Origin of the sequence: Paraglaciecola arctica BSs20135, from assembly GCF_000314995.1 — a bacterium.
Lineage (GTDB): Bacteria > Pseudomonadota > Gammaproteobacteria > Enterobacterales > Alteromonadaceae > Paraglaciecola > Paraglaciecola arctica.
Genome location: NZ_BAEO01000072.1, coordinates 1 through 57,671 on the forward strand (window position 1 = coordinate 1; position 57,671 = coordinate 57,671).

44 protein-coding genes (1 of these 44 running past the window's edge) are annotated in these 57,671 nt (G+C 40.8%); 9 read left to right on the forward strand and 35 right to left on the reverse strand.

Features of this window, described 5'->3' with window-relative positions:
- Positions 1-396: 396 nt before the first annotated feature.
- The 3 genes from feoB to norR all read right to left on the reverse strand — a co-directional run bounded on the left by feoB (position 397) and on the right by norR (position 4,384).
- Positions 397-2,211: a ferrous iron transporter B gene (feoB, locus tag GARC_RS25410; protein ID WP_007625941.1), complete on the reverse strand. Its 1,815-nt coding sequence runs from the start codon at positions 2,209-2,211 to the stop codon at positions 397-399.
- A gap of 107 nt (positions 2,212-2,318) precedes the next feature.
- Positions 2,319-2,549: a FeoA family protein gene (locus tag GARC_RS25415; protein ID WP_007625942.1), complete on the reverse strand. Its 231-nt coding sequence runs from the start codon at positions 2,547-2,549 to the stop codon at positions 2,319-2,321.
- Positions 2,550-2,842: 293 nt separating this feature from the next.
- On the reverse strand, positions 2,843-4,384 hold the full coding sequence (gene norR / locus GARC_RS25420) for a nitric oxide reductase transcriptional regulator NorR (protein WP_007625943.1): 1,542 nt from the start codon (positions 4,382-4,384) through the stop codon (positions 2,843-2,845).
- Positions 4,385-4,545: 161 nt separating this feature from the next.
- On the opposite strand from norR, the gene hmpA reads away from it, so the two are divergent.
- Positions 4,546-5,727 (forward strand): NO-inducible flavohemoprotein, encoded by a 1,182-nt coding sequence (hmpA, locus tag GARC_RS25425; RefSeq protein WP_007625944.1) that lies wholly within the window; start codon positions 4,546-4,548, stop codon positions 5,725-5,727.
- A gap of 67 nt (positions 5,728-5,794) precedes the next feature.
- On the opposite strand, the gene GARC_RS25430 is transcribed toward hmpA, so the two are convergent.
- From GARC_RS25430 to GARC_RS25440, 3 genes are all read right to left on the reverse strand, one after another.
- Complete coding sequence (locus tag GARC_RS25430) at positions 5,795-7,138, reverse strand: class II 3-deoxy-7-phosphoheptulonate synthase (protein WP_007625945.1); 1,344 nt, start codon at positions 7,136-7,138, stop codon at positions 5,795-5,797.
- A gap of 132 nt (positions 7,139-7,270) precedes the next feature.
- A complete protein-coding gene (locus GARC_RS25435; RefSeq protein WP_007625946.1) occupies positions 7,271-7,753 on the reverse strand; it encodes a low molecular weight protein-tyrosine-phosphatase in 483 nt (160 codons plus the stop codon).
- A gap of 143 nt (positions 7,754-7,896) precedes the next feature.
- Entirely contained in the window at positions 7,897-9,588 is a 1,692-nt protein-coding gene (locus GARC_RS25440) for a M28 family peptidase (protein ID WP_007625947.1), read from the reverse strand.
- A gap of 169 nt (positions 9,589-9,757) precedes the next feature.
- Between GARC_RS25440 and pepE the strand changes: the two genes are divergently transcribed.
- Positions 9,758-10,462, forward strand: coding sequence for a dipeptidase PepE (gene pepE / locus GARC_RS25445; RefSeq protein ID WP_039990544.1), 705 nt, complete (start codon positions 9,758-9,760; stop codon positions 10,460-10,462).
- 20 nt (positions 10,463-10,482) lie between these two features.
- On the opposite strand, the gene GARC_RS25450 is transcribed toward pepE, so the two are convergent.
- The 20 genes from GARC_RS25450 to GARC_RS25545 form a co-directional block, all read right to left on the reverse strand.
- Positions 10,483-11,037 (reverse strand): BMC domain-containing protein, encoded by a 555-nt coding sequence (locus GARC_RS25450; RefSeq protein ID WP_007625949.1) that lies wholly within the window; start codon positions 11,035-11,037, stop codon positions 10,483-10,485.
- Positions 11,027-12,373 carry a 4Fe-4S dicluster domain-containing protein gene (locus GARC_RS25455; RefSeq protein WP_007625950.1) on the reverse strand — a complete coding sequence of 449 codons (1,347 nt, stop codon included), beginning with the start codon at positions 12,371-12,373 and terminating at the stop codon, positions 11,027-11,029. The genes GARC_RS25450 and GARC_RS25455 overlap by 11 nt, the downstream gene beginning before the upstream one ends.
- Positions 12,373-12,687 carry a BMC domain-containing protein gene (locus GARC_RS25460; protein WP_007625951.1) on the reverse strand — a complete coding sequence of 105 codons (315 nt, stop codon included), beginning with the start codon at positions 12,685-12,687 and terminating at the stop codon, positions 12,373-12,375. Before GARC_RS25460 ends, GARC_RS25455 begins: the two co-directional genes overlap by 1 nt.
- Before the next feature lie 9 nt (positions 12,688-12,696).
- Positions 12,697-13,353, reverse strand: a complete 657-nt coding sequence (gene eutL / locus GARC_RS25465; RefSeq protein ID WP_007625952.1) for an ethanolamine utilization microcompartment protein EutL — start codon at positions 13,351-13,353, stop codon at positions 12,697-12,699.
- A gap of 34 nt (positions 13,354-13,387) precedes the next feature.
- Positions 13,388-14,302, reverse strand: coding sequence for an ethanolamine ammonia-lyase subunit EutC (gene eutC / locus GARC_RS25470; RefSeq protein ID WP_007625953.1), 915 nt, complete (start codon positions 14,300-14,302; stop codon positions 13,388-13,390).
- 11 nt (positions 14,303-14,313) lie between these two features.
- Complete coding sequence (locus GARC_RS25475; RefSeq protein ID WP_007625954.1) at positions 14,314-15,678, reverse strand: ethanolamine ammonia-lyase subunit EutB; 1,365 nt, start codon at positions 15,676-15,678, stop codon at positions 14,314-14,316.
- A gap of 9 nt (positions 15,679-15,687) precedes the next feature.
- Entirely contained in the window at positions 15,688-17,103 is a 1,416-nt protein-coding gene (locus tag GARC_RS25480) for an ethanolamine ammonia-lyase reactivating factor EutA (protein WP_264370931.1), read from the reverse strand.
- A 4-nt stretch (positions 17,104-17,107) separates the two neighbouring features.
- Positions 17,108-18,412 (reverse strand): ethanolamine utilization protein EutH, encoded by a 1,305-nt coding sequence (gene eutH / locus GARC_RS25485; protein ID WP_007625957.1) that lies wholly within the window; start codon positions 18,410-18,412, stop codon positions 17,108-17,110.
- A 24-nt stretch (positions 18,413-18,436) separates the two neighbouring features.
- Positions 18,437-19,672 (reverse strand): iron-containing alcohol dehydrogenase, encoded by a 1,236-nt coding sequence (locus GARC_RS25490; RefSeq protein WP_226989341.1) that lies wholly within the window; start codon positions 19,670-19,672, stop codon positions 18,437-18,439.
- 1 nt (position 19,673) lies between these two features.
- Complete coding sequence (gene eutJ, locus GARC_RS25495) at positions 19,674-20,519, reverse strand: ethanolamine utilization protein EutJ (protein ID WP_007625959.1); 846 nt, start codon at positions 20,517-20,519, stop codon at positions 19,674-19,676.
- 10 nt (positions 20,520-20,529) lie between these two features.
- Positions 20,530-21,936: an aldehyde dehydrogenase family protein gene (locus tag GARC_RS25500; RefSeq protein WP_007625960.1), complete on the reverse strand. Its 1,407-nt coding sequence runs from the start codon at positions 21,934-21,936 to the stop codon at positions 20,530-20,532.
- An 18-nt stretch (positions 21,937-21,954) separates the two neighbouring features.
- Positions 21,955-22,257: a EutN/CcmL family microcompartment protein gene (locus GARC_RS25505; protein WP_039990545.1), complete on the reverse strand. Its 303-nt coding sequence runs from the start codon at positions 22,255-22,257 to the stop codon at positions 21,955-21,957.
- An 18-nt stretch (positions 22,258-22,275) separates the two neighbouring features.
- Complete coding sequence (gene eutM / locus GARC_RS25510; RefSeq protein ID WP_153811029.1) at positions 22,276-22,626, reverse strand: ethanolamine utilization microcompartment protein EutM; 351 nt, start codon at positions 22,624-22,626, stop codon at positions 22,276-22,278.
- 63 nt (positions 22,627-22,689) lie between these two features.
- Positions 22,690-22,992 (reverse strand): ethanolamine utilization microcompartment protein EutM, encoded by a 303-nt coding sequence (gene eutM, locus GARC_RS25515; RefSeq protein ID WP_407636173.1) that lies wholly within the window; start codon positions 22,990-22,992, stop codon positions 22,690-22,692.
- 40 nt (positions 22,993-23,032) lie between these two features.
- Positions 23,033-24,010 (reverse strand): phosphate acetyltransferase, encoded by a 978-nt coding sequence (gene pta, locus GARC_RS25520; RefSeq protein ID WP_007625966.1) that lies wholly within the window; start codon positions 24,008-24,010, stop codon positions 23,033-23,035.
- On the reverse strand, positions 24,007-24,831 hold the full coding sequence (gene eutT / locus GARC_RS25525; protein WP_007625967.1) for an ethanolamine utilization cob(I)yrinic acid a,c-diamide adenosyltransferase EutT: 825 nt from the start codon (positions 24,829-24,831) through the stop codon (positions 24,007-24,009). Before eutT ends, pta begins: the two co-directional genes overlap by 4 nt.
- 2 nt (positions 24,832-24,833) lie before the next feature.
- Positions 24,834-25,583: an ethanolamine utilization acetate kinase EutQ gene (eutQ, locus tag GARC_RS25530; protein WP_007625969.1), complete on the reverse strand. Its 750-nt coding sequence runs from the start codon at positions 25,581-25,583 to the stop codon at positions 24,834-24,836.
- Positions 25,584-25,625: 42 nt separating this feature from the next.
- Positions 25,626-26,159: a EutP/PduV family microcompartment system protein gene (locus tag GARC_RS25535; RefSeq protein WP_007625971.1), complete on the reverse strand. Its 534-nt coding sequence runs from the start codon at positions 26,157-26,159 to the stop codon at positions 25,626-25,628.
- On the reverse strand, positions 26,138-26,500 hold the full coding sequence (gene eutS, locus GARC_RS25540; RefSeq protein ID WP_007625972.1) for an ethanolamine utilization microcompartment protein EutS: 363 nt from the start codon (positions 26,498-26,500) through the stop codon (positions 26,138-26,140). Before eutS ends, GARC_RS25535 begins: the two co-directional genes overlap by 22 nt.
- Positions 26,501-26,618: 118 nt before the next feature.
- A complete protein-coding gene (locus tag GARC_RS25545; protein ID WP_007625975.1) occupies positions 26,619-27,371 on the reverse strand; it encodes a TorF family putative porin in 753 nt (250 codons plus the stop codon).
- A gap of 483 nt (positions 27,372-27,854) precedes the next feature.
- On the opposite strand from GARC_RS25545, the gene GARC_RS25550 reads away from it, so the two are divergent.
- Both GARC_RS25550 and GARC_RS26870 read left to right on the forward strand, forming a co-directional pair.
- Positions 27,855-29,048, forward strand: coding sequence for an acetate/propionate family kinase (locus GARC_RS25550; RefSeq protein ID WP_007625977.1), 1,194 nt, complete (start codon positions 27,855-27,857; stop codon positions 29,046-29,048).
- 25 nt (positions 29,049-29,073) lie between these two features.
- Complete coding sequence (locus tag GARC_RS26870) at positions 29,074-29,211, forward strand: hypothetical protein (RefSeq protein ID WP_153811030.1); 138 nt, start codon at positions 29,074-29,076, stop codon at positions 29,209-29,211.
- Between the two features lie 367 nt (positions 29,212-29,578).
- Here GARC_RS26870 and GARC_RS25560 read toward each other — a convergent pair whose 3' ends face one another.
- On the reverse strand, positions 29,579-30,895 hold the full coding sequence (locus GARC_RS25560; RefSeq protein WP_007625981.1) for a metal-dependent hydrolase family protein: 1,317 nt from the start codon (positions 30,893-30,895) through the stop codon (positions 29,579-29,581).
- A gap of 397 nt (positions 30,896-31,292) precedes the next feature.
- Between GARC_RS25560 and GARC_RS25565 the strand changes: the two genes are divergently transcribed.
- Both GARC_RS25565 and GARC_RS25570 read left to right on the forward strand, forming a co-directional pair.
- On the forward strand, positions 31,293-32,267 hold the full coding sequence (locus GARC_RS25565; RefSeq protein ID WP_007625986.1) for a GGDEF domain-containing protein: 975 nt from the start codon (positions 31,293-31,295) through the stop codon (positions 32,265-32,267).
- A 296-nt stretch (positions 32,268-32,563) separates the two neighbouring features.
- Complete coding sequence (locus tag GARC_RS25570; protein WP_007625988.1) at positions 32,564-33,466, forward strand: chemotaxis protein; 903 nt, start codon at positions 32,564-32,566, stop codon at positions 33,464-33,466.
- Between the two features lie 31 nt (positions 33,467-33,497).
- Here GARC_RS25570 and GARC_RS25575 read toward each other — a convergent pair whose 3' ends face one another.
- Positions 33,498-36,626 carry a glycoside hydrolase family 2 TIM barrel-domain containing protein gene (locus GARC_RS25575; RefSeq protein WP_161603946.1) on the reverse strand — a complete coding sequence of 1,043 codons (3,129 nt, stop codon included), beginning with the start codon at positions 36,624-36,626 and terminating at the stop codon, positions 33,498-33,500.
- A gap of 11 nt (positions 36,627-36,637) precedes the next feature.
- Positions 36,638-38,845, reverse strand: a complete 2,208-nt coding sequence (locus GARC_RS25580; protein WP_039990553.1) for an alpha-N-acetylglucosaminidase — start codon at positions 38,843-38,845, stop codon at positions 36,638-36,640.
- A gap of 159 nt (positions 38,846-39,004) precedes the next feature.
- Between GARC_RS25580 and GARC_RS25585 the strand changes: the two genes are divergently transcribed.
- On the forward strand, positions 39,005-39,289 hold the full coding sequence (locus GARC_RS25585; RefSeq protein ID WP_007625991.1) for a hypothetical protein: 285 nt from the start codon (positions 39,005-39,007) through the stop codon (positions 39,287-39,289).
- Between the two features lie 140 nt (positions 39,290-39,429).
- Positions 39,430-41,124: a right-handed parallel beta-helix repeat-containing protein gene (locus GARC_RS25590; RefSeq protein ID WP_007625993.1), complete on the forward strand. Its 1,695-nt coding sequence runs from the start codon at positions 39,430-39,432 to the stop codon at positions 41,122-41,124.
- A 69-nt stretch (positions 41,125-41,193) separates the two neighbouring features.
- On the opposite strand, the gene GARC_RS25595 is transcribed toward GARC_RS25590, so the two are convergent.
- The 6 genes from GARC_RS25595 to ygjK all read right to left on the reverse strand — a co-directional run bounded on the left by GARC_RS25595 (position 41,194) and on the right by ygjK (position 56,282).
- On the reverse strand, positions 41,194-43,740 hold the full coding sequence (locus GARC_RS25595) for a glycoside hydrolase family 3 protein (RefSeq protein WP_052151583.1): 2,547 nt from the start codon (positions 43,738-43,740) through the stop codon (positions 41,194-41,196).
- 50 nt (positions 43,741-43,790) lie between these two features.
- Entirely contained in the window at positions 43,791-45,815 is a 2,025-nt protein-coding gene (locus GARC_RS25600) for a glycosyl hydrolase family 95 catalytic domain-containing protein (protein WP_007625995.1), read from the reverse strand.
- 90 nt (positions 45,816-45,905) lie between these two features.
- Positions 45,906-48,614 carry a TonB-dependent receptor gene (locus tag GARC_RS25605; protein ID WP_007625996.1) on the reverse strand — a complete coding sequence of 903 codons (2,709 nt, stop codon included), beginning with the start codon at positions 48,612-48,614 and terminating at the stop codon, positions 45,906-45,908.
- Between the two features lie 178 nt (positions 48,615-48,792).
- On the reverse strand, positions 48,793-50,796 hold the full coding sequence (locus GARC_RS25610) for a tryptophan 7-halogenase (RefSeq protein ID WP_007625997.1): 2,004 nt from the start codon (positions 50,794-50,796) through the stop codon (positions 48,793-48,795).
- A gap of 123 nt (positions 50,797-50,919) precedes the next feature.
- Complete coding sequence (locus GARC_RS25615; protein WP_007625998.1) at positions 50,920-53,700, reverse strand: alpha-galactosidase; 2,781 nt, start codon at positions 53,698-53,700, stop codon at positions 50,920-50,922.
- A 68-nt stretch (positions 53,701-53,768) separates the two neighbouring features.
- Positions 53,769-56,282, reverse strand: a complete 2,514-nt coding sequence (gene ygjK, locus GARC_RS25620; RefSeq protein WP_007625999.1) for an alpha-glucosidase — start codon at positions 56,280-56,282, stop codon at positions 53,769-53,771.
- A 322-nt stretch (positions 56,283-56,604) separates the two neighbouring features.
- Between ygjK and GARC_RS25625 the strand changes: the two genes are divergently transcribed.
- Positions 56,605-57,671: the 5' portion of a saccharopine dehydrogenase gene (locus tag GARC_RS25625; protein WP_007626000.1), read on the forward strand. The gene runs 1 nt beyond the window's last position; 1,067 of the gene's 1,068 nt are visible here — the first part of the coding sequence; its start codon is at positions 56,605-56,607; its stop codon straddles the right edge of the window (only 2 of its three bases are visible, at positions 57,670-57,671).

The window sequence follows — 57,671 nt, forward strand, 5'->3', positions numbered from 1 at the left end:
CACAGAGCGCTTCGCTGCACAGAGAAAAGCTACTAGATTGTTAAGATAAAATTGAGTATGTCGATGAGTCGAATATTGCATCATTCATTTAATTGGTCTTAACTTCCCTTATTTCTTTTCCTCTGAGCACTCTGTGCCCTCCGTGGTTCAATATCTTTTGCTTTTAAAGCTAACTTCACCACAAAGAACGCAGAGCGCTTCGCTGCACAGAGAAAAGCGTTTTGATTGTTAAGATAAAATTGAGTATGTCGATGAGTCGAATATTGAATCATTCGGTTGATTGGTTTAACTTTCTTTCTTTTCCTCTGTGCTCTCTGTGTCCTCCGTGGTTCAATATCTTTTGCTTTTAAAAGCTAATTCACCACAGAGGTTAAGATGAGTTGGTATAGGGTAAGGTTAGATTAAACTAGCGGCAATCCATGCGAGGAAATATGCCAGTAAACCGTAACCAACAAATAACCCCCAGGCTATTTTAGCACTCCCTGTTTCACCTTTAATAGTGGCGACAGTAGCAACACATTGTAGTGCCACCACATAAAATAACATCAGACCAATCCCTGCCCCTAAGGCAAGTCCGTCCTGCTGAATATTGGCAGCCAGTCCTGCTATATTTTCATCTGCACCTTCAATACCAAATAAGGTACCCAGCGCCCCAACAAACACTTCTCGGGCTAGAAATGAGACTAATATTGCTACACCATAACGCCAATCTAATCCTAGAGGTTCAAATATAGGCTCAATCCACTGCCCTATCGAAGCCAAATAAGATGACTGTAGATTACCATTTTCTGGAAAGTAGCCTAAAACCCAAATCACTACCGACACCATAAAAATAACTGGCGCAGCACGGCGGATAAACTGTTTGGCACTGGTTAAAACTCTATGGATAAGAGGTTTCCAGTGAGGCAATCGATAAGTAGGTAACTCTAATATAAATGGCATTTCTGCTTTGTCTTTATCTATGTCAGTCATCTTAGTCAGTAAGGTACTGACTAATAATGCGGTAGCGATACCTATAAAATACAAAATGAAGAAGGTAATACCCTGCAGGTTTATCAGCCCGCCTAAATACTGAGTGTCAGGTATCAGTACAGCAATTAACAAAGCATAAACCGGTAAACGAGCGGAACATGACATCAACGGGATAGTCATCATAGTAATAAGGCGTTTACGAGGCGACTCTATAGTACGCGCAGCCATGATCGCGGGAATGGCGCAGGCATGTCCTGACAAATAGGGGATAAAACTTCTACCGGATAAACCAAAATAACTTAACGGTTTATGACAAATTAATGCGGCTCTGGCCAAATAACCACTATCTTCAAGCAAACCAATGATCAAAGTCAGCACCATGATTTGTGGAACAAAGACCAAAAACGAACCAACGCCTCCAAACATAGCATCACTAACAAAGTCATTTACCACACCAGCCGGAAGCACCTGACTGCTAAGCATAGCCAACTCAGTCATGGCGGTTTCAACCGCGTCCATTAAGGGACTTGCCCAAGTAAAAATACTTTGAAATAACAAAAACATGATAGTTAAAAATATCAAACCGCCAAACACGCTGTTTAACAAGAAGTTATCTATTGAGTTTTGCTGCTTCAACACTACATCAGCCTTGATGCCATAACGAGCCGACAATTCTCGGCTTATTTCTAACACTGTAGTCTGGGTATCGTTAGTTTTATTAGGTATAAAATCCTGCGGATGTTTAGCCGCATCAATTAAGCCCAATTTAAATTCATGTAAACCAATTAATGTTTTAGCTGATAGAGCATAAACCGCACAACCTAGATCTTTAGCTAACTTATCGGTATCAATGTGATGGCTGAAACGTTGCACTTCATCAATCATATTCAGCGCAAAGATCACCCCTTTGTTATGTTTAAAGGCCAAATCTCTGACTTGAAGGCCAAACACCAAGCTGCGTTCTAAACGAGTAGCATCTAAATTACACACAATTAGCGACGTATCATCACTGTGCATCGCCTCATGCAACTTCTCGATGGCAAGCTCTTCATCTTTTGACAAACTTTTTAAGGAATAGGTACCTGGGTAGTCAATCAACTTATATTCGTCAAACTTGCCACTTTTTAATTCGACAGTAACGCCTGGAAAGTTTGCTACTTTTTGGCGCATCCCCGTGAGCTGGTTAAAAAGCAGACTTTTACCGGAATTGGGTTTACCAACCAAGATGATATTTTTCATTGGACTCTTTTCAGAAATAAGAATAGTTGGACGTTGATTCTCTATGGAAGCAACAAATAGCAAAATTTAACATTTGCTAAAAAGCGGCTGAACTACGAACATTAGATTTAAGGCACACTAATATTGATACGACTAGCAATACTTTGTTCTAAAGAATAGACACAATCACCAACCTGTAATACTAGGGGACCTTTCATAGGACTACGGCGTAAACATTGAATGTACTGACCAGCGGCAAAACCCATTTCATTTAGACGTTCAAATATTGCAGGCACAAGACTAGGATCGAGACTGTCGATTAATGCAGATTGTTTATTTCTAATTTCCCAAAGGGTCATACAAGTATCAAACCAAAACATTGTAAATACAAACGATTATCATTTATACCATTTTAAATGGTCTCTATGCAACCAAATATATTGAATGCTGCAACTTTATAGTCGTTTTATCCAAGACGCAAATGCTCGCCCATTAAAAATATCATTTCTAATATTTGCTCATCATTAATTCGCTAAATACAGTTTGCGCATTCAGTCACATACTGCCTGGAGATTACAGGTTATTTTTCTACAGATAGCGGCATTTCAAGATCAGAAAGAATTAAAATCAATTGAACTGTAAATTTCAAGATTCAGCTTATATTTAAGCGTTTCATTGTACGTATCAAGTTACTTCTATCTAACTTAAGTTCTCTAGCTGTAGCCGCAATATTACCTTGCTTATTTTCTAGCGCCTGTTTTATCAATACGAATTGGAATTTGTCCACTGCTTCTCGAAACCCAGTTTCTTGGGTAATTTGTGTTATTGAGTGTTCAGTTTCAAAATTGTCTATTATTGCCACTTCGTTGACTAAGGCTAAGTCTAAATGCTCAGTATTAATACTAATAATTCGTTTGGCTCGTCCTTGCTGTTTTATTGCTTTAAGTGCCGCTCGGCTTAGTAAATGTTCTAGTTCACGTACATTACCAGGCCAATCATAAAGTCCTAGTTGAGCAGTCGCAGAACCACTCAAGCGCAGTTTCATTACCCCAAGTTGATGCTGACATTTTTCTAAAAAATGTCCGGCTAATAAAATGTAATCTTTACCCCGTTCTCGTAGCGGAGGAACAGGCAAAGGATAAACACTCAATCGATGGTATAAATCAGCTCTAAATCGACCTTCTTTTACTTCTTCTTGCAGTTGCCTATTGGTTGCAGCAATCACCCTAACATCCACTGAAATGATTTGATCACTGCCAACACGTTGTATTTCACCGCTTTGTAATGCCCGTAATAACTTGGCTTGAACAGGCAAAGACAACTCCCCTACTTCATCGAGAAATAATGTGCCCTTATCCGCCAATTCAAAACGCCCAGTACGATCGCTAGTAGCACCAGTAAACGCTCCTTTAACATGACCAAACAATTCACTTTCAATTATATTCTCAGGCAACGCTGCACAATTAATTTGTACTATGGGCTGTTTAGCTCGACTTGATTTCTGATGAATGCTTTTAGCTACTAACTCTTTACCTACCCCTGTGTCTCCAGTTATGAGAACAGATAAATCACTAGGTGCAACAGTATTAATTTCATTAAACATAATTTTAATCGCTGCACTTTGACCAATGATTTGAGTCAATGTGTCGTTCGACATCAAATGTTGGGCGACCCGGTAGTTATGTTCAGCTCTTGTTTCTAACGCTTCAATATGGTCGCTGGTTTTAATCACAGCGGCCACAGCAGCAAAATAGGCGCGTGTTTCCATAGGGTTTAACGCATCAAAACTACCAGCGAACATCGAGTCTAATGTTAATACCCCCCAAGGTTTATCATCAATATAAATCACACTGCCCATACAATCGTGAACATGCAAATGTCCACTGTCGTTATCGACTAAACCATCATAGGGATCAGGTAAATCAGAGTCTGAATCAAATCGAACCAGTCCAGATGTTTGTAAAATACGTCCAAAGCGAGGGTGATGTTCAACATTAAAGTGCCTTGCCATAGCCTCATTTTTCAATCCTAATACGGCTACAGGAAACAAAATATTTTCCTGTAGCTTGAGCAATACAATTGCATCACAAGGAATGGCACGTTGAATTGCCGCCACCAAACGTTGATAACGTTGCTGAGCTGAAAGTTCTCGATTGAGATCTTCGATAATGTCGATAAAGGGAGATATATCCATACAGGTTAAAATAACCTATAACGGGTCATAATGACATCTTTTTAATGTAGTCATTATGACCCACATAAACATTAAAACTAATTTAATCAGTAACTTAAATTTTGGCATGGTTCATGTACTACATCTAGAAAATGATATTATTAACCTAATAAGGATTTACCATGTTAGACAGCGCCACCATTGAAATAATTAAAGCTACAGTACCGGCTCTAAAAATACATGCTGAAGAAATTACCAAACAATTTTATCCTCTGCTATTTTCTCTTCATCCAGAAGTCATACCTTATTTCAATCAAACCAATCAAGGTAAAGGCACACAACCCAAAGCATTAGCAAATGCTGTGATTGCCTATGGTGCAAATATCGATAAGTTAGGTAATTTGAGTGACGCCGTCAGTAAGATTGTGCAAAAACATTGCTCATTAGGTATCTTACCTGCTCAGTATGATGCCGTTGGATCTTGCTTATTAAAGGCAATTGCGACTGTTTTAAAAGATGCAGCTAGCGATGAAGTTCTTAATGCTTGGGGCAAAGCTTATGGCCAATTAGCTGAGATATTAATTAACGCTGAAGAGCAAGTCTACTCTCAAAATGAACAACAGATTGGTGGCTGGCGTGGCGAGCGGACTTTCAAGCTAGTAAAAAGGTACGACGAAAGCACTGTCATCACGTCATTCTATTTTCAGCCAACTGATGGCGGCTTTGTACCTAATTTTGAGGCCGGACAATATATTACACTCATAGTTTTAATTAATGGAGAATTCGTACGTCGTAACTACAGTTTGTCTGATGCGCCCGGAACCGGTTATCTGCGCATCAGTGTTAAACGTGAGGCTCAAGGAGTGATATCGAACCACTTACATGATGAACTCAAAATTGGTGATTGTGTTAACTTGTTGCCTCCTTGCGGTCATTTTGTACTGCGTGAAAATACTAAACCGTTAATTTTGCTAACGGGTGGCGTTGGCATTACCCCGGCCATTAGCATGCTGAATTCGTCACTTTCATCTACACGGGAAATCAAATTTATTCATGCAGCAATAAATAGTGAGGCACATGCATTTAAACAGCATGTGGATCAGTTGGCGGCTAAAAATGCCAATGTTTCACAATTTTATGTATACAGTGAACCTGAAGAACACTGCCAGCCACATGCAACAGGTTTTATCACTCAGGAACTCGTTGCAAAACTTTTACCAGACAATAATAGCGATGTGGAATTTTATTTTCTCGGACCTAAACCCTTTATGGTAGCCGCCTTTAAAATAGCCAAAGATCTTGGTGTACCCAGCACTCAAGTGCACTATGAGTTTTTTGGTCCATCAGAAGACTTAGTTGCATAGATAAAACTATTGTATTTAAACAACAAAAAAGGAGCATTAAATGCTCCTTTTTTGTATGGCTTAAATGCTAGCCATTTTTAAGGTGGTCAGCTACCAAAAATGCCATTTCTAAGACTTGATCAGCGTTTAATCTAGGGTCACATTGGGTATGATAAGCTTGGGCCAAATCATCATCACTTATTTGATAAGCTCCACCGGTACACTCTGTCACATGTTGACCGGTCATCTCTAAGTGAATACCACCAGCATGAGTACCCTCGGCTTTGTGTGCAGCAAAAAACTGTTGAATTTCACGTAAAATAGCGTCGAAATTACGAGTTTTATAACCGCTTGAAGCTTTGAAGGTATTGCCGTGCATAGGATCAGAGCTCCATACAACTTTACGGCCTTCTTGTTTAACGCGACGTAAAAGCTTAGGTAAGTTTTGCTCTAGATTGTCTGCCCCCATGCGGGTGATCAAAGTAAGTCGACCTGCTTCATTATTTGGATTAAGAGCATCAATCAGTTGAATTAATTCATCTTCTTGCATGCTCGGCCCTACTTTCACACCAATAGGGTTGTGAATGCCGCGGAAAAATTCCAAATGTGCATGATCAAGTTGACGGGTACGCTCACCTATCCACAACATATGTGCTGAACAGTTGTACCAATTGCCAGTTAAGGTATCGACACGGGTCAAAGCTTGCTCGTAGTTTAGTAACAAAGCTTCATGAGAGGTATACAAGCTAGTTTCATGTAAAGTAGGAGTATTGGTGGAATTAATCCCCATCACTTTCATAAACTCTAATGATTCTTGAATACGCGAAGCAAGGTCATGATAACGATCTTTTAAAGGGTTATTTTCAACAAACGCCATATTCCAGCGATTTACTTCATGTAAATCAGCTAAACCGCCTTGCGCAAAAGCACGTAGTAAATTAAGGGTCGAAGCGCCTCTATGGTAAGCTTCAATCATCCTCTGAGGATCAGGCTTACGTGATGCTTCTGTAAATTCAAAGCTGTTAATAATATCGCCACGGTAGCTAGGTAGTGAAACACCATCTATGGTTTCAAAATCCCCAGAACGAGGTTTAGCATACTGCCCTGCCATACGCGCAACTTTAGTCACAGGACAACGACCTGCGTAAGTCAGCACTATGGCCATTTGCAAAATAACTTTGAAAGTATCGCGGATTTTTGGCGCGTTAAACTCATCAAAAGACTCAGCGCAATCGCCGCCCTGCAACAAAAAGCCATTACCTTCTGCTACATCACCTAATTGTTTATATAGAGCACGGGTTTCAGCAGCAAAAACCAAAGGAGGGTATCCGCCAAGGGTATCTTCTACTTGTTTAAGGTGTTGTTTATCTTCATAGGTAGGTTGTTGCAAAATGGGCTTTGAACGCCAACTTTCTGGTTGCCAATGACTCACGATTTTTCCTTGTAAAATAGGGATTAGGTAGACGATTAAAAAATAAACCGACAAACTGGGTCGAGAATTTAGAGGGAATGACCGATAATTTCAATCACAAATGTATTTATTCTTGAATTATATATAGATAACTTATGTTCTAGTGGATTTAAGATGATCAATTAGTCCATCAGCGCCAAGTTCAATTAAATCTAAAACATATTCAAATCCACGTTTCCCGCCGTAATATGGGTCGGGTACTTCTTGCTCTTCAGATTGACTAAAACTCAAAAATAACGACACTTTGTGCTTATATTTCTCGGGACAAGCTTGTAACAAATTGGCAAGGTTTTCGTTATCCATACCCAAAATATAATCAAATATTTCAAAATCTTGCTCTACAACTTTTCGGCATTTTAAGCCTTTAAAACTATAGCCTCTAGCTTCACCAATATCTTGTGAACGTTTGTCAGGTGCAGCTCCTTTGTGATAACCAGCCGTTCCTGCAGAATCAATTTCGATATTTAAGCCATTATCCGCTGCTTTTTTCTTAAACACTGCTTCAGCACTGGGCGAACGACAAATATTGCCCAAACAAACTAACAACACTGAGACCTTTTCTTTATTTCCAGACACTTAAATAAATCCTTAGTTGTTTTAAACCTAAAACATTAACAGCAATGACATCACTAGCCGATTTGGGGCAAACCAAAACAGAATATAAATTTAAACGCCCTCACTCATGAGGGCCCTTAATAGCCTTAAGACAAATAGATTAATTAAGATTTGTCCATTAATGCATTGATCGCTTTGGCCTTGTTGGCATCTTTTTCACGCTGAACCCGTGATTTTTCAATATTCAGTTGCATTTTTTGCTTCTGAAGATCAGATATGTCTCGAGGTATAGGTTTACGCGGCATACGTTCATCAGCCATTGAAGCTTTATATAAAAAGCCAGCTAATATCACAGATGCTTGTTTCAAATCAGCTTCACTTACATGATCAATTGAATCAATATGAGTATGATGTAAACGAGAGCCATAATCTAATTCATCTTGAATAAATTGAAAGCCAGGTAAACCCACATCATCAAAAGATTCGTGATCTGTGCCACCAGTACTCGCATTAGTAATAGTACCAGCGCTTAGATCCGAAAATGGGCCAAACCACTTGCTGAAAATGGGTTTGGCTGCAACATTTCCTTCCGTATAAATGCCTCTAAAACGTCCGCTGCCGTTATCCATATTAAAATAAACCGAAAATTTGTCGTATGCGGGTTTAGTTTCTATCGGCCAACCTTGACTCTTCCACAAATAATTAGGCAGGGCCTTTTCATCTTTATTAGTCGGCGAAGGACGTGTCGCAAAATGTTCATCAACATAAGTAGATGAACCAAAAAGTCCCTGTTCTTCCCCAGACCAAAGTGCAATTCTAATGCTTCGTTTGGGTTCAAAATCTAAGGTAGCTAAAATACGTACAGCTTCCATTGCGACTGCAACACCAGCACCGTTATCCACTGCACCATCACTGGCATGCCACGAATCTAAATGACCACCCACCATCACAATTTCTGGATCACTTTCACTACCAGGAATTTCAGCAATGGTATTGTATGCATTGCGATCTTCATCATGAAAACGTGCATCAATATCTAAAGTAACTTTAGGTGTTTTACCAGAATCAATGATGCGCGAGAGCGAATTGTAGTGTTCTGCTTCGATCACTAAAGCAGGTACTGGAAAGGTATTACCAACACGATGGTCACGACCAAAAATATTGATTAAACCACCTTGGCGCCAACTCCGATATAACACGCCAACAACTTTTTCTTTCGCTAAAAATTCGTTTAACTCTTTACCAAAATAGAATCGTTGTAAAGCGCTATCACGGCGTTCGGCGTTAACCCAAGGGGAGTGACTTGGACCTTTATTAACATCGAACTCTTTAAGTTTAGTGAGTTCAGTTGCGTCGTACCGATTAAAAACTGAGTTTTCAGGGGCTTCAATATTTTTACCATCACCCATCATGATAATTTTACCCTGTAACTTACCTTTATATTGAGCTAAGTCTGCAACAGATGAGGCTTCAAAAATCACCACGTCGCCAGATATTTCACCTTTGGTTCCTGGTGTCCAAGCAACAGGAATACCATGCAAAGTTACTTCTCTTGGGCTGATTAAATTGATTGATGCAGAGTCATGGGACCAACCACGACCAAACTCAAATGGGTCAAGATAAGCATTCTTTAAACCCCAACTTTTAAGTTTATTTAATGTCCATTCATTGGCTTTTTTCATTTGTGGGGAGCCAGACAAACGTGGCCCAATACCGTCAGTTAATTGCTCTAAAGTGTGCATCACTTCAGAATTATAAAACCCTTCAGCTCTTATTTTATTTTCCATATCTAAATCACTATCCGCCCATGCAACGCTGCTAGATAAGCAAAGTATCGTTAAACCAATTTTTTTCATTTTTCGTCCCAAATATAGTTATTATTGTTATTCCAAGTGCAATAGTAACTAATCTTAATGAGGGATCGACAATTTAGATTGTAACTATATATTTGTCTAAGTTTTCCCTAGGCAAAGTATTCTATCTGTCTATAATTGCTCGTCTAATGGTAAAAGGATTAATTTAAAAATGAACATACCAAGACATGTCTTAATGTTGAGCAGTTCTAAGATGGGCAGCGAAGATTATCTGCAACATGCTCTACCCATGATTAATCAACATTTACCTAATATAACAGAGCTGCTGTTTATTCCGTTTGCTGGCGTTTCTGTGAGTTGGGATGATTACACACAAAAAGTGCAAAACGCCCTACCCGACTATCAAGTAAAAAGCATTCATCAATTCCCCGATGCTCATCAAGCATTAGAAAACGCCCAAGCCATTTTAGTTGGCGGTGGTAACACTTTTAACTTACTTAACGAACTTTACCAACAAGACTTGCTCGATACATTTAAAAGGCAAGTCAACCAAGGCACACCTTATGTTGGTTGGAGCGCTGGCTCCAATATATGTGGCAATAGCATCCGTACCACTAACGACATGCCTATAGTGCAACCACCCAGTTTTGAGGCGCTCAATTTCGTGCCATTTCAACTTAACCCTCACTACACTGACTACCAACCACCTGGTCACAATGGTGAAACTCGCGCGCAACGCATTCAAGAATTTTGTATTTTAAACCCTAAGATGCCTGTTATTGGTATTCGTGAAGGCGGTGCTTTGTTGTTGCAAGGAGATTCGCTGATTTTGAAGGGGGAATTGGATGGGGTGGTGTTTGAAGGTGGTTCACAGCGCGTGATCCAGCCAAATCAGGATTTGAGAGAGTATTTGTAGAAGTCTCATGGTGTGTTTCGCTATACCTTGTCGCGCAGTATTTCTTGGCGGGGTTGCGGAATAATCACCTTTTCAACCAATACTCCTTTATCTTTGATATATGCAGCACCTGCTTCAATTGCCGCAGTAACCGACGCAACATCACCGGTCAAAGTTAGGTAACCCTTGCCACCAATGGCCATGGCTAAATGGACATCAATTAACTCAACATTGGCGGCTTTTACCGCTGCATCTGCGGCTTCAATAATAGAGGCTACAGAAAATGTTTCTATGATCCCCAGAGCATCCGTCTGTTCAATAACTCTAGTGCCGCTAATAGCAGAGAAAACTGAAGAATGCACGTTGGGAATTATTAATTCATCGACTATGGTTTCATTGCCGAGATCTAATCCCGCGGACATCGACGCTTCTACAGCAGCCACATCTCCTGCCACCATCACCATGAATTTGCCAGGGCAAATAGTACGGTTAAATAGGATGTCAACATTGGCTGCCTTAAGCATTGCATCCCCGACTGCGTATCCTTTGGCGATAGAATTCATCTCAATCATGCCAATAGCACTTTTATTGTCCATTGTTGTTTTCCTTTAATAAAATATCTATGTGTTCACCAACAAAAGTCACCCTACCAGTAATACTGGCGTGAACAGGAACCCCCATGGCATCTATTGGTGGTATTGCAATCACGTCGCCTGCGGTAACTTCATCACCTTCTTTTACAATCGGCTCAGCCCTCGCTCCCATATGGGTTTGCAATGAAATTGCCACTCGTGAAGGCGATTGATACTCGTCTAACCATAAAGCTTGTCTTTTGTCATATTTCGCCAGACCAAGACGCCGAATTAAGCGCGATGTTGGTACACCCCGGTATTCACGCATGTTATGAACTGGACGGGTTTGAGCTTGTAACTGTTGTGTGGTCTGCCATAAGCTTTTTTCTTTTAAATCACGTTTAGTGGCAACACAAACGTCACGAGGATTGAGTTGTTCGGGACAAGCCCACAAGGTACAAATATTACATTCACTGCACGCTTGAGCATGCAGTGATAGGGTTTCGCTCGTTACTCCTGTGGTTAGCAATGAACGCATCACCAAATGAGGCTGAATTGGGTAACCCAATAGATACCGCGGACACATTTCTGTGCACAGCGTACATTGATCGCAAGCCGCTTTACCTATCCGTTTAGAGGTACTTTCCGATTCTGATTTTTTGGTGACAACATGGGCATCATGGGGTAATACCAGTAACCCGCTGGTCGTTGCCGATATTGAGGTAGAAAAATCATCCTCAATGGTCCCCATCATGACTCCACCCTCGACTATGACCGGTGTTTCACAACTAATATCGCCGGCTAATTTCAGCACATCAGCATACGACATGCCAATAGGTAACCACGCGGTAAATGGTCGCTGCACTTCGCCGTGCACTGTGAGCATGGTGTGGGTCATGGGCTTATCTTGTGCAGCCTGATAGATGTTGAAAATCGTCTCCACATTATGCACCAACACGCCCACATCCTTGGGTAATCCTCCAGCCGGAATACGTTGTCCAGTCACTTCATAAACCAACTCATATTCATCACCGGCGGGATAAACGTTGGGCATTATCTTCAATTCAATATTGTCCGGCAGTAGGGGCTGCACATGGGCGATAGATGTCTGATGTTTTTGTTTGAAAGCAAGTACACCTCTACTAGCACCGACCTGCTGCATCAGTAGTTGCATGCCTTGCAGCATTTGTTCAGTAAAGTGCTGCATAACCATCTGATCTTTATTCAGCAGTGGCTCACATTCAGCGCCGTTAGCGATCAAAATATCTGCCTTACTAGCAATCTTCACATAACAGGGGAAACCGGCACCGCCAGCGCCTACAACACCTGCTTGTCGCACTTTGTCTACTAAAGAGCTCATTAAATTAATCCGCTGATGCTTTTATTAAAGGATGATGTATAACCAGTTTGCGCAAGCCACTCATCAAGATCCTCACTAGGTCTGGCGATAATATGTTCGCAATATAAAATGCCTACCCTCTTGGCCGCTGCAGCACCTGCTGCCACTGCTACCTGACAATCTCCTAACTCACCAATACACAGTATCAAGGTTAAACCTGCACCAGGCTGACTGCGTTGTAGCAACTTTACATATGCCGATTTAAGCATGGCATCAGCCGCTTCTATTGACGCGATAAGTCCTTTGGTTTCAATAATACCTAACGAAGCCTCCACCTGCGCCGCTCAAATATCGATTGGCATGTTGGCGACGTCTAGTACCGCTTGCTGAAAGGCATCACATGCTGCACCACAAGCAGCTTGCGAACCGGTAAGGTAACCACCACCATAGTTGGTTTCAGACGGTGGAGCAAAAAATGCGGCCACTTCTACATCCGCTGCTTTTAGCGCTGCATCCATAGCAAACATAGCTTCCAGCGGCGGCGCTATCAGATAAGCGAGTGCCTGACCACGGGGGATCCCTCCTTCTTTAGAAAGATAACTGCCAGTAGCGGATACAAGATGTGCAAAAAATGCCAGATTTCCTTCTTCATTGGCTGTTTTAAAGCAAGCTTCATGCTCGATAACCTCACGAGCTCGTTGCAAACCGGCACGCACATCGGCTGGCCCGGGGCCAGCCAAAATACCAATAACTTCACCAGATAATGGGCCAGACGAATGGGCTGCCCCCGCATAAAACGAACGCCCATAAACCACATCTACATTCGCCGCCTTTGTCGCCTCATCGAGAGCAACATAGGTCACGTCATCACAATCAGCGGTGAGTATGCCAATGCAGCGCTGCGAATCTTTTAATTTAAATTGTTTTACCATCGACTCGCTAACCGAGGCTATGACTCGGGTAGCAAGCACTGATGCTCTAATATCGTCTAATACACTCATGTTGTTAAACCTCTCTGTATTGCCGTTTTACTAATTAACGTTTCAGCTTGAGTCCACTCGCTTTTTGTTCGAGCATTTTTTTGGTCAGATCAACAATAACAGCAGCTGCCTCTATTGGTGGTGTGCCGCCGTTATGGATATTGGAGATCACCATCCGATCTGACTCCACTGTGTCTTTGGTTGGCTTGTACACACAATAACAACTAAGGCTTTCAGACTGACCTAGACCCGGGCGTTCGCCGATCAACAGTAAATTCGCTTCTGCCTGCAGCAGTTCACCTATTTCATCCTGAGCTTTGACCCGGCCATAACGTAAAAAGAATGGTGTACCAACATTAAAACCAGCACTTTCAAGTCCTTTCAATAATGGCGGTAATATTTCGTCATAATTATTAGTCACCGCATCAGTGCTCAGACCGTCAGAAATCACTACCTGAACTTGCGGCGATTTTTTGCAGCGTTCTTGCACTAATTTCTTACCCTCATCTGAAAGTAATCTTCCTAAATCAGGTCGAGTCAAGTACTCGCTTTTGTCTGCGGCGCGGGAATGCACCTCCCATATATCATGCTCGGCCAGCCACTCGCTGGTGACTTCTTTGACGACTGTATCTTTGGAGCGTGAATGGTCGGCGACGAAACGTAACAGCGAAATCGTCCGCGGTCGCGGCCCTGCCCTGCCCTGACAAACTCGCGCAGCAGTTTGTTTAATCATATCGTCGTTAATGCTGGCATTCTTTGCATTACGAATACCGTTCCACTTAATAAACTTGTCTAAACTTAGGTCTTCCAATCCCTGGTTATTACTTTCTGTTGCAGTAGCTGTAACATTATTGTTGGACCTCTTTTTGGGGTCCGATTTTATTGCCGTTATCTGCCCTTTCCCAACGTTAGTTTCACCTAATTCTCGGAGTACAGAATTCACGATGCTTTGAATACTTTGTTCATCCATTGTCATCACCCTTAGTCAAAAAATATTGAAGGATCGCCAGCACGGGCAGTCAGATTGCCGTTTTCCATTAGGCCCATAGTCTCCATCCATGCCTCGAATTCCGGTGCTGGTCTATAACCCAATAAGCGTCGCGCGGTAGCGACGTCATGAAAGCCAGTCGTCTGATAATTAAGCATGATGTCGTCACCTAATGGCAATGACATCACGTAGTTACAACCCGCAGCAGCTAAAAGCACCGTCAGGTTTTCATTGGAGTTTTGATCAGTGTCGGCGTGGTTGGTATAACAAGCATCGCAACCCATTGGGATCCCTGTTAGTTTGCCCATGAAATGGTCCTCCAGTGCCGCTCGTGTTATTTGCTGATGGTTGAAAAGGTATTCAGGTCCAATAAAACCGACTACGGTGTTAAGTAGGTGGGGGTTGTAGCGCTTTGCAAGACCGTAATTGCGTGCTTCGATAGTCACCTGATCAGCACCAAAATGTGCATTTGCTGATAGCGCTGTTCCCTGTCCCGTTTCGAAATACATCATGTTGGACCCGGCAAGTTTGCAGTAATGTTTGCCCATTTCGTATGCTTCATCGAGCAATTCCACCGTCACGCCAAATTCATTCAGGCCTTTTTCAGTGCCTGATAGACTTTGGAAAATTAATCCGCCAGCGGCCCCTTTTTCTAGTGCTTCCATTTGATTAGTGACATGAGACAATACGCATCCTTGGGTAGGGATATTCCATTTGTCAGTCACTTCCTTCACTGCGTCGAGTATACGCCGGGTATTTTCTACCGACTCAGTCACAGGGTTGATACCAATCACAGCATCACCGCAGCCGTAGGACAAGCCTTCATACATCTGCACTATTATGCTGTCTATATCGTCGCGGGTATCGTTGGGCTGCAAGCGTGATGAAAAACGACCGGGTATGCCCACGGTGCAATTGGCCTTCGAAATAACATAAAGTTTTTTGGCGCCAACCATCAAGTCTGCGTTCGAACATATCTTACAAACAGCCGCCACCATTTCCGAAGTTAGACCACGGCGTAAACGTTCGTAATCTTCCTTAGAAGGTAAATCAGAAAGAATATATTCCCGTAATTCGCTCACACTCCACTGTTTTATCTCGTTGAAAACGACTATATTTACGGCGTCTTGTATCACCCGTGTAATCGCATCGTCCTCATAAGGTACAACAGGATTTTCGCGGAGGGTTTCTAGGCTCATTTCACTAAGTACCTGCTTAGCCGCAACTCGTTCTTGCGCTGTTTCCGCCGCTACGCCAGCCAATACATCACCGGAGCGCAGTTCGTTGGCTTTAGCGAGCACATCTTTTACATCTCGGAATTGATAAACCTTGCCAAATAATGTTGTTTTTAGTTGCATAAAAATCTCCTAATTAGGGAATGCCAGCGACTTAATGGTTAGCGGCACTATCTCACCGCCAAAGAAGCTTTGGCCAATATCGATATAATCACCTTCCTGAACACGCACCTCATCAATCACTAGCAATTGTTGTGGATCAATTAAAGGCTGTAGCTCCATACCTAGCACCTTGCCTAAATCGTTTTCCGTTACAATGATCGCGGGAGCGTGGGTATTACCATATTCGCGATAAAAACGTGCCAGTTGCTGCGCGGTCTCACTTACGGTCTTATACAGCACTGGCATACTGGCACCGAATGCAATGGCATAGCGGTCTTCGCGTAAATGTAAGTCCATGCGTTTTCCAGCTTTTACTGCTTGTTGACAAACATCCAGTTCTTGGTTCTGCCACTCAATATTGGGTTGTACTATAGGTAAGTTTTGTACCGGCAAGTCGTCGGTATTTAGCCAGATAGAACTGCCGGATAATGATAATGAGTAGGCACCTGCACCGATCACTGTGGCTTGTAGTGTATGTGTGGGTTTTTTAATAGCTTGCTGTAAAAGTTGGCTATTATTTAACAAGCAACGCGCCAGCAAAACGCCAATGTCCTGCCATTGAAAGGAAGTCAATTCCCCTTCCTGTAATTGGTAGTAACAATCTCCGACACCGCCACTGAGGAAAACAGCATCGAAGTGTTGACCTGCCTTTAAGGACGGTGTCATTAACAAACTGCTGCAGAGCTCGGACGGTGTCCCACTGACACATTCAACAATTAATTCGGCCATACGCTTGACGATTTTATTGAGTTGCTCGCTATTTAGTTGTGCGGCATTTACCTGCGTGCCAAATAACTCCTCAACAACTTTACGCGCTGGTTCATGAATTTTTTTTACAACGCCGGTGTCATCTGTTTCAAGCAAATGTCCTCCAACGTTTAAGCAGGCGGTATCCACCGCTTTACCACTTTCAAAAACGACATAGTTACTAGTGCCACCACCGATATCGATATTTAACACCCGGGCGTGATTGATTTTCGAATATTCACCCGCACCACTGCCGCGTCCTGCGATCACCGACTCCAGATTGGGGCCTGCCGTAGCCACCACAAAATCCCCCATCTCCTCGGCCAGTCCCATTACCGCTTGCTGCGCATTTTTTGCCTTTGATGTTTCCCCAGTGATAATAATGGCACCCGTCTCTATATCATCCAGGGTCAAATTAGCTGCTAGGAACTGCTCATTAATAAATTCCTGTATCTTTTGCACATCAACTAAACCATTGCCATCAAAAGGTGTGCGGCGCACGGGACTCTGAAAATATATTTCCCGTTCAACAAATTCGTAACGGGGCACTTGGGTGACTGGCGCTCGATTAACTAAGGTCAAACGCGAAAAGATCACCTGTGTTGTTGTGGTACCAATATCGATTCCAACGCTGTGCACGGTTTTACGATTCATTGACGCTCTCAGAGTTTTTCGATGGCTTATTTGTAGTGGCAGGCGCAGAGCTCTTTTCTATCGATGCGATCATTCTGTCGGCTAATAACATGGCAAATAACACAGCAGTAATACCACCAACCAATTTGCCAATAATCACCGCCATGATCATGTCAGGTTTGTTTGCCGCAGTGAAACCTAGGTGGTCGCCGAAGGTAAATGCCGCACTGACAGCGAATGCAGAACAAAGAATTTTGCCACGACTGTCCATGTCTTTCATCACTTGGAACATCGGGATATTATTCGCCAAAGTGGCGATTAATCCGGTGGCAGCTGTCGGGTTAACATTCAGTACATTACCCATTTTTAGTAAAGGTTTTTCAAACCAACGAGTCAGTAATAGCACCATTGGATAGGCACCAAGTAAGATGATCGCTATAGCCCCGATCACTTCAACGGCGCGCATATCAACCCCAGGCACATCGCCTTCACTCATAAAAATAGGATCCATTCCCGGAATGATCGAAATCCCGAGGGTTCGCTCTAATACCGCAGACGTCAGTCCAATGGTGATAAACGCCACCAAAAACTTGGCAAAGATGGAAAAACCGTTAATCATGCGCTCGGGCATTAGCCATAGGCCGATAGCAATAAGAGCCGACACCAAGATCACCGGCACTAAGTTCATAAAAATCAACGGAAGATTAAATTCAATTGCCTGTTCGGTGCCTGGAACCATGACGGTAGACGCCATTGCAGCGAAGCCACCTGCAATGCAACCTAAAGGGATGGTGACGATACCGGCTAATACACCAGCAGCAAGATAAGGCCTGTCTTTGACATCAATAATACCCACTGCCACCGGTATTGAAAATACGATAGTTGGCCCCATCATAGCGCCGAGGATCAGGCCTGCGTACATCCAGGCCCCATAATTAATAACGCCATCAACACCGGTAGCCATCTCCTTGGCGAGAAAATAACCGCCCATATCGTTGGCCAGTAAAGTGGTGGCGAACATGGCTGGATCAGCACCCAATGCGGTATAAATTGGTACAACTATGGGTGACAGCACCTTGGCTAGCACCGGCGCGATGGCAATTATGCCTACCATAGCCAATGCTAACGCTCCCATGGCGTTAAATCCCTCTTCGAACTGATCACCAGCGCCGCCGATGGACTTACCGACTTTACCCAAACCAATCTTGCCTAGTATTGGTTCTGAACCACCGAATTGTTGAAAAATACGGTCCAGTGCACCAATGACCATAAAGGCCATCATAATGTATAAAATAATATCGTTTAACATTTCCATCACATTATCTCCGCTTATATAATTTCAGGTACCACTGGCTTGTTGTAAGATCGCAATAATGTCAGCTTTAGTAACATTACGTGGGTTATCGACAATACAAATATCTTGCAATGCTGCCTCTGCAAGTTCGTTAAAATGCTCAGGCCGCGCACCGGCTGCAACAAGACTATTGGGTAAACCAATATCGGCCAGCAACTGCCGCACAGCCGTAACACCAGCGTCGCATCGCTGCCGTTCTGTCATTGCATCGCGGGCTACGCCGAATACCTGTGCAATAGCCGCGTATTCACTGCGACACACCAGACCGTTAAAGACCATAACAAAAGGCAACAAAATACCATTGGCGACCCCGTGAGCGATTTTATAGCGCGCCCCAACCTGATGGGAGATAGCATGCACTAGGCCTAAACCTGCGTTTCCAAATGCCAGACCCGCTTCGTAGGCAGCAGTTGCCATGTCAAGGCGGGCTTCCCTATCCTCTCCATCACCTACCACTATGGGTAAGGCGTGAACCAGTTTCTGAATGGCTGCAATCGCTAACGCTTTCGATATTGGATTGGCATTGCGGGCAGTAAATGCTTCTATCGCATGGGTTAGTGCATCAATTCCGGTTGCTGCCGTCACAGAAGGTGGCAAATTCAACATTAAACCAGGATCGACAACTGCCAGATCCGGCATCAGATCAGCATGTTTATTAAGGAACTTTTTCTCTCGGTCGGGTCCAAGGATGACGCTGATATCGGTCACTTCCGAACCTGTACCGGCTGTGGTAGGTACTGCGCCCAAACCGATCGTTCTGCGCCCACTAAAACCAGGTGAGACAAACTCCTCAATAGTGCAATTACAGCTACCTAGCATGGCGATTACCTTGGCAGCATCCAGCGCCGAACCACCACCAAAACCGAGCACAAAATCAGCGTTGCATTGTTTTAGTTGCGTAACGCCTTGCTGCACAACATCCGTTCCTGGCTCGCGTTCGATACCTGAGAATACGTTGGTTTCAATGCCGGCCCGCGCCAGACTGCGCAGAGCGCTACTCAGTAAACCCTTTTGATAAACCACTTTGTCAGCAACTATCAATACATGGACTACGTTCAAATCCTGTAACAGAGTACCTATTTTTAGAATCGCCCCCTCACCGACTAGAGTTTGACGGGGAGCACTGAAGTGAAATAAATTGCGCGGCGTTAATTCGTCAACGGTCTGAGTGACTACATCAGCAATCATGGATTCATTAATGGATGTTTGCATGAGATTCATATCAACCCATTCGTGCTTGAGGTACAGCATTAACATCAGCAAATGCGGCAATCGCTAAGGGTGTTAAAAATAATGGATGTGACGGCGCGATAACTTCAATGTCTGTGAACTCAGCAGCAAAGGCCGTGGTAAAACCGAACAAGGCGCAACAGCCACCGGTAAGGTAAATTGTCGGTGGGGAATACTCGGCAATATGTGCTTTCACTAAATCGGCCATTTTAGCGATGACCGGTCTTACTACCGTAAACGCTGCGCCTGAATCATCTTCACGCTTTAATAGTTCGGCTTCTTCATACTCTAAGCTATGATGACCAGCTAAAGTCAGAGTAATATGATGTCCGCCCGTAGGGTCATCAACTGATTTAACCACCTTACCTTGTTCGATGATCGCGGTACCTGTTGTGCCGCCGCCAATATCTACTACCGCAGCATCTTGTAGGTGCAATAAGGCGGCAACGCTGCTGGGTTCATCGATCACATTACTGACCTTGATGCCAGCCGATTCAACCACGTTAATTGATATCCGTGGATCGGTTCCCGGTGGAAATGATGTGCAGGCTTGCTCGATATTAATTCCTAAGCGTTCGCTGGCACGGCGTAGCTGTTCTCTGACAATACGGCAGGCGCCGTGGTAATTAACAACAACACCATCACGAACAACATCAGCCCAATCTAGGTAGCAGGCCAGAGGTCTATTGTGAGGATCAAGTACCACAGTTTGAATATCGGCAGTACCGAGGTCGACGCCGACCTTAAAAGGTCCACTATAAGGCTGCACAGTATCGTCGTTAACCATGGCTTTCGCCGCCGCCAATAATTGGTTTACTTCTGCAATGTTGTTTTTCATAGCACTGCCTCTAAACAATTCGAAATGCATCAACTAATGTGCAGCGACGCTTGCGCACAAAGGATGCAGCGTTCGTCACACCTTCACCCGTTGGGGTGGAAATTGTCATTGATGTCCAACCTTCCCCTCCGGCACCTAGCCCCGCAATACAAGGACCATTCTTAACAAACAAACTAGTATTTATTTCCGCCGCCATGCGTGACAGATTGTCAATATTCCGAGAATGCATTGCCGCGCTATGCAGATTGCCATTTTCCAATTCAATGGCCCAATCAATAGCTTGGTTAGCATCTTTAGCGCGGATCAATGCGATAACCGGCATCATCAATTCAGTACGGGCAAAAACGTGATCTCGTTCGGCTTCTAACACCAATAAACGTGTTGTCGTTGGCACATTAAAACCCGCGGCCGCAGCAATTTTTGCGGCATCTCGACCGACCCACTCAGGTTTAGGCCTAGCATTTGCTCCGGGGTAATCTCGTAATACCAATTGCGCAACAGCCTCAGCTTGTTGTACCGTTATTTCCACCGCGCCATGACGCACCATGGCGGCTTTTAAATCATCGGCAATGGATTCCACGGCGACGATTTCTTTTTCGTCGACGCATATAATATTGTTGTCGAACGATGCGCCCTGCACTATGCTGATCGCGGCGCGTTCAATGTCTGCAGTTTCATCGACTACAACAGGCGGATTACCTGGGCCTGCTGCCATCAAACGTTTGTCAGTAACGCTACGTGCAGCCTTTACCACTGCGTCTCCGCCGGTTACCGTCAACAAATGTATTCCCGGATAGACGAATAGCTGACCCGCTGCGTCAAGTGTGGGAGTTTCCAAACAGGTTACTATTGAGCTTGGACCTCCGACACTTGCCGAAGCCTGATTAATTAATTGAATAGCCCGTTGCGACGCAGCTTTTGCGGCCGGATGGGGTGAGAAAACCACAGAATTACCCGCTGCAATCATACTGATACTGTTATTTAGGATGGTCGCTGAAGGATTTGTTGACGGTGTAACTGACGCGATAACGCCCCATGGTGCATTTTCTACCAAAGATAAACCATGGTCACCGGTAATCGCGGTGGGAATAATCGCTTCTGTTCCTGGTGTTTTGTCGATCACCAATTGATTTTTACGGATTTTGTCGGCCACACGACCATAGCCAGTTTCCTGCACGGCCAGTTCAGACAACTCCCGCACATGTTGGCCCGCTAAGTTGCGAATAGCGGCAATAATAGTTTGACGTTGAGTAAGACTATGGAGTTGGCTCTGCGCCATATGCGCGGCAGCTACGGCATCATCCAAAGTAGTATAAATCCCATAACGTTCTCCATTATTCTGTGGCTCATGCATTTGGTCGATCACCCGCCTTACAATCATTTCGATTTGCTGTGCGTCTACCGATTGCTGTGCCATGTTTTATCTCCTGTGTTACTAACGCTGTTGATTCTTCTTAAACCAGCTAGATTTATTGCTGGTCACTTCATCAATAATCCCAACCACACTTAAATCAATCGGTACCTGTCCACTAGCATCAATCGACATCCGAGCAGAGCTACCGGCAACTACGAGTACCCACTCTCCTTCTCCCGCCCCCAACCTGTCAATCGCCACGGAGACTTCAGAGTCTTCATTACCGTCTCGATCAACAAATGTTATTAAGGCAAGCTTATCCATACTTAGTCTCTCGCTACGTACGGTTGCAACAACTTGTCCAATGACTTTAGCAAGTCTCATAATTCAGTCGTCCGATTGTTAAGTATTGGGAGCTACATCAGTCTTTTTCTTACTAGTCACTCTTTTTACAGGTGCTTTTTTAACGGCACTTGATTTTGGATTTATTGGAAATATTGTTTCCAAATCCAAATGCGGCCGGGGAATTACATGCACAGCGATCAGTTCGCCTAGCCGCTGCGCTGCCGCAGCTCCTGCATCTGTAGCCGCCTTGCACGCAGCAACGTCACCTCTTATAAAAGCGGTAACGTAGCCGGCGCCAATCTGTTGATAGCCGACTAACTCGACTCGAGCAGCTTTAACCATGGCATCAGAAGCCTCAATTAACGACGTCAAGCCTTTAGTTTCCAAAATACCCAATGCTTCCATCATGATATTATCCTCATAATTTCTAATGCTTATGTGTCAACAACGAGCACATGTTAGCCACTACAATTAACTGTCTGAAATGGTACTGTCAGAGCTAGTGATAGGAAATATTGTTTCCAAATCACCGTGTGGTCTTGGGATCACGTGAACTGCTACCAACTCACCAACACGTTGTGCTGCAGCGGCACCGGCATCGGTAGCTGCCTTACAGGCTGCCACATCGCCACGAACCATTGCTGTGACTAACCCACTACCAATCTGTTGGTAGCCAACCAGTTTTACTCGGGCAGCTTTAACCATGGCATCAGATGCCTCAATTAATGCCGTTAAACCTTTTGTTTCGATAATACCTAGTGCGTCATTCATAATTATTCCTCCTCAGGAAAAGAACTTTTTAATACTTAACTATCTATGCTTGCGCCATACAAGATGCCAGTACTGCAATATCGACAATATCGTCTGCACTGCAACCACGAGACAAATCATGCATGGGCTTGTTTAAACCTTCCAATAAGGGACCCAAAGCCTGGTAATGCCCCAGACGTTGAGCAACTTTATATGCAATATTCCCCGCATTAAGCGAGGGGAATATCAACACGTTTGAATTGCCATGTAATGGACTATCAGGACACTTCAATTTCGCCACTTCAGGTACTACAGCTGCATCAAATTGCAGCTCACCATCGATGAGTAATTCTGGATTTTTGCTACGTACCAATTCGAAAGCGTCACGTATTTTTTGCGCAGCAGGATGGGCTGAGCTGCCTTTAGTCGAAAAGGACAACATAGCTACCCGTGGTATTTCACCAGTGAGTTTTGCAAAACTGTTAGCGGCATCTATCGCAATATTGGCTAACTGCTCTACGGTGGGATCCGGCACCACCCCGGCATCCGCGAATAAAAATGTATTTTTTTTGTCCGGTGATACCATCAGAAAAAATGAAGAGACAGTTTTGTGTTGTTCGGCAACACCAATTACCTTTAAGGCCGCACGTAAAACATCACCACTAGTAGACAAATTCCCAGCTATGCAAATGTCCGCGTGGCCATAGTGAACCATCATTGCAGCGTAAAACAGGGGGTTACGCATAGCCTTCTGAGCGCTATCGCGATTGGCTTTTTTATTTTTCTCGAGATAGGTATCAACAAACTGTGAATGATAGTGAGACTGCAATGGATCAACCACGGCTAAAGTAGGCATTACCACACCTGTTTGGTGGGCCAAATCCCGTAATTCGAAGGGGTTACCAATAAGAATTGGTTCAGCTAATCCCTGTTTTTGTAATTCGTTAGCGGCCTGAATTAGACGAATATCCAATGAATCAGCAAATACAATCTTCTTTAAAGATGGTTTACATTTTTCTCTACATTGCGTTAATACATTCATTGGGCTGGCTTTCCGTTAAGCACATTTTCTACGCCAGATTCACTCAATACTGTGAGTAACATCAGAACATATAACGCGCTACTAAGACGATTTAGACCCTGTACTATATCTAGTCGAGTGAGTTCAAAAGTGTTAGTGATAAAGGCCTTGACCGATTCTAGTTCTGCCTCGCGAACCAAGGCTCGCAGCAGATTAAGCAGTGCCACATTATTGCCATGACTTTGTTCAGGTACAATATGGTCATGGCCCAGATATTTAAGAGGTTGATGTGACATGGTATGAATGGCATCGTCATCCAAGTCCCCCATACTTAATGCAGATAATGTCAGCCCGGTAACTTCGCAACGTAAAACATTGCCCATATACGAGCGTAAATCAGCCAATAACTTATGTAGCAGCGGGTATTTTTTTACTGCATCAAACTGAGTTTGTACAACAATGGTTTGTGCAATCAAGGTGTCCAACTTGCCACGAAAACGAATTCGCGGATGTGTTTTTGGAACCAATACTTTGTCGTCAAGTAAAGTCAATAATTCAGTTTTATGTTCAACCTCACTGCTGCAGACTACGCATTTACTTTCTGGCTGCTGATTACCACCGGTTAACGGATGCACCGACGTTAAATGTTGCTCAGTTTTTGTTGGTTCTCCCTCAAGGTAAACACGCCCATCATCATCAATATATTTGATGCGAATTTTTCGTTCATTCAGTAACTGACTTGCCGACGGCGTCAGTTTGGCATTGTATGGCAGATGAATTTCACTGCCATGGGCTAAACCAAACTCCTGCCTCAGCCAAGATTCAGTGATAAAAGTTGGCATGTTCACGCAGGCACCTGATCACCCGACCAATCGGCTGGGTAAGTAACATAAACAAAGCGGACTTTGCTTGGAGTAGCAAACTCTATGGCGGTATCTTTGGGAATATAAAACACATCACCCGGCTTTCCGATATAGGTTTTCCCGTCACAGCGAATGTGTAACTCTCCTTCGAGCACCACATCAATTTCGTCATAGGTCAGGGTCCAGGGGAAACTGGATTTTTCCCATTGCATGAATCCCGCTGCAATAGGACTATTATCGCCGGTACCGATAACATCGGTTATCCCAATCGACTTGCCCGGTGCACCATCAAACTCACCAAACTGCACGGAATTACCACGCACCAAAACCACACCACTTTCGGCAACGTCTCTTTCACACTGCGGGTCAGGAACATCATGCTGCAACTCTTTTATGGCTTTTTTGACTAACTGTTCAAGTAAAGCTGGGGTGTGTTTACCGCTTGGTAATTTTGCTTCAATCGCTTCCCTGATCTGATGCACGGTGTTTGCTGATTGCTGCAGCGTTGAACTGGAGCCTTTAGCTAAATGAGAGCCTTCAGCTAAACGAGAACCTTCAGATATATTAGTCTTTTCAGATAAATTAGCCTCTTCAGAAATTTTCACTCCCAACTTGTTAGCAACATCTCGCGCTTCAGGCGTGATAATCGTATCCCGCGGCAAAATTTCAAGCAAAGTCTCACCGTTGCGGTGAAGTTTTACAATATCCTGAGCTGTTACTAAAACTTTCATGTGTTATACCTTTTCACAGATTGTTGAGACCAATGCCATCACTCACGCTACATTAATCTGTTGCTGAGACGGGCTTGTCACCAGCGGAATATCCTGCAACGCAAGCAAATGTGAGCGAAGGCTTGCGATCCCTTTGTTATTAACAACAGAAGTAACAAAATAAGGTTCAGGAATACCGTTTTCTTTCAACAATCGACGGGCGCCACTAACATTTGCATCAGGTAGATCAGCTTTGCTAATCACACCAATGACACGTTTATTGCTATAAACACTTAATAAACCTGACGGCATCGAAAAATATTCTTTATTCGCCGCTTGTAAATAAACCAGCGTAGTCACGTTTACAATCGTTGACAGTAATGCGCCGTAGTAGGCTGGCCGCCCAACAAACTCCCCAGGAGTATCAATAACATTGTGCTGATGAAACTCAGCGGCTTGTGTTTTGCGCCGCACGTTGCCATTTTCTAATAAGGCATTCATCAAGGCGGTTTTTCCACACCCCACTTCTCCAATTACCACAAAATCAGACAACGTTTTTAGTGGCGTCAGCCGCTTCATGTTTTGGTCGCTGGGCATACCCTATATCCCAATATTGTTTGCAAGGTGTTTAACACCGCATCCAAAGCTTCGGACACGGCACCAATACTGCCGGTCAAAACCAAGGCGCCTGAAAAACGATCTAAAAAACCAATTTCTACTGACGCAAACTTAGTTGCAACATCACCGGCTATCATTGCTGTTTCACCTGGGGTTAAGGTCAAAATCCCTATCGCTTCTGCATGTTCTACTCCGACTTTTTTGCAAAGTTCTTCAGTCGGATTCGCTAACAAATGCGCAAGTGTGACTTGTTTACCTGGTACATATTCCTGAATAATCCGTTCGATATCAGCCGAATTATCTTGCTTGAATTGTTGCATTCAATATCGCCTTACCTAGTAGTGATCGCATCATGGGATGAGTCGTTCTGAACGCTATTGCCACTGAGCTTGAATAAACCAGTTACAGCAAGGTTGTACTCTAATGCTGTAATCACAGTTAATTACCCATAGTTGCAGTGACACTAAAAACAATACGGGAATCAGCGATATCACCAAATAAGTCAGATCCCGCTCCGTTTGTATCTATATAGGCTATTCGCGAAGTAAAAATACCACTGCTGATTTCAGCGCCGAGACTAAAGTCTAGGTAGCTGTCGTTTAATGCCTCATCAAGATCGTAATAACCAACTGATGCAGTCAGGACCACGTCGTAAGCCAGTGGTAAATTACCGGACAAAGCATAATAAATACCCGTCTCATCGATGTTAAAAACCTTATTCGAATAGCCCACCATAAAGCTGACTCTATCGCGGAAATTTACACTAGCTAATAATTCGTTCCAGTCGAGATCGGCATCACTGGCAGTACCAGGAAGAATGTAACGAATAGCCGTCGCATCTACCGACCAGTCTTGGTTTATATCGATGCCATAACCTAGATAAATATCAATTTCTTGATCAGCTTGATCGTCCGATACCCCCCGATCCTGAAAATCGACATTGGAACTCCACACACCTGCAGACAGACCACTAACGTGAGAAAAATCAAAGCTGGCTTGCACAGTAGGATCTTCTAAGGTTTGTGAAACACCGCGAAACATATAGTCTGATGCGATAGTGGCAGTAGCCGAAAATTCATAGTCCTTTGCGTCTAAAGCGTCTGCAGCACTGGCCACCTGACTATTAAAAAGCACAGGTGAAAAGAGAGCTATTGTAACTAGGTCAACAATAAAAATTGATCTTGTGAACATGCTAATAGACTCCAGAAAACAAGGTTAATGTTGTTGTTATTAGTGTCTGAGTTTTTTTAACTATCCGCTATTGTGAAAACTACGTAGTCTTCATCGGCTAACACGTAAGGTTATTTTTGCTGGCAGTTGAAGCGTCACTTGTTGTGGGGATGTATTAAGCTAAATCTGGCTTGACAGGTTTTATTACCCAGTTAGAAGTTGTTGTTTGTAAACCATTTCATTGATCCACTTACTAAACCTATCAATGCTAGGTTTTCTCTATCTACCTGCTCATTTCAGAAATACCCTTGCCGGTTCAGCAACAAAGTAAGTTGGAATAGCAGGGCTTCTGTAGTCAACCCGTAATTGTATGTGGGGATCCCTAATATCAACCTTTGCGTGGTTTAACTATTCTTCTTTACACTGAAACACTAATACCATTTGGAGAAAGGATTTGGCTAAGACGAGCAAGACCATCCAATAAGGCATTGCAGGAACTTGTAAATGACAATACTGGTAATTAATAGTGGCAGCTCTTCAATTAAGGCTGCGTTGTTTAACGATCAATCACTGGTCCGCTTGCTTGATGCTCGCGTCAACGACATTGGTGGCTCGAATCCGCAGCTTTGTGTGGGTAAGGAATCATCCGACGCTTCCGCCGAGACTCATGCCCAAGCTCTGACGCTGATTTTTGCTGCCCTCTCCCACTGTGGATATAACCTCTTCGACATTACTGCGGTGGGGCATCGAGTATTACACGGTGGTGAGGCGCTCGTCGAACCAACTATTGTTTCTACTGAGGTTGAACAGGTTATTGAATCAATGAATAAACTGGCTCCGTTACATAATCCGGCCTGTTTGGCGGGTATACGTGCAGCCCGGAAGGTTCTTGAACATTGCCCGCATATAGCGGTGTTTGACACCGGATTTCATTCAACCTTGCCGGCGCACGTCAAGCATTATGCACTGCCAAATGAGGTGACTTCGACCTATCATTTACGTCGATTCGGTTTCCATGGCATTAGCCACGATTATGTATCACGTGCCACAGCATCAGCCTTAAATAAGTCGATAAAACAACTGCGTATCATATCTTGCCACTTAGGCAATGGTTGTAGCGTGACTGCCATCGAAGGCGGTCGTAGTGTGGAAACCAGTATGGGCATGACTCCTCTTGAGGGTTTGGTTATGGGTACCCGAAGTGGTGACCTTGATCCCGGGATCGTGATCCAGCTACTTCGAGACTGTGTTGATACCGCGGATGAGCTGGACACCCTACTCAATCGAAAGTCAGGTTTATTTGGCATGACGGGTACTAATGACATGCGTGAGATTGAAGTAAGAGCTGCAAATGGTGATGAAAATTGTCTTCTAGCTATTCAAGTATTTACACATAGTGCGCGCAAATACGTGGGCGCTTACGCAGCCGTCATGGGAGGTGTCGATGTTATTGTGTTCACAGGCGGGATTGGTGAACACAGCGTCTTGATCCGGCATCGGATTGCACAACAATTCAACTACCTAGGGGCAAGCCTGGATGAGGATCGCAACCGAGATGCTCGTGTAACCGCAGCATCGCCGGTAATTGATATTGCTACCTCGACCAGTAAGGTCAGGATTGTTGTTGTCGCAACTGATGAGGAAGCGGCCATAGCTAACTCTGTCAACAGACTGCTTGGACAATATCAATTAACCTGAGATGAATCCCCGCGTAACTTCAGTTATGAGTAAGTTTATAAAAATAGCATGGGGTAAAATGGAGATCCGTTCGTATAGCTTACATGATGGATATATGAAACATGCTAAGCCCTATCAGAACCAGCCAAGAACCTTTAATGAAGCAGATGAATGGCCGATATAAAAACTAGCACCAGATCTGTGCCAAAACTTCTATATAAAAATGCAGTGGCGTTGCTATTCTTTATTGGTATTAGGAAAGTTAAAGATTTTGAAAAAAATTAACAACAAATTGAACTTATGCTGTTATTACCCCTCTGAATATATAGTTTTTATGTGTGTTCCCTTTTTAAGCCTGATTATCCATCAGGCTTTTTTTTTGCCAGTTTTTGTATTCTGTTCCGTCTTAATTTTAGTAGGCAAAGCCGATGCTTATGAATTACCCTCAACGCAAGGCTTGTCTATGATTAGTGAATTTAGTAGATCCCACAGCTTACTTAACTCCACAATCCAAGCATCAGTTTTTAATTTACCTAATTGACACTTTAGCCTTATTTATTCACATAAACCTTGCCATCTTTCATAACAAAATCGACATCTAGTAGTTGCTCAATATCATCCAAGGGTGAGCCATCAGTGGCGATAATGTCTGCTTGTTTACCTACTGCCAAGGTACCAATTTTGTCACTCATTCCAAGTAAATCTGCGCTATTAATTGTTGCTGATTTAATCACGTCCATATTACTTATGCCTGCTTTTGCCATTAGTACGGCTTCATAAGCATTAATGCCGTGTTTCGACACGCCACTATCGGTACCAAAGGCGATTTTCACACCCGCTTTATATGCACGGCCCACATTGCCCTGCATTTCATTTCCTACTTTTCGAGCTTTTTCTTTGATGGCATCACTCATAAAATCAGAATTCTCGGCCATCTCCAGCACAGTGTGTCCCGCTAATAAAGTAGGCACTAGATAGGCGCCGGTTTTCTTAAATAATTTAATCGAAGCCTTTCCGGCATAACTGCCGTGTTCAATGCTATCCACCCCTGCTTCAAGGGCGGCAATAATACCGTCTTCCTGATGGGCATGACTGGCAACTTTACGCCCCATTCGTTTAGCGGCGAGTACAACCTCTTTGAGTTCGTCCATTTCCATTTGCTGGCCGGTACCAGTAGCACGGTCGGTTAACACTCCACCAGTAGAAGTAATTTTAATTAGGTCAGCGCCGTACTTAATCGCATCACGAGTTGCCCGGCGGCAATCATAAGGACCATCGCAAATACTTGAGTCGGTATAAAGTTCCATTAAATCCGGTTTGACGCCACTTACATCCATATGGCCACCCGTAATACCAACGCCACCCGCAGCAACAATACGTGGTCCGTCTACCCAACCGTTATTAATCGCATCACGCAAGGCATACATTTCCTGAGCAGAAGAGCCAACATCCCTGACTGTAGTAAAGCCAGCTTTTAAGGTGCGCATAGCAAACATTAACGAACGCATTTCCACTAGTTGGCTTGACATTTTTAAACTTTCGTTATCGTTCTTTGGACCCAACTCAAATTGTAAATGTACATGCATATCCATTAAACCTGGCATCACAAAACGGTTTTTCAGATCAATTAACTCAATATCTTCACCGTAACTAGCAGGATCCTGATAGCCATCAATAATATGAGTGATCACATCATCTTTTAATACTAAAGTTTGTTTGGTTTTGACAGTCTTACCCGGCTCAGCAAGTAAGCTACCGATATGCATAACTTTAGTATTGGCTAATACCGAGTAGCTAGTGAGTAATGAAGTTAACAACACCCCATGGCTGATGAGGTTTGATTTACAAAATCGAGAAAATATTTTCATTGTTTATCCTTAATTTATGGGAACATATTAATGTTTTAGATTTTGGTAAAACGAGACCTATAACTACTTTACAGTTTGCCAGAAGTAAGTCTATTTTTTGTTTTTATATCACCCAGCCTAATGAATTCACAAAATAACTCCCCTGCTAAGATTGAAAAACTTAAAAACGCAACCAAATTTGCACAACAGAGGGTTGCAATGATAAGTACCAAAAAATGCAACAAAGAAGTCGCGCTACATTAAAAAGACCTATATAAAGACTCCCTTTATGTCAAAGAAGCCGCTTTTTCTTAATAGAAGGCAATACAACTATCATTAAGAAAATATGCTCCTTCATAAAGACCAAACTGCCTTTTTATATAGTAGGCATATTAATTAATTTTACTATGAGAACGTTATGATTAATCAGTTACAGGAAAGATATCAACTGTCGTTATTGTTGCTACTCGGCACTATCGCTGTGCTCGGGGTGTTTCCATTTGCGGTTATACGTTATCTCGATGGAAATTTAACAGCATCAATCATTGATATGGCCCTAGTACTTGGCCTCATAGTACTAGTTGCTTATGCCTATTATTCCAAAAAAATACGGCTTGTGGGCGCGATATTGGCAATATTTATTAATGGTGGTGCGGTAGTTATCGCGATCGCGAATGGAATAAATAGCTTTTTGTGGGTTTATCCTGTTTTCGCCAGCACTTTTATTCTAGTTAAGCCGATTGAAGCTTTTTGTATTAATGTCGTAGCCGGTATATCACTGGTAGCTATGGCCGAAATTTTTGACATTATTTCAATGGATTCCTTCATTGTGACAATACTAATACTATCAATCAGCGCCTTTGTTTATGCCAACCACAGTTTAAAACAGTTTCGCTTGCTGGAAACTCTCAATACTGTTGATGCACTAACAGGTGCATTTAATCGCCGAGCCATGAGTACAGATATGCAAGCTGCCTTATCCAACTCCGAGCGCAACGGCATTAAACAGTTTTTAGCGATTTTAGATTTAGATTACTTTAAGTCGGTGAACGATAAATACGGCCATGCAGTTGGGGACCAAGTGCTGAAAGAGTTTGTAAAGATAACCACATCGCACATTCGTCAATATGATCGGCTTTATCGATTCGGAGGGGAAGAGTTTGTACTGTTAATCCCTGTGGTCGAAGAACAACAACAGACGTTTATTGACAACCTTAGAACAGTTATTAAGAAAAACTTGAAAACACCGAATGGTGAAGAGATAACGGTATCCTTTGGTGTTGCTCCCTGGATACCAGGAACAACACTAGATACTTGGCTACAACGTGCAGATGAGGCGCTATATCAGGCTAAAGCAAAAGGTCGTGACTGCGTTGTATTTAACAACGAATAGCTTATCTGGCAATTACCATCTAATTATCTGGTAATTAACCTGATGAACTAAAAACGCACTGTCATAACTTTTATAGAAATAATTAACTGTAAATTGAACTTATGCGTTTATCACCCCTCTGAATATACAGTTTTCATGTGTGTTCTCTTTTTAAGCCTGATTTTATGTCAGGCTTTTTTTTTGCTTTTTTTGGTCCGCAAAGCCGATGTTAGGTGAATTAACGGTACAATCATATTAATTTGATTTTGGTCGAATCGACCTGCACTTATTCATTATTTTATTCACAGGAGAAAGTTGTGGCCTCTAAAGCTAACTACTCACAAGGGCTATTACTATTTCGCCTAAAAAATGGCCGTCAGTTTGCTTTGGGTACATTAAAGATCCAAGAGCTTGTGCCGTATAAACCTGTAACATCAATGGTTAGGTCAGAATCAGGAGTCAAAGGTGTATTAACAATACGCAATCAAACTATCGCAGTGATCGATATGGCTGAAGTGATAGGGCTTGGCCCAATTCCAGAAAGTAAACTCAAACAATCTTTTATTGTTGTGACCGATTGCCAACGAAGAACAGTTGGATTTATTGTTAGCCAAATTGACAAAATTGTTGAGACCAATTGGCGTGAAATCAAGCAGCCTGATAAAAAACTGGGAGCCGGAGTTTTTATTACTGGGACGGTCAAAATTGAAGACGAGTTTATCCAGCTAATAGATGTTGAGTTACTGCTAAATAAAATCTTCCCAGCAGATCCCCGTGCGGCACTAGCGGTGGTTACCGATTTTCAGCGGGAACAACTTAAGCCAATGAATATCTTGGTTGTTGATGATTCATTAACAGCTAGGCGGCAACTAACCGATGTTTTAGAGTTATTGAATGTACCATTTCATGTGACAGACAACGGTCAAGAGGCACTGCTGTATATGCGAGAACAAGCCTCGAATGGGCATCCAGTTAATCTGTTAGTTTCCGATATTGAGATGCCAGGATTAGATGGTTATGAACTAACCTTTGAAGTGCGCAATTCGCCAGATCTGGCAGCTGCCTATATCATTCTTCATACCTCGTTATCGAGTGAGATTAGCGTTGGCCAAGCTCACCAAGTCGGTGCAAATGAAGCCCTAACAAAATTCGACGCAAAAGAATTAGTGCTTTCAATGCTGCGTGGTGTTGAGTTTATCAATATTCAGCCAAAAGACTGAGAGCATTAAAGTCATTAACTATCTCAGTAGGTTACTCAGCACTTATTAGAAAACTAAACTGTAATGGCGTAATCGGTACTTGATATTGTTCAGCTAAATTAGGCCCGCAGGCTGCGGTGCCTACTCCCCTAACCTTATAATCGAAATTAAACACTGTGGTATCTAACTTGTTTAATTCATTAATATGTCCAGATTGATGTATATCGTTATCCCCATACTGACGGCCACTAAAATTCATGGTGTTCAATAAAGCCGAAAACTTAAGGGAATCTTTACCATTGCCAACTTCTACCCACCGAATACCTGTACGGTTGCCATATTCTTGAGGTTTTACATAACGCTCAAACATGTTTTCTACACTGTCAGTATATACATCGATTAAGGCTGACTCTGCACGGTCAATATAGCTTTCATGCGGACCAGCACCAAACCATGAAATATTACTATAATCACTGGTTAAATTAGACTGATAGCCAATTTTAGCCATGCTTTTAACTGCGTTTGTAGGGCTAAGATCTGTCGTAATTTTTACCTGATCATTTTGAAAAAATTCATAACTGATTTTTGCATCGAACAGTTTTATTTTTTGCCTATTCAGGATCTCACTCGTTATGTTTATGGTATTACCAGAAAGCTTTGTATCAAGTACTTGGTTTGAAGTGTCACTTAATCCTAGCGACTCCCATACTTTGGCACCGCTGATATCTATGTTGTCGTTATCTGTTGGTGGTCGCCAAAAATTAAGACGCAGTGGTGCTTTTAAAATAGGCATATTATTTTTAATAATTTGGCTGAGATATCCTGTATCAGTATCAATACTCCAAGTGACAGTTGCTGACTGAATATTAATGCTGTTGCTTCTCTTTTGTATCTCTAACTGGATTTGCGTGCCTTCTTTGGGAAGCTCTAAGGATTGAGCTACATTTGATAGGTGCTCTAACTTGAATTGGGCATAACCAATTTCATGGCCTTTGGGCAACAATTCGCTGCTATTTTTTTGTCGAAATGACACATTTAAAAAGTATTCACTGCCATCCTTAACTAGTTCTGGATAATTTAACAATATGCTTGAGTTTGCATGTGGGGCAATATCTAATTGGGTGTCAGATTTTGTCCATATTATTTCGCCATTTTTTTGAATTTTCCAAACCATGTCTAGTTCGGATAAATTGGTAAAATCAAACCTATTGTTTATAGTTATTTTGCCATTGGCTAAATCTGTTGGCAGTACTTTTACCGGTTGATAAACCTTCTTTACTTCATAAATATGTGGGTGTAATTTTCGGTCAGCAGCAACTAAGCCATTAATAACGAAATTTCTATCTGTATTAAAGCCTTTAGGTTCAAAGTCACCACCATAAGCAAAATAAGGTGTTCCCTTTGAGTCATGTTTTATTAAAGACTGATCAACCCAATCCCAAATATAGCCGCCTTGAAACACTGGGTGTTTTTCTACTTCAGCCCAATAGTCCTTTAACTCACCAACACTATTACCCATAGCATGGGCATATTCGATTAAAATCAACGGTTTTTCTGGCGCTTTTTCAAGATAACCAACACATTCTTCGATACTTGGATACATGGGGGCAGCCCAATCTGAATAAGACCATTTCCCAAATTCTAGATGTGAACTTTTATAACGGATATTGCCTGCATACACCACGGAGCGTGAAGGGTCTCGTTTCTTTATCCAATCAAAAGTATGTTGAAAGTTAATGCCGTTACCCGCTTCATTACCCAGAGACCAAGCGATAACTGAAGGATGATTTTTATAGATTTCTATATTATTCTGAGTGCGACCCATAAATGCAGGTAACCACTGTGCATTTTTAACAGGAGAGTTTGGCTGTGAGCGTATTTGATGAGTTTCAATATTGGTTTCACTCATTAAGTAAATGCCATACTTATCACTTAAGTAGTACCAATATGGATCATTCGGGTAATGTGCTGTTCGAACCGCATTAATATTGTGTTGCTTCATCAATTTAATATCTTTTAGCATGGTTTCGTGAGACACATATCGTCCAGACTCAAGGCTGTGCTCGTGGCGATTAACACCCCTTATAATTATCGGTTCGCCGTTAACCAACAACTGTCCGTTTTTGGTTTCTACAGTACGAAACCCAACATTATATGCAACGGCCTCTAGCGAATTTTGCTGCTCATCTTCTAACACAATAGAAAGGTTATAAAGATAAGGGGTTTCAGCCGTCCATTTTTTTACGTTTTTAATTACTTGTTTAAATGTAAAAACTGGATCGTCTAAATTTTTCTGTGTGATTATGTTCTCAAAATGAGCAACAGATTGTCCTAATGCATTTTCTAATTGAACTATAAGTTTACCTTTAAACGCCTTTCTCAAGGTGTTTTTGGTTTCAACACTCAGCTCAAACATGCCATTTTGGTAAGTCTTGTCTAAAGCACTTTTTACATAAAAATCTTTGATATGGTTGTTTGGCCTAATAATTAATCGTACATCTCGTTCGATACCAGTCAAACTCCACATGTCTTGGTCTTCTAGGTAACTCCCATCACTCCATCTAAGTACTTTTAATCCGATGCGGTTTGTTCCTGTTTTTACAACAGAAGTAATATTAAACCTTGCGGCGGTTTTACTTCCTTCGGCATAGCCAATTTTTTCTCCATTTACCCATAAAAAGTATGCTGAAGAAACCCCACCTAATTCAAGATAAACTTGCTGCTCTGTGATGTTTCTATCCAGTTGAAAAGTCCTTTTGTAAACACCTGTAGGATTATCATCTGCAGGCACAAAAGGAGGATTAACTGGCTCAAACGGGTAATCAACATTGCGGTAAATAGGATAGCTATAACCTTGTAATTCCCAATTGCCTGGAACCTTTATTTTTTGCCAATCGTTATCCATATTATTGGAAAATATTTTGTCATCAACTTCAAACGGATTAGCAAATAATCGAAAGTCCCATTCGCCATTTAATGAAACAACCCGATCAGAGTCCAAACCGTTATTCTGCTTAGCTTTTTGTATAGTCGAGGCAGGAGTAAAATCCGTAACTGGAGACTCGGAGTTCACTCTAAATACACTTGGGTTTTCCCAGTAAGGCTGCGCGCTCCCATAAGCTTTTTGAGATCCACTGGTGAATACCATTACATACATTAAGCATAAAAAGAGTGTATTCACTGATAAATTCATTACTTAGACACTAAATAATTTTTGTATTTAAAATACATAGCTTGAGCGACTCTTACGGGATCTTGATAAGCCGTACTGGTGTTCTTATATGGCGTCATTACCCAGTTTTCTTCCCATTGACGCACATCGAAAGTTTGGTTGTTTTTAACCGCGTCATGATAAGACTGCCAACGAGGTGCATAATAATTGCCAATTAAACCGCTCCACACTCGCCCCGCATAATCATTAACAGGATCACCACCCCAGGTTGTGAGTAGGCGTTTAGCATTAGATTCATAATAATCCTTTTCTGCTGTAGTGCTTCCCCAGGTGCGAGCATAATCGACCCAAGTAACTAATTGGTGATTTGGGTGCTCTGCTAATAGTTTATCCATGGTGTGCATCACAGATATAGCTTCGTCCAATACGCTGTAGTCACGTTGCTCAACGTCTTTAGCTAAAAACTTAGTTAATAGGTTGTCTGTTACTAAACTTAGAAACAAGGTCGTTATTTCCATGGCATCGTGTTGATATAACTTGTTGTCTTTTAACTGTTCACTGGCTTGTAAAAACAAACCGGTTGCTTTTATAAAGTCTTCAGACTCATGTACTGTGGCATGATCTTCAACCCCTTCAGGATTTCGATAAGGGCGTAATTGAAAGCGGTGAATCGGATGATCAACAAAAGAGCCTAATGCTGATTTATTCAAATAACTAAAGGCTTTTTCTAATGATCCAGGGTAAGCGCCGTAACGTTGCATCGCATATTTTGCTTGCCATTGGTCTACGTCGATAGCTTTACGTTGCCAAGCCATATCGGTCAGTAGCTCATAAATCATCTCATTATTTTCAATCCCTTCTGGGGCAAAGCCAAAACCGATAAGATTACCTTTATCTTTATAGTTAAGGGCATCAATAGGTAATTCGGCGTATATATCGAAACGACCATTGAGTGGTGTTTTTCCACCCATATTTGGAATAAAAGAATAGATCCACTTTTTGTTAAAAAATCCTGAATACATTTTCCAAGAAGGATCTATTTTCCACCAAAGTTTATTATATTCATTGGCTAAATCGAGAATAAGTAATTTGTCGTCGGGCACTTTAGAGACTAATGCATGAAGACGTTCTGGGGTCCAAAAAAGTTGTCTATTTTCATCTTTATGATAAGGGAAAGTCCATCCTTGCATAACCCAAGTTGCATCTGGATTTGCAGCCTTAATTGACTGATAAACTCTATCACCATAACCTGCAAGCTCAGTTAATAATTCGGCTTCGGTATCGGCTGGCGGTACATCCATTTCATTAAAACTATCAGCTAAGTAATATTCGTTTTTACCAAACTCTTTTTGCCATTCTTCAATGTACATTTTGCCTATTTTTACAAATAATGGGTTTTCAGGTGAAAGCAGGTATCCGTAAGTTGATTCGGGTAAACCGCCGCCCCAACTTAAACGCCTAATTTGAGCTTCTGGAAAAAGTTCACTCGTCGCTGGAGGAACAAAACCGGCAAAAGCGTGCACAATTGGCGTCATGCCTAATGAACGCAAACGCTTAAGTATTTTGTGATTAAGCGCAATTTGTTCGTCGAAGTAGCTTTCAGGTAGTTTATCACCGCCATCCCAAGTGATGAGGTTACCCATTCGGTTCCAAGCAAAATGCGCAGGGCCAGAGAAGTATTGATAACTCTGTTGCTTACTAAAACCTAATTTTCTAAATACCCGATGCAAAATCGCTTCATGAGCACCACCAATTAACGGCATGTTCATACCATGCATAGCCATCCAATCAATTTCTTTTTCCCAACGAGACCAATCCCAATAAGGCGTGCTGTAACCATGAGTCACTACATTAAAATAATATCTGTATTGATAAGGAGTAGACTCACTTTTATTAAAAGGGCTAAGTGTTGTGGGTAAGTGAAAGTTCTCGCCTGACCAACTTAACAAGTTGTTGTGTTCTTGCTTTAAATACGAATAACTAGCCCGAGTTAAGGCAACAGGACTATTTCCCTCAATAAAAACACAATTATCGCTGGTTGAAACATTGAATTGGTCATTGGCTTGCTGATCAACAGTTTTGGTTAGCTTGAGTACAAAGCGTTCACTGATGTCGTCCCCTAAAGTACGAGACAGAACAGACTTGGCGGCCTCTATATCACCAGCAACAGCTTGGAATTGTAAACTAATAAAGAGCAAAAATAGTGCTACTTTCGGACGGTTTAACATTTTAAGAAAAAAGTTCATTTTGTAAAAATCAATTATCGACACCATGATACTATTAATAATATAAATAGATTTAAGATGCAATTAATTTCAATATTTATCGAATAAAACGCCTCGCATAAAACCAAATAATTGGCGCGATTTATTGATGAGGACATATAAATGACATCGTTATTTTATGCGTTGCCTATTACTAAAAAATTAGTAGATAAAACCACAACCAAGGTCAACCAGCTTGACGATTGGCCTACTGAAGTAAATGGGATTGTTCAGAAATGGAATGTCAATGTTAAAGATGTTGAAGGAGATTTTTTATTAACACCAGACTTACCAGAACAATCAAGCCTTGCGTCACGACTATCGACTGAAAAAAAGTGGATTACGTTAATCCCTTATGGGGCAACCAAGTTGAGACTAACTGTGTTTCCACAAGCGAATAAAGAGTAAGCAAACCCCTTTTCTAATTACACAGCAATATTTAGGTATCTGGAGTCAGTTACCTAGATATTTAAATTTTCACCCAAACAGTGTCGATGTAATTAATTATGATTATGTCGATGTTAATAACTGAGGTTTTAATTATTATAATGAATTATGCACGTTTTTTTACCTACTTTTGGCTAAGTATTTTTTTGTTCTCATGCTCTTGGCAGGGGAATAATCCGGTTACTAGTGATGTCGTTATTAAAGTGTCTGATTATAATGTTATTGCTGGCGTGGAGGATGTTACCCAACCTCTCAGAAATGCAATTAGCGCGGCCAAAAAGCGTAATGCTAACAAGCTAGTTTTTGAGCCAGGTATATATCATTTTAAATCGGCCACTGCGATGGCAGACTATGATTTATTGATGTCATCTAAGTTGCATTTTGATACTCCTTGGGGCTTAGGCGCTGAAGGTTATAACAAATCAATTTCCTTTAATGAGCTGAATAATTTAACCATAGATGGTCAAGGTTCAACCCTTGTTTTTCATGGTTTGACACAGGCAATCGAACTGATATCTAGCCATAACATCACCCTAAAAAACTTTACAATAAAATGGCAGAGGCCTCTCTTTTCTATTGGCACAGTATTGATTGCTGACGGCAATACTGTATCGGTCGAATTTGATGAAATATTCCCAGTGGTGGGTGGTGAACCCGTTTGGGCGTATATGGATTATAATCCGCAAACAAAAAAATTAGGCGTTTTTGACGATTGGCGTATTAAAGAGCCAATGACATTTGTTTCACCACAAGTATTATCATTTAAAAGCGATAGAAAGTTACCTGTAGGCCATCGTTTAATTGTTAGGCATGTGGGTAATTATCGCCCAGCCATACACCTTGTTAATACCCAAAATATCCATTTCGAAAATGTCACCATTTTGTCGGCTCCTGGCATGGGGGTCATTGGTCACAATTGTCATAATGTCAGTTTTAACAAATTGAGTGTTAAGCCTGAAAAAGATCACCTAATGTCGACTAATACCGATGCCACTCACTTTATTAGTTGTACTGGTGAAATATCGATAAAAAATAGTTACTTTGAAGGAATGGGCGACGATGCAACCAATGTGCATGGCTTTTATCTGTCAATTAAAAAGATAATTGATCAGCATAATATTGTGACGTATCTGGAAGCTAACACTCAAGACCATTTAGTTGATATCCCTGCTGTTGGTGACAAAATGGAATATATAAACCGCAGTAATCTGTCGATTATTGGTGGAAATATTATCAAAAAAGTCACAGCTCATGAAAATAGAGAAATATCTATTGAATTTAGCGAGCCCTTACCTAAGGGATTTTTAGCAAACAACTTACTTGCTAATGCAACTAAAACGGCAAGCTTACATTTTGCCAATAATACGGTTAAAAATATTAGAGCTCGCGGTATTTTGTTTCAATCTAGGGGGGCATTAATTGAAAATAATACATTTGATTCAACAACTGGCACAGGCATTCTAATCGATACTGCAACAGGCTGGATGGAATCAATAGGCACACAAGATGTCATCATCAGAAATAACGTCATTAAGTCTAGTGGTTATGGCGATGGTACTTATAGGAATGCATCAGGTATCGCAGTGCTAACCGAGTCTAATCAATCGATATCGGGTGTTCATAAAAATCTCACAATAGAAGGTAACCGAATTGAGGGCGTGGGTAATCGAGGAATATATGTCTGCTGTTCGGATAATGTGCAAATTAAAAATAATGTCATTAACAACTCAAAGCCTAAAATTTTCACCGAAAATACGACTAACCTGACACTTATTAATAATACAGGTAATGATTAGACTTCAAGATGACATTTCAAATTCTGCTCAACTTTGTATCGACGCAAAGTTGAGCAGAATTTACAGATCCTAATTAATTGTAATTTTGTTAGTTAACCTCAAATCTCTTGATGAAGATCCAACCACAATTGAAAAAGTACCCGGTTCAACAATCCATTTTTTTCTTTGTGCATGAAAGTAGCTAAAGGCTTCTTTGTTTAAAGTCCATTCCACAACCTTAGATTCATTCGGCGCTAATGTGACTTTGTTAAAGGCTTTTAATTCATTAATTGGACGAGGCAACTCACTTTTATGATCATGCACATAAAGTTGTACAACTTCTTTTCCTACAACAGTACCCGTATTTTTAATCTCCACACTCACCTTGTATGATTGATTCGTCACCTTTTGCACAGAAAAATTGGCATAGGAAAAATCCGTATAGGATAAGCCATGACCAAAGGGATAAAACAGGTCGATATTATTTTTATCTAAATAGCGATAACCTACAAAAATACCTTCATCGTAACGGGCTTTTAAATCTGGCGTTTTATAGCCAATAAAGGCAGGAGAATGGGACTCTTGCTGTATAAATGAAAAGGGCAGCTTGCCAGAAGGATTAACCTCACCAAATAAGACCTTTGCAATGGCATTGCCACCTTCTTGTCCTGGATACCATGCTTGAACAATCGCAGAAACCTTATTATGCCATGTATTCATGGAGACAGAGGTACCGGTTTCTAATACAACTATGGTATTTGGATTTACCGCACTGATGGTCTTAATTAATTTGTCTTGGTTGGGTAAATCCAGTGTTTCTCTGTCATTACCTTCACCTTCATGGCGATTAGATAAACCTGCAAAAATAATAGTAATATCGGCTTCTTTAGCTGCCGCTATCGCTTCATCCATTAAGTTTTGCCCTGGAATAGTCCAGCCAAGTTTAACCCCTGACTCCCATGAGTACTGAAAATATTCTATTTTAATATCATATGATTGCTCAGCATTGAGTGAGATCACACCATCATGTACTTTTTGTTTACCTTGATGGGCTTTCTTATCGATGATCAATTTATTATCGATATACAACCGAGCGCCATTGGGATGCATCAAGGTAAAAGTATAATCTCCCGATTTAGGCGGATGTATTTGACCACTCCATTGAATAGAAAAGTGATTGTTATCATCAGGGGCATGTAATGCTGAATGTGGTGCGCTGTAAGACCAAAAAAAGCTAATGTGCTGATCTGTTCTGGTCATCACTGGCTCACCGCTTAAATCGGTGCTAGTAAAATATTCACCAAGTAAGCCTTGCTCTGTTTTAGCACCCGTTTTGCCATCAATCGTGTGGGACAAATATTGGCTGCTGATCGGCAAAATATCATCAGCGATTGCTGTACCAGCAGCAACAATAAGTTCAATGTCATCACCAACAAGTTGTTGAATGCCCTCAAAGGGGGAAACACTGTAGGTGGGAACCACCATAGAACTACCACCCGCCCCTGTTACTGCTTCAATAGCATTAGGACCGATTAAGGCTATTTTTTTTATGGTTTTTTTATTTAACGGTAAAATGTTTTTGTCATTTTTTAGTAACACAATGCTTTGTTCTGACACTTCCCTAGCAAGGTCTTTATGAGATTGTTTATCAATAACACTAGGGTCTTTATGTAATGACGAGTCAAAGATACCAGCGGTCATACGAGCGCTGAAAATACGGCGAATTTTTTCGTTAATAACCTCTTCAGATACTTGCCCGTTTTTAACGGCATTTAATAGTTTGTCACCGTAATATTCGCCAAATGGCATTTCTAGATCTAATCCGGCGTTTGCTGTGGCTACTGTGCTTTTTACTGCCGCCCAGTCAGAAACAACATAACCTTCAAAACCCCACTCGTCTTTAAGTACTTGGTTAAGTAAAAAGTTGTTTTCACTTGAGTAAGTACCATTAACTATGTTGTAAGCGGTCATCACAGTTTGTGATTTACCTTTTTGCACGGCAGCTTTAAAAGCGGGAAAATAAATCTCACGTAATGCTCTTTCACTGACTTGTACGTCAATAGTACTGCGATTCCATTCTTGATTATTAACGGCAAAATGTTTCGCCGCAGCCAATACTTTGTTGGATTGTAAGCCTTGTATATATGCAGCGGCTAATTCTCCCGCTAGAAAGGGGTCTTCACCGTAACTTTCAAAATTACGACCTCCTAGAGGATGGCGATGAATATTGATTGCAGGGCCAAGCATGTAAGTTATTCCCTTTGATTCAGCTTCTTGCCCAATCACTTTACCGATCCGCTCAAGCAGTTCAGGATCCCAACTGGCAGCCATAGATACAGGGGCCGGAAATGCCGTAGCATTACCTTTTCTAACACCCGCAGGGCCATCAGCCATGCTCACTGCGGGTATGCCTAATCGAGTATTTGCTCTAGTGTCAAAACCAATGCCACTAAGTTGCTCGATTTTTTCTGCTAATGTCATTTTCGAGATTAAATCAGCTACTCTTACATTTACTGGTAATGATATATCTTGGTAACTGTTTTTATCTGTCGTTTTGCTAACAGTAGATCCTGATGTCAGCATGACACCCGCTGTAAAAACAAGTTTTATGAAGTTAAATTTTCTAAAAGTAGACATGTAAATGATTCACTATTATTGGTTATTATCTATTGGTAAATACCGATTGATTATTTAACTTCAATGGTTTGCTTATTTGCGCCAACACCTTTAATTGTCAGCTTTTTCCAATGTTTAGGTAGTTGCGGTGTTTTTTGTATCAAACCTGACTCAGTTATTTCTAGTCCAGCAAAGCCAGTTAAAACAGCTTGCAGCATGCCTCCAGCAGCGGTTGCAAAGTAAGGATTGTTATCAAAAGCGCCTTCTGCTAATACACCAAAGGGAGGACGTTTATTTGGCTGATAAGCTTGTTGAAACAAACGCCAAGCTTTTTCTTTCTGCCCTAATTTAGACGCAATAATGGATAAAATAGAGTGGGTCATCGCCGGGCCACTTTCATCAAAACGTGGCGTGTAATAATTAAGATCTTGTTCAATAATTTTTTTGTCGGTGATAAGTCCTAATGGAAACGTTAATAAGTTAGCATCGGCTTGTTTAACAATACGCCCATCATAGGTGGTGTATTCTTTAGTGGTACCATCTGCAAATTTTTCGATAACAATGTTACTCGCTACTTTTTCCCAGATAGGTTTAGGTTTTAATCCCAATTTTTTAGCGGCAGAAATTGCATGTTGTAATACTGAAATGGCAGCACCATTAGTAAAAGCATTGTTATCAATGTTTTCAGCGTATTCATCTGCACCAACCACATTGTTAATGTTATAACTACCGTTTTGATTTTCTGTGACGCGACTTACCCAAAAATCAGCCACTTCACTTAACATTGGATAGGCGCGTTCAGACAGCCATTGTTGGTCTTGAGTAACGAGATAATAATTCCAAAAAGCAATACCAATAACTGCGGTAATGTGATGCTCAAACGGGCCCGTTAATGCCCAAATAGGTGTTGACTCTTGGCCTAAATTATCCGATTCCCATGGGAACATTGCACCATCAAAGCCATGAGCCTTAGCATTGGTTTGTGCGGCTAACAGGCGATTAAATCGGTACTCAAGTGCTGAGCGAGCCAATTCTGGCTGTAACATCATAAGAGGCGGTAACATCCATAACTCACTATCCCAAAAGATATGCCCATAGTAGTCAATGTTCGAAAGACCCATAGGAGGCAGACTATAATCGGTGCCAGCACGTATATAAGAATATAAGTTGAATAAAGCGAAGCGAATATCTCTTTGGGCCTCTATGTCCCCCAATATTTCTATGTCACCTTGCCACAGTTTCAACCATGCTTTTTCATGGCCAGCTATGAGTTGCTCTTTTCCTGCAAGGCCTGCAAAAATACTTAACCTTTCAGCTTCGTTAGTGGGATCTTGATAGTGCTCAGAGGAGGTAATAGCGCTAATAATCGAAAATCCATAGGTTTGGCCTTTTTTTAGGCTGATTGTAAACTCTGAACGATTATTACCTTTGGCAACGTTATGGTTACTAATAACTGGGGCGTCACCATCAAATGTATAAGTATTTGCCGCAGAAATGGTGGTGCGCCCAGATGGAGAAGTCGCTTCTGATACGAGTAAAGGTATTTTGACATGATCTCGTTTATACACTTTGAAGCTATCACCTGTTGGGGTTAATTCTTTAGGTGTTTTTATGGAATTTCTAACAATGACATCGACATCGTCAGTAGCAATGATTTGATATGTTTGCAAAATATTATGCGGCAGATGACGCAATACATATAGTTGATGTTTAACATTCACTTTATTAAATGAAAAATCGGTGGTGATCATCCCTTTTTGCATGTCGAGTTGCTGTTGCCACTGCTGTATTTTTTTGCTGCGAGTTAATTGTTGGTTATCAATAATCAAGTCGACACTTAAAGGCTCAAGTGCAGGTAAAAAACTAGGGACATTATCAGTGCCATATTTATCAAACACTCCATTAAGTAAAATTTGCTCTTTATTTAATGGTGACGAAGAGGTTCTAACGCCGATCATGCCATTAGCAAGCGTTGGCGCCATATAGTCTTTTTGAGTGTCAGCGGTTAACACCCACGGATTTTGTGTGTTAGAAGCGACAGCATACGAAGACAAAAAGATTAATAACAAAAGGGTTAATCGTGTGGGATATTTCATGAAATACTCTTATTTTAAAATTAAAAAGAGAGCAAAAATGCTCTCTTTTATTTTTACATTAAAGTAAATAAAACTTACTTTATTCTCAATTTAGAAAACAGCTCTAATACCAAGTGAGTAACGTGGACCAGTTTCGGTTACCGTTAATGTTTGATTGGTAAATTCAGCATTCTTTATATAAAGCTCATTAGTGACGTTAATCCCTTCGAAGAAAACGGTGAGAGCGTCATTAATATCATAACTAGCACTAACATCTATTTGATGATAATCCTCTACATAATGTGCATCGCGATTAGATCTAGGTTTGGCTTGCATGAAACGATCACGATTGTTGTAAGCTACACGAAATTGAATTTGATCTTTTTCATAAAATATAATCAAGTTTTGCGAGTCGCCCAGACCGATTAGCGGTAATACTCTACCCTCTTCATCAGCCGCAGCTTCACTATCAGTAAATGTCATGTTTGCAATAACACCTAAACCGTCAAAAGGTCCAGGCAAACTGGTAAACATATGTTGTACCGCTAATTCAAGACCATCAATTTTAGTGCTGTTTGTATTAACACTACGAGTGATTTTGAAATCATATGTACCAGTAGGTACTGTTATTTGTTCAATAACGTCTTCAGTTGAAAGATAACCATCAACATCTTTCTTAAATCCTGAGATAGAAGCATAGCTGCCTTCATCATAATAATATTCTAATGAAAGATCTAAATTGGTAGATTCATAAGGCGATAGTTTAGGGTTACTTCCAGATCCTCGTAAGTCGTCAATTTTACCACCGTCATAACTGGTTATTGGGGATAACTCACTAAGGTCAGGTCTTGTTAAGCTTTTTGAGTAGCCAAAACGAGCAACCATATCTTCAGTTATATTTAGCCTTGCATTAATACTTGGTAGAAAATCTTTATAGCTATGCTCAACATTAACGGGTAAGTAATCCTCTGATTTAACGGCAATCACTTCATTAGGTTGTTGTTGTGACTCAATAAGGTTTGTAAGCCAAATTTGCTTACCTTCTGAGGTACTGGTTGTTTCAACATAACGAGCACCAGCAGTAACAGCCCAATCCATATCACTTATAGCGCCTTCAAAATGAAAGTTCGCATAAATCGCTTTAAGAGACTCATTAACTTCATATGCCGATGCTGAATCCACTATGTTATGACCACCTTTAGCATATAATGCTCGAACAGCTTCAGGATCGTCTAATTGGTTAATTGCAGTGTCAGTAGCTAACCATGCTAATAAGTCATCGGAGTTAAATGTGGGCCAATTCTGTGTAGGGTTACCCGAGCCGCCTGATAAGAAACCGTCTGAATCATAGTTAGTAAATAATGACGAAGGCAAGAATATTTTAGAACTGTTATCACCATAGATCCAAGGTAAAGAACCCGGAGTTTCGGCAAAAGTATCGCTTAATGTTCTATCTGAATAAAAAGCACCAAAGTCCATAGCAACTAATGGTCCAGCATCAAGAATATAGTTCGCATCAACTTTTGCTTCTAGTACTTCATCTTTAATACGATTACCCTGCAAGTTTGCCCAACCAGCATAAAGTTGATCACCTTCTTTAAAAGGTTCAAAAGTCATGGTAGGTAATAAATCGCCTGATGATCTATCATAGCTATAATTACCAACCTTTCCTGCTACAGTATCTGACCATCCTTTTTTAGGATCGGCTTCTGCTTCAGAATAGCTAATATCACCAACCACACTGAATCGATCAGTTACGTCCCATTCTAGGTTAAATCCATAAGCTTTTAATTCATTGGTACTGTCAGATTGACGCACTAATGAATCAGTTGCATGACCCGTAACATCTAGCTTTTCAACCGTACCGTTACTGTCAATTGAAAGGTTGCTAATGTTATCATCTGTAAACCAATGAGCTAATACATCTTGACGGTATTTCACGTCATATTTAGAGTAAAGCGCATCAGCCGTTAATGTTATGTTTTCTGCAGGTTTATACTGCAATACCAGTGTACCACCGGTGCGATCACGTTCTTCAGTTTGTGCTATTTGGTCGTAATTTCTTGGTACATAGAGTTGTGTGCCTTCATGGCCAACAACTTCATTAGTTTTACGATAATACGCAGTATTGGCTTCATCATATCGGCTTTCTCTTGAGCTGCTTGAGAATGAAAATAACACACCAAATTTATCATCATCAAAAGTATTGCTGAATAAACCAGAGAACTGAGGTTTTGTTTTGCCGGTCATTGAATCATATTGACCTTTAACGCTACCTATAGCTTTAAAGCCAGGAATATCGAATGGGCTTAATGACGTGATATTTACCGTTGCGCCAATCGCGCCTTCTTGTAAGGCTGAAGATTGTGTTTTATGAACTTCTGCGCCGCTAATTAATTCAGATGCAAATATATCAAAACTAAACGCACGGCCACCACTGGTGGTAGCTAACGTACGGTTATTGAATAACACAGAGTTAAATTCTGGCCCCATACCACGAACCGTAATGAGTTGACCTTCGCCACCCACACGGTCGATTGAAACACCTGTAATACGTTGTAAAGATTCGGCAACGTTTTGATCGGGAAATTTACCTATGTCTTCGGCAGTGATAACATCAACTACGTTACCGGCACTTTGTTTGATAGCTCGTGAATTAATTAAACTTGAACGGATACCGCTTACATTGATGACTTCAACGTCATCATCCGCATTTTGACCGTCAACTTCCTCTGCAGCTAATGCGTATGAGCTTATTCCTAAACTTATCATTAAGGCCGCTGATAAATGGCTCAATTTGAATATTTTACCTGGCTTCATGTTGTGTCCTCTGAGATTTTTTTTATTAGGGTTTGTAAATATATTAAGCGTGTAAACTAAGATATTATTTATAATACAATTAAGAGTAGTATTTATAATATAAATAGAAATAATATTCAAATGATTTATTAAGGATTTGTTATTTTTTATGTTTGCTGTTGTTAAAACCCACTTTTATTCAAATTAACTTATTTTTCATAGCAATTAACATTGGTATGTTATTTAGTGATTCGATTAGGTTTGATGCTAGTGATAATGCACGCTCAGAAAGTGTTTCATTTATCTCTGATGCCGTGATTTTTTTCAGGTGGGGCTGATTAATGGTGAATAACTCAGAAACAACAACTGATTGGTTATTATTAAATGTAATGTCTAGTTGTACTGGCTCAATAAGATCATGTTGCACAAGTTGCTCAATATACGATTGCTGGTGTGCACTGTGTTGGTGACTTGTTTGCAAAATATTAGATTGTTCTAGTAGCTGTGCATCATCTTGCAAAGCATATAAATTTTCAGCCTGTTCAAAACCAAGCAAAGCAATACACACGTACTGAGTATCAATTTTTTTTAGGAATAAAGGGAAATTTTTGGCTAACTCATTCGATGTTAAAAGATCAACTTTTACCCAATTTTGCTGTATCACCTGTTTGGGTTTGATTTTTGCTATTTCATTTAACAAATCTCTATTACTAGGTAACAGTTTGGGAATATTGTTTTTTCTATCTTGTACTTTTTCTAAGCTTTTTTTAGCAAGTGCAAAGGCTTCCGACGAACTATCAATTAAGTTAGGCTGGCTAGTAAATCCCATACCATAGAGTATGTATTGGTAACTGGCTGCAGGAAATAAATCATAAGGGCTTAAGTAACCATTATTACCAGGAGCTTGCTCTTGCCAAAGAGTGAGTAAATCTTTAAGTGTGTCAGGAATTGTTTCTGGTTTTTTATTGTCTATCCAAAATTGACTATCTGTGCGTTTACTTAATACATAATGTAATTTAAGAAAATCAATAATGCGTTCCCATCGAAATACAAAAATCTCATTATAATTTTTGGCCACAACGTCCATGGCTTTGCGTGAAGCGGGTAAGTGCTTTGAGATCATCAAAGCGGCAAGTTCGACCATAACCAGAGCCGAAGCTTCAAGTGGTTCAATAAAACCTGCAGACATACCTACAGCAACACAATTATTAACCCAAAACTTTTCACGGTATCCAGGTGAAATATTGAGCTCTCTAAATGTCAGTTTTTCTACATCGGCAACATCGTTACTTAGGTAATTTTTTAATTGCGCACATGCTTCGTCTTTTGAAATGTATTTGGAGGAATAAACATGACCTACCCCTCGCCGTGTGGGCAAACCTATATCCCAAATCCAACCGGCTGTTTGCGCAGTAGAAACGGTGGCCGATTCAATTGGTGCATTTTCTGAACTATAAGGCACTTGTACTGCGAGGGCTTTGTCGATAAAAAGTATGTCTTTCTTGCTAATAAAGGGCACTTTATAATGTTTGTCTATTAATAGTGCAGCTAACCCAGAACAGTCTATAAACAAATCCCCAGCAATCGCTCCGTGATTTTTTGTCACTACTGCTGAAATATCATTATTATCCGTTGCTTGTACTGCTATCACATCGTCAACTATATGTTTTACATTTAGTTTTGTTGTGCAGTGCTGTGTCAATAAAGCCGCAAACTTCACAGCATCTAAGTGATAACCATGATTTTCAACAGTCGCATAGTCGGGTGACTCTACTTGCTTAGGTGCTAGTTTTTTATCGCACAGGGTTGCTTGTAAACTGACAGCTTGAGCAAAAGGAATACGCTCTTTTTGGGCAAGCCAGTAAGGCGCAAGATTGACTTTGTCAAAATCTTGCGGCATTGAAAATGGATGGTAATATTGATCAGACTCTTCGCCACTAACCCATTGTTTAAATTTGGAAGCTTGCTTAAAAGAGGCATTACAACATTGTAAAAAGTCAGTTTCTGCAATACCTATTTTTTTTAATGTGCCCACCATGGTTGGCCAAGTACCTTCGCCAACCCCAATAGTACCAATGTTTTTAGATTCAACTAACGTGATGGTAATTCTTTGATTATCTTTAGTTGCATGCTCAGCAGCTAATAATCCAGCAGTAATCCAGCCCGCACTTCCCCCGCCGACGATAACAATTGATTTAAGCACTAGCAGGTCCAAATAATTTAAAAATATTTATATCATTTATATTACTTTATAAGGATAGTGTCAATTTGCCTATCAACTTTCTAACGCAAAATAAGATACTTTTATATTAAGAAACCCTGCTGATCATTGGCTAACGCCAGTAAATTTCAAATCAGCCATTTTGTAACTTTCTTTGAAGCTGCCCTTGCCTATTACTGATGGCGGTAGTTGTCGTTTAATATTTGATGGTTTTTTCATGTTTATTTTTATTGATCCATAAGGCTTAACCACTTCGGTGAAGGCCCACAACTCAAGGTTGCCTTGCCAGTCTTTTGGTAAGGTCACAATTAGCTTATTTGATCGTGATCCAGAGGGTAAATGGCTTGAATACCACCCTGATTGCTGTTTTGGCTCAATGAAGTCCTTATCAACCTTAGTGCCTTCAAATGCCATTGTAAGGGCTTTTTTATCAAGTTCGACTTTAGGTAAAGGTAAGGTGCTTGCAACTAAATCTTTATTGGTTAACAACAGGCCAATTTCAACCGACTCAGTTGATTGACCGGCATCTAATTCAATAATTAACTGCGAAGCAGATTGTTGTAAAATACGATATTTAAGTTTGTCAGATTGCTTATTTTTTACTGCGGGTATGTTATTTAAGTCCAGTGCTTGCCCATTTTGTGAAACTGCATGTATTTGCTCAATATTTAATAATTCTGGTTTTAATTGAGATGCAAAATAATGAATATTCCAGTCCCCGTTACTGCCCTGTGTTGAATAAAACGGTACACCAGCTAACAATGGTTGCTGACTATCTTTAGCAGCATAAATTTCATAGATGCTGGTTTCATAACCGTCTAAATCTAAGGTAATAGTATCACCATCTTGGTAGCTGTCTTTTGATAGATACTGGTAAGGATAGGTTTTTTCTAGTAATAACTGATCTGAATGTTTAGACATGCCCATTGCTGGAGATAAGTTTATGCTGATTTTTTGTGGGTAATGTGCGGGGTTACGAACTGCAATAATACCTTTATTTTTGTCAAAATGAACGTATGCATATGCCTGGCCTTGAGCTGGATCGCCCCCTACCATTTCTGTATTCATTAATAAGGTAAAATTTTGTTTGGCCCAAAGCATTGATTGGGCAAGAACACGCCATTCGTCATCACTCATTATATCTGGACTGGTATACAACTCATACATTGAAACGCCGCGAGCAAAATACAACATGGCATTATCGGTAAATTTATCTAGTGGTTCATTAACATGTAAATTTTCGAGTTTCCCTTTAATTATTCCATGAGTCATCATGTTACTAACTGGAAACCATAAGTTTTTATGCTTGAGATCATCATACAGAACACTGTCTCGATAGGTAATTGAGGCATCTCGTCGGTTTATGGATGGCACACTCGCATAACCATAATCTTCGCCTTGCATCCATATTTGATTAGCATGCATTAACCACCATGGACTTAGCCAAGTTCCAGAAGTAATACTGTGATATACATTTGGATTAATCTCAGTGACCTTATCGATAACATCAATTACGGTATCAAGCACTGCTGTTTGTGAATATAAACCTATTGGATGGCCATGGTCAGTTTCATTACACGAAAATTGAATACCGTCCCACTTATAATAATTCACACCCTGTTGGGTAAATTCAATATTACGACTCTCAAAGGCATGACGATATCGTTGTCCCGCTAAACAAAGTTGCGCTCCCCCCCATTTTTTTTCTTCACCTGTTACTTCAAAACCATTATCTCGATACCAATTTATGCGCTGCATACGATCGGAATAACCACCAGTAGGCCCAAACCACATGCCCAAATCCGTTTGGTTCCTATTTAAATTAGTTACTAGGTTGGAAACGCCGTCGGGGAAGTCATCAGGACGTATTTTCCAGTCGCTGCCATAAATATCCCAACCATCATCAAGAACAAAAGCATCTAAAGGCAATCCATAGGGGTCGATAAATTTTTTCTTGATGAGATCGTAAAGTCTATTAACGTTACTTTCACTCATATAATCGATATCAGCTAATGACTCAACATATTGGCCCACTGTGTATCCTCTGCCACGTAAATCATACCAACTGTTATACAAGGTGTACGGCTTAAGCGGTTGTGATTTTATGTCATTCAGATATCCCATAAAGCCGTGTTTAACAAGTTTGTCAGGTGTTAACCCGATCACCACAGGGTTACTTTGATAACCTTTAGCCGATAGTTTTTGACCAACAAAGCGTTTACTAGACATCCGAAAATCGCCACTTTTATCTGCAACAATAGTATTTGTGCCTGCTGGATACTCTAAGCCAAAAAACAAACCATTTTGACTGAATGCAACCCCTACAGGCTGGCCAAATCCGCCTTGATTAACGATGTCAGTAGTACTTGTATTGTGGGAGATCAGATTGGCATCTAATGGCTTAATTAGGTGTAATAAATGTTTGTGATAAATAGGATCTTTAATCAAAATACTGCGTTTTAGATAATAGGTATTAGGCAATATTTGATAGCTTAACTGTAATGTTAAGTGTTGGTTTATTCCTGCGAAATTAAGCTCTAATCTTTCCCCTCCATCAAGGGTTTTATTGATGGAATGGTTAACAAATTCAAAGTCTTTCTTAGATAAATTAGCAGGGTTATCACCGTGGTTGCTTTTGCCCGGTGGTAACCAATCTGCCCAAACAATTTCAAGTGCAAAATCGGCGTTAGTAACAACAGGGGGTGGGATATTGTTGTTTATTGCTAGCGCTTCTGTCAGTAGTTGGCCATCAGCAATAGTTATGGAGTAGGTTATATTTTCATTTTTAATCTGAATAACTTGCTCAGTAACTGATGGTAATGCCCAACTAACGTTTATTATTTGTGGAATAAAAAAAGTGAGTAATAGAAAAAAATGTTTTTTCATAATATAAATTCAACGCCATACCATTGTAGTATTTATATTATTATTTGACATTAGTTAAAATACAACGTCTATTTATTCGATAAAAATTCCTGATACAGCATAAGCAGATGTGCGGCACTCCAACTAAAGTTGCTAGCTCCCTGAACATCACCCGTTTCAGGATTGTAATTTTCTCTAATTGCGCTATTCCCACTTAAGCCCTGTGCATTATCAAATAATTTTTCAGCTAATTGTTTTGCTTCATTTTGGTAGCCGTAGTTATCTAAAGCAATTAAACCAAAGTAGACTTGATCTAACCAAACACGTCCCCGCCAATATATATCAGGATCATATGCAGGGTTAGTTTTTGCAGCGGTTGCTAGTGGAACTTTAGTATTAAATTCCAATGGATCTAACATAACGTTTTTAACTTTAGCTGCTTTTTCTTTGTCAGCGATATTAGCCCATAACGGACTCCAACCCTCGGGACCTTTACCTCGTTTTGTTAATAACTTACCAACACAGCCATCTATGTTACTTGTATCTGATGCTAAAAAGGAACGGTCATAATAAAAGCCAGAATCATTATCAAAAAAGCATTGATTAATACGTGCTGATAACTGTATGGCGGATTGTTGATATTTTTCGGCTTGTTTTGGATGTTTAAGTAAATTCGCCATTTTCGCCAATAGTGTTTTTTCATGGGCTAAATAGGTATTTAATTCAACCGACTCTTGATTGATTGAAAAGCCTAATAAAGTGCCGTTTTTGGTTCTATTTTCATAGAATAAAACTTGCCAATCTTGGCGAGCTTGCTCAACATTACCTTGATAGTGTTGTTGGGCATATTCAATCAGTTGTTCTGAACTAATAAAACCAAACCGAGCGGCATTATCCATACCCGATTCCCATGCGGTACCATGTTGAGCACCTATATCAATATTATCGTAATGCCCCTCAGTAATAATTTTATGATATAGGGCCATATCTGCACACTGATACCAATTGTCTGGCGCTTTTTGGCATTGAGCTAGATCAACTTCCTTTTTATTAGGCAAGCTGTTGTACTGCACGCTAAAACTGATATTACCGTTTTTATCATTATGAAAACGGTGTTTAGTCGCGCCATATTCAATTAAACCATTATTGTTGTGGTCTCTATTGCGATACCACCACTGATGATACTTTTCTAATTTTGGAAACATCTCTTGGATGAAACTTAAATCCTTGGTTTCTTTGTATATTTCCCATACTGCCCAACTAGCAAGGGGTGGCTTAGTATTTCTTTCGTTCCAATTACCACCATCACCTCCGCGTGTTTGATCTTTATTATAAAAAATAGCATCAATAATCATACCTTCATCGATGGATCTTACTTTATCATCAGGTTTTATTTGGTAATCAAACATAGCGCGGACATTGGCTTTAGCAATATCAGGAGCAAAATGTGCCATGGCATAGGCATGTTTCCAACTGTCCCAGGCCCAAAAACCATTAAACCATCTAGCGGTTACTGAAGGAGACACACCATCATGAAGTATGCTTCCAGCGGCACTTCGCCAATTTCCAATTAAAGTTTCTATTGCTTTTGTAGCAACCAGTTGTTCCTTTTCTGTTCTTTGACCAATGCCATCATGCAAACCTTTTGCAAAGTATTGCTCCCATCGTTCAATAGAGGCGTTTAGATATTTTTCTGGAGATAATAGCGTCGAAGATATTAGTCCCTGCTCTTTCTGAGCCTCCTGATTATTGTGAAAATAGCTTTGCGTTGTATAAATTTTTGTTGATTTTTGTGCGGACAATTTCACATGAGCTGCGCTTTGGTAATTCAGCCCAATTTGGTTAACCTTTGTTGTTGTTGGTAATGAACGAGATATTTGATAGCTAGAGGTTTTACTGGTTAATATATCCCATTGAGAGCGAACTTCATCAAAATGATAAAATATACTATTAGCATCATTAGTAATTGCCCGGCCCCATTTAGGTAAAGCTTGTTCAACGGTTTTTTTATCGTCCCATTGGGAGAGCAATTCACCTTGCCAAACTAGCTTAAATATTTGTTCTTCGCCGGAAGTGTTATCTATTTTTGTTTCAATAAGTGCCGTTCTGTTACTCACAAAGCGCAAGGTAATAGTCAGCGATATATGTTTAAAAGTATATTGTTGTATCAGAGCACCTGGTTGAGAATAGTTGTTAACTATAGCGTCTTCAAAACGAAGTTTTTTATTGGTATTAACATCAATAATGCTAAGTTTTTCTAAACTCTCCGCAATATATAATCCATATTCTTGGGCAATGATCATTGGACCTGTAAAGGCCCCATAGTGATTTTTATTCTCTGGCAGCAAAAAACCATGCCATGCGCCAAAATCAAAAAACGGATTAAACTTCTGATTTTTATATTGATCGTAATCTTTATGTTGTTTTGGCGTTCCTGTGCGATCAATTGCGTTTTTTATAAAGGTGGATAAGTGAATGTTTGCAGTGCCATTATTATTTTCCACGAAGGCGCCTGTAGATGTTACTGCGCCTGAAACGATAGAAAAAAACAATAGTAATAAAGTAACTAATTGAGGTGATCCAATTTTTAATTTTGTCATCATTTAATATTTAACTTTATGATTAGGTTAAGTAAACCGCGCTAGCGAACCAGAATTGCATTATTCAAATAGTATAATGTTTATTCCCCTGCCATTACCACTAATATTATTTGTATGATAAATATTGCAATATGATTTTTCACACCTTACCATGGTTGAAGATTGTCGTGTAATAGCAAAAATTGCTACTTACAGATTTTTCTACCAGCAGTAGATAATGGAATTGTCTTACATTTTTGAGCAAATGAAGTTGCTCGTTTTTTATTAAAACAGGGAGCGAATCTGAACGTTTAGTACTACATAAATAGTTCAATTGAATCGTATTATGCAAGAGACACATATTTGGCTCAGAGCTGAAACTAAACCACATGAACAAAGAACAGCATTATCACCAAGATGTGCTGAACAATTGATAAATGCGGGATGTAAAGTATCCATTGAATCATCTTCTCAAAATATTTTTCAACAATCTTTATATGAAAATCTACCGTTAGAAATAGTGCCAAAGGGGAGTTGGATAAATGCTCCCAAAGAAGCGTTTATTTTAGGATTAAAAGAGTTACCAGAAGATGACTTTCCATTAATTCACCGGCACATCTATTTTGCCCATGCCTATAAAGAACAAGCTGGATGGCAAACATTGCTTACACGCTTTAAAAAGGGCGCTGGGAAACTCTATGATTTAGAGTTTTTATTAGATGAAAATAATAGAAGGGTAGCAGCCTTTGGCTATTGGGCTGGTTTTTCTGGGGCAGCGCTTGCCGTTTTGGCATGGGTAAATCAGCAAAAAGATATAGCTCCCCCATTAGAAAATTTGAATTCTTATCAAAATAAAAAAGCCTTAATTCTAGCGTTGCAAGAAGCCCTCAGTAGTTGCTTGATAAAACCTAAAGTATTAGTGATGGGAGCAAAAGGAAGAAGTGGCTCTGGTGCCGCAGATTTAGCCAAAGAACTCGCTTTAGAAGTACTTGAGTGGGATATGGCTGAAACACAAGCAGGAGGTCCATTTAAAGAAATTATTGAACAAGATATTTTTGTCAATTGTGTTCTGGTTAACCAAGATTTACCACCTTTTATCACCACTGATTTGTTAAATAAATCATCACGTAAATTGTCAGTGATTGTTGATGTTAGCTGTGATCCTTACGGTAGCTACAATCCATTGCCAATATATCATCAGTGTACAACCTTTAAATCTCCTTGCTTACGTCTTAACCAAGATAAGGTACTCGATTTAATTGCTATTGATCATCTTCCCTCATTACTTCCTAAAGAAAGTAGTGAGGATTATGGCCAGCAACTATTAACACATTTATTAACATTACGCGATACGCAACAAGGAGTGTGGCCAAACGCACTCGCCTTGTTTGAACAAAAAATAAGGGAGCTTTA

Excerpts from the sequence above, each read along its gene's own strand:
- eutQ (WP_007625969.1), bottom strand. The coding sequence starts at position 25,583 with ATGAAAGTTTTAGTAACAGCTCAGGATATTGTAAAACTTCACCGCAAC.
- GARC_RS25565 (WP_007625986.1), top strand. The coding sequence starts at position 31,293 with ATGATTAATCAGTTACAGGAAAGATATCAACTGTCGTTATTGTTGCTA.
- GARC_RS25560 (WP_007625981.1), bottom strand. The coding sequence starts at position 30,895 with ATGAAAATATTTTCTCGATTTTGTAAATCAAACCTCATCAGCCATGGG.
- GARC_RS25490 (WP_226989341.1), bottom strand. The coding sequence starts at position 19,672 with ATGAATCTCATGCAAACATCCATTAATGAATCCATGATTGCTGATGTA.
- GARC_RS25505 (WP_039990545.1), bottom strand. The coding sequence starts at position 22,257 with ATGAGACTTGCTAAAGTCATTGGACAAGTTGTTGCAACCGTACGTAGC.
- GARC_RS25475 (WP_007625954.1), bottom strand. The coding sequence starts at position 15,678 with ATGCAACTAAAAACAACATTATTTGGCAAGGTTTATCAATTCCGAGAT.
- GARC_RS26870 (WP_153811030.1), top strand. The coding sequence starts at position 29,074 with ATGAGTAAGTTTATAAAAATAGCATGGGGTAAAATGGAGATCCGTTCG.
- GARC_RS25595 (WP_052151583.1), bottom strand. The coding sequence starts at position 43,740 with ATGTCTACTTTTAGAAAATTTAACTTCATAAAACTTGTTTTTACAGCG.
- norR (WP_007625943.1), bottom strand. The coding sequence starts at position 4,384 with ATGGATATATCTCCCTTTATCGACATTATCGAAGATCTCAATCGAGAA.
- GARC_RS25450 (WP_007625949.1), bottom strand. The coding sequence starts at position 11,037 with ATGGACAATAAAAGTGCTATTGGCATGATTGAGATGAATTCTATCGCC.
- eutC (WP_007625953.1), bottom strand. The coding sequence starts at position 14,302 with ATGGATGAACAAAGTATTCAAAGCATCGTGAATTCTGTACTCCGAGAA.
- pepE (WP_039990544.1), top strand. The coding sequence starts at position 9,758 with ATGAACATACCAAGACATGTCTTAATGTTGAGCAGTTCTAAGATGGGC.
- eutT (WP_007625967.1), bottom strand. The coding sequence starts at position 24,831 with ATGCCAACTTTTATCACTGAATCTTGGCTGAGGCAGGAGTTTGGTTTA.
- GARC_RS25545 (WP_007625975.1), bottom strand. The coding sequence starts at position 27,371 with ATGTTCACAAGATCAATTTTTATTGTTGACCTAGTTACAATAGCTCTC.
- eutL (WP_007625952.1), bottom strand. The coding sequence starts at position 13,353 with ATGAGTGTATTAGACGATATTAGAGCATCAGTGCTTGCTACCCGAGTC.
- hmpA (WP_007625944.1), top strand. The coding sequence starts at position 4,546 with ATGTTAGACAGCGCCACCATTGAAATAATTAAAGCTACAGTACCGGCT.
- GARC_RS25440 (WP_007625947.1), bottom strand. The coding sequence starts at position 9,588 with ATGAAAAAAATTGGTTTAACGATACTTTGCTTATCTAGCAGCGTTGCA.
- GARC_RS25600 (WP_007625995.1), bottom strand. The coding sequence starts at position 45,815 with ATGAAATATCCCACACGATTAACCCTTTTGTTATTAATCTTTTTGTCT.
- GARC_RS25590 (WP_007625993.1), top strand. The coding sequence starts at position 39,430 with ATGAATTATGCACGTTTTTTTACCTACTTTTGGCTAAGTATTTTTTTG.
- eutM (WP_153811029.1), bottom strand. The coding sequence starts at position 22,626 with ATGATGGAAGCATTGGGTATTTTGGAAACTAAAGGCTTGACGTCGTTA.
- pta (WP_007625966.1), bottom strand. The coding sequence starts at position 24,010 with ATGAATGTATTAACGCAATGTAGAGAAAAATGTAAACCATCTTTAAAG.
- GARC_RS25455 (WP_007625950.1), bottom strand. The coding sequence starts at position 12,373 with ATGAGCTCTTTAGTAGACAAAGTGCGACAAGCAGGTGTTGTAGGCGCT.
- feoB (WP_007625941.1), bottom strand. The coding sequence starts at position 2,211 with ATGAAAAATATCATCTTGGTTGGTAAACCCAATTCCGGTAAAAGTCTG.
- GARC_RS25580 (WP_039990553.1), bottom strand. The coding sequence starts at position 38,845 with ATGTTAAACCGTCCGAAAGTAGCACTATTTTTGCTCTTTATTAGTTTA.
- GARC_RS25585 (WP_007625991.1), top strand. The coding sequence starts at position 39,005 with ATGACATCGTTATTTTATGCGTTGCCTATTACTAAAAAATTAGTAGAT.
- eutJ (WP_007625959.1), bottom strand. The coding sequence starts at position 20,519 with ATGAAAAACAACATTGCAGAAGTAAACCAATTATTGGCGGCGGCGAAA.
- eutS (WP_007625972.1), bottom strand. The coding sequence starts at position 26,500 with ATGCAACAATTCAAGCAAGATAATTCGGCTGATATCGAACGGATTATT.
- GARC_RS25535 (WP_007625971.1), bottom strand. The coding sequence starts at position 26,159 with ATGCCCAGCGACCAAAACATGAAGCGGCTGACGCCACTAAAAACGTTG.
- GARC_RS25605 (WP_007625996.1), bottom strand. The coding sequence starts at position 48,614 with ATGAAGCCAGGTAAAATATTCAAATTGAGCCATTTATCAGCGGCCTTA.
- GARC_RS25615 (WP_007625998.1), bottom strand. The coding sequence starts at position 53,700 with ATGAAAAAACATTTTTTTCTATTACTCACTTTTTTTATTCCACAAATA.
- ygjK (WP_007625999.1), bottom strand. The coding sequence starts at position 56,282 with ATGATGACAAAATTAAAAATTGGATCACCTCAATTAGTTACTTTATTA.
- GARC_RS25415 (WP_007625942.1), bottom strand. The coding sequence starts at position 2,549 with ATGACCCTTTGGGAAATTAGAAATAAACAATCTGCATTAATCGACAGT.
- GARC_RS25550 (WP_007625977.1), top strand. The coding sequence starts at position 27,855 with ATGACAATACTGGTAATTAATAGTGGCAGCTCTTCAATTAAGGCTGCG.
- GARC_RS25500 (WP_007625960.1), bottom strand. The coding sequence starts at position 21,936 with ATGGCACAGCAATCGGTAGACGCACAGCAAATCGAAATGATTGTAAGG.
- eutH (WP_007625957.1), bottom strand. The coding sequence starts at position 18,412 with ATGGAAATGTTAAACGATATTATTTTATACATTATGATGGCCTTTATG.